Annotated in this window: 43 protein-coding genes (1 of these 43 running past the window's edge); 20 read left to right on the top strand and 23 right to left on the bottom strand. The window is 68.1% G+C overall.

Annotation, left to right across the window (positions count from 1 at the left end):
- Positions 1-355: 355 nt before the first annotated feature.
- Positions 356-1,114, bottom strand: a complete 759-nt coding sequence (locus ACYVAN_RS02825) for a TrmH family RNA methyltransferase (protein ID WP_460955257.1) — start codon at positions 1,112-1,114, stop codon at positions 356-358.
- A 68-nt stretch (positions 1,115-1,182) separates the two neighbouring features.
- On the opposite strand from ACYVAN_RS02825, the gene ACYVAN_RS02820 reads away from it, so the two are divergent.
- Together ACYVAN_RS02820 and ACYVAN_RS02815 are read left to right on the top strand one after the other, a co-directional pair.
- Positions 1,183-2,604 carry a WS/DGAT/MGAT family O-acyltransferase gene (locus ACYVAN_RS02820; RefSeq protein WP_460955255.1) on the top strand — a complete coding sequence of 474 codons (1,422 nt, stop codon included), beginning with the start codon at positions 1,183-1,185 and terminating at the stop codon, positions 2,602-2,604.
- Positions 2,601-3,104, top strand: coding sequence for a DUF6912 family protein (locus ACYVAN_RS02815; protein WP_460955253.1), 504 nt, complete (start codon positions 2,601-2,603; stop codon positions 3,102-3,104). The genes ACYVAN_RS02820 and ACYVAN_RS02815 overlap by 4 nt, the downstream gene beginning before the upstream one ends.
- 170 nt (positions 3,105-3,274) lie before the next feature.
- On the opposite strand, the gene ACYVAN_RS02810 is transcribed toward ACYVAN_RS02815, so the two are convergent.
- The 4 genes from ACYVAN_RS02810 to aroA all read right to left on the bottom strand — a co-directional run bounded on the left by ACYVAN_RS02810 (position 3,275) and on the right by aroA (position 7,499).
- Entirely contained in the window at positions 3,275-4,054 is a 780-nt protein-coding gene (locus tag ACYVAN_RS02810; RefSeq protein WP_460955251.1) for a hypothetical protein, read from the bottom strand.
- Between the two features lie 75 nt (positions 4,055-4,129).
- Positions 4,130-5,020: a hypothetical protein gene (locus ACYVAN_RS02805; RefSeq protein WP_460955249.1), complete on the bottom strand. Its 891-nt coding sequence runs from the start codon at positions 5,018-5,020 to the stop codon at positions 4,130-4,132.
- 203 nt (positions 5,021-5,223) lie between these two features.
- Positions 5,224-6,231 carry a ribosome small subunit-dependent GTPase A gene (gene rsgA / locus ACYVAN_RS02800; protein ID WP_460955247.1) on the bottom strand — a complete coding sequence of 336 codons (1,008 nt, stop codon included), beginning with the start codon at positions 6,229-6,231 and terminating at the stop codon, positions 5,224-5,226.
- Positions 6,231-7,499 (bottom strand): 3-phosphoshikimate 1-carboxyvinyltransferase, encoded by a 1,269-nt coding sequence (aroA, locus tag ACYVAN_RS02795; RefSeq protein ID WP_460955245.1) that lies wholly within the window; start codon positions 7,497-7,499, stop codon positions 6,231-6,233. The genes rsgA and aroA overlap by 1 nt, the downstream gene beginning before the upstream one ends.
- Positions 7,500-7,632: 133 nt before the next feature.
- On the opposite strand from aroA, the gene ACYVAN_RS02790 reads away from it, so the two are divergent.
- From ACYVAN_RS02790 to ACYVAN_RS02780, 3 genes are read left to right on the top strand one after another with little or no spacing between them, the layout of a single operon-like run.
- Positions 7,633-8,415, top strand: coding sequence for an SOS response-associated peptidase (locus ACYVAN_RS02790; RefSeq protein WP_460955243.1), 783 nt, complete (start codon positions 7,633-7,635; stop codon positions 8,413-8,415).
- Between the two features lie 6 nt (positions 8,416-8,421).
- Positions 8,422-9,156, top strand: a complete 735-nt coding sequence (locus tag ACYVAN_RS02785) for an SOS response-associated peptidase (RefSeq protein WP_460955241.1) — start codon at positions 8,422-8,424, stop codon at positions 9,154-9,156.
- Positions 9,153-9,764: an alpha/beta hydrolase family protein gene (locus ACYVAN_RS02780; RefSeq protein WP_460955239.1), complete on the top strand. Its 612-nt coding sequence runs from the start codon at positions 9,153-9,155 to the stop codon at positions 9,762-9,764. Before ACYVAN_RS02785 ends, ACYVAN_RS02780 begins: the two co-directional genes overlap by 4 nt.
- A 97-nt stretch (positions 9,765-9,861) precedes the next feature.
- Here the strand turns inward: ACYVAN_RS02780 and ybaK are convergent, their stop codons facing one another.
- Positions 9,862-10,338, bottom strand: a complete 477-nt coding sequence (gene ybaK, locus ACYVAN_RS02775; RefSeq protein ID WP_460955237.1) for a Cys-tRNA(Pro) deacylase — start codon at positions 10,336-10,338, stop codon at positions 9,862-9,864.
- A 274-nt stretch (positions 10,339-10,612) separates the two neighbouring features.
- Here ybaK and ACYVAN_RS02770 point away from each other — a divergent pair, with 274 nt between their 5' ends.
- Positions 10,613-11,269: a sigma-70 family RNA polymerase sigma factor gene (locus tag ACYVAN_RS02770; RefSeq protein ID WP_460955235.1), complete on the top strand. Its 657-nt coding sequence runs from the start codon at positions 10,613-10,615 to the stop codon at positions 11,267-11,269.
- The gene (gene rsrA / locus ACYVAN_RS02765) at positions 11,266-11,604 is read left to right on the top strand and encodes a mycothiol system anti-sigma-R factor (protein WP_460955233.1); all 339 of its coding nucleotides are present in this window, start codon (positions 11,266-11,268) and stop codon (positions 11,602-11,604) included. Before ACYVAN_RS02770 ends, rsrA begins: the two co-directional genes overlap by 4 nt.
- Positions 11,605-11,716: 112 nt before the next feature.
- On the opposite strand, the gene ACYVAN_RS02760 is transcribed toward rsrA, so the two are convergent.
- Positions 11,717-11,791, bottom strand: a complete 75-nt coding sequence (locus ACYVAN_RS02760) for a 50S ribosomal protein bL37 (protein WP_460955276.1) — start codon at positions 11,789-11,791, stop codon at positions 11,717-11,719.
- A gap of 208 nt (positions 11,792-11,999) precedes the next feature.
- Here ACYVAN_RS02760 and ACYVAN_RS02755 point away from each other — a divergent pair, with 208 nt between their 5' ends.
- Both ACYVAN_RS02755 and ACYVAN_RS02750 read left to right on the top strand, forming a co-directional pair.
- A complete protein-coding gene (locus tag ACYVAN_RS02755; RefSeq protein WP_460955231.1) occupies positions 12,000-12,215 on the top strand; it encodes a biotin/lipoyl-binding carrier protein in 216 nt (71 codons plus the stop codon).
- Positions 12,216-12,317: 102 nt separating this feature from the next.
- Positions 12,318-13,808 carry a sensor histidine kinase gene (locus tag ACYVAN_RS02750; RefSeq protein WP_460955229.1) on the top strand — a complete coding sequence of 497 codons (1,491 nt, stop codon included), beginning with the start codon at positions 12,318-12,320 and terminating at the stop codon, positions 13,806-13,808.
- A 267-nt stretch (positions 13,809-14,075) separates the two neighbouring features.
- On the opposite strand, the gene ACYVAN_RS02745 is transcribed toward ACYVAN_RS02750, so the two are convergent.
- Together ACYVAN_RS02745 and ACYVAN_RS02740 are read right to left on the bottom strand one after the other, a co-directional pair.
- Positions 14,076-14,330 (bottom strand): WhiB family transcriptional regulator, encoded by a 255-nt coding sequence (locus ACYVAN_RS02745; RefSeq protein ID WP_460955227.1) that lies wholly within the window; start codon positions 14,328-14,330, stop codon positions 14,076-14,078.
- A gap of 247 nt (positions 14,331-14,577) precedes the next feature.
- Positions 14,578-15,504: a diacylglycerol/lipid kinase family protein gene (locus tag ACYVAN_RS02740; protein WP_460955225.1), complete on the bottom strand. Its 927-nt coding sequence runs from the start codon at positions 15,502-15,504 to the stop codon at positions 14,578-14,580.
- Between the two features lie 516 nt (positions 15,505-16,020).
- Here ACYVAN_RS02740 and ACYVAN_RS02735 point away from each other — a divergent pair.
- Positions 16,021-16,455: a hypothetical protein gene (locus ACYVAN_RS02735; protein WP_460955223.1), complete on the top strand. Its 435-nt coding sequence runs from the start codon at positions 16,021-16,023 to the stop codon at positions 16,453-16,455.
- 21 nt (positions 16,456-16,476) lie between these two features.
- Here the strand turns inward: ACYVAN_RS02735 and ACYVAN_RS02730 are convergent, their stop codons facing one another.
- Both ACYVAN_RS02730 and ACYVAN_RS02725 read right to left on the bottom strand, forming a co-directional pair.
- Positions 16,477-16,956, bottom strand: coding sequence for a GNAT family N-acetyltransferase (locus ACYVAN_RS02730; protein ID WP_460955221.1), 480 nt, complete (start codon positions 16,954-16,956; stop codon positions 16,477-16,479).
- A 58-nt stretch (positions 16,957-17,014) separates the two neighbouring features.
- Entirely contained in the window at positions 17,015-17,641 is a 627-nt protein-coding gene (locus tag ACYVAN_RS02725; RefSeq protein ID WP_460955219.1) for a DJ-1/PfpI family protein, read from the bottom strand.
- 296 nt (positions 17,642-17,937) lie between these two features.
- Between ACYVAN_RS02725 and ACYVAN_RS02720 the strand changes: the two genes are divergently transcribed.
- Positions 17,938-18,417, top strand: coding sequence for a VOC family protein (locus ACYVAN_RS02720; RefSeq protein WP_460955217.1), 480 nt, complete (start codon positions 17,938-17,940; stop codon positions 18,415-18,417).
- Between the two features lie 124 nt (positions 18,418-18,541).
- Here the strand turns inward: ACYVAN_RS02720 and ACYVAN_RS02715 are convergent, their stop codons facing one another.
- A complete protein-coding gene (locus tag ACYVAN_RS02715; protein WP_460955215.1) occupies positions 18,542-19,492 on the bottom strand; it encodes an aldo/keto reductase in 951 nt (316 codons plus the stop codon).
- A 105-nt stretch (positions 19,493-19,597) separates the two neighbouring features.
- On the opposite strand from ACYVAN_RS02715, the gene ACYVAN_RS02710 reads away from it, so the two are divergent.
- From ACYVAN_RS02710 to ACYVAN_RS02700, 3 genes are all read left to right on the top strand, one after another.
- Positions 19,598-20,482: a lysostaphin resistance A-like protein gene (locus tag ACYVAN_RS02710; RefSeq protein ID WP_460955213.1), complete on the top strand. Its 885-nt coding sequence runs from the start codon at positions 19,598-19,600 to the stop codon at positions 20,480-20,482.
- A 151-nt stretch (positions 20,483-20,633) separates the two neighbouring features.
- Entirely contained in the window at positions 20,634-21,410 is a 777-nt protein-coding gene (locus tag ACYVAN_RS02705) for a pyridoxal 5'-phosphate synthase (RefSeq protein WP_460955211.1), read from the top strand.
- 83 nt (positions 21,411-21,493) lie between these two features.
- The gene (locus tag ACYVAN_RS02700; RefSeq protein ID WP_460955209.1) at positions 21,494-22,078 is read left to right on the top strand and encodes an O-methyltransferase; all 585 of its coding nucleotides are present in this window, start codon (positions 21,494-21,496) and stop codon (positions 22,076-22,078) included.
- 162 nt (positions 22,079-22,240) lie between these two features.
- Here ACYVAN_RS02700 and ACYVAN_RS02695 read toward each other — a convergent pair whose 3' ends face one another.
- The 3 genes from ACYVAN_RS02695 to sodN form a co-directional block, all read right to left on the bottom strand.
- Positions 22,241-22,636 (bottom strand): DUF3224 domain-containing protein, encoded by a 396-nt coding sequence (locus tag ACYVAN_RS02695; protein WP_460955207.1) that lies wholly within the window; start codon positions 22,634-22,636, stop codon positions 22,241-22,243.
- 74 nt (positions 22,637-22,710) lie between these two features.
- Entirely contained in the window at positions 22,711-22,902 is a 192-nt protein-coding gene (locus tag ACYVAN_RS02690; protein ID WP_460955205.1) for a hypothetical protein, read from the bottom strand.
- Positions 22,903-23,100: 198 nt separating this feature from the next.
- Positions 23,101-23,508: a superoxide dismutase, Ni gene (gene sodN / locus ACYVAN_RS02685; protein WP_460955203.1), complete on the bottom strand. Its 408-nt coding sequence runs from the start codon at positions 23,506-23,508 to the stop codon at positions 23,101-23,103.
- A 33-nt stretch (positions 23,509-23,541) separates the two neighbouring features.
- Between sodN and ACYVAN_RS02680 the strand changes: the two genes are divergently transcribed.
- Both ACYVAN_RS02680 and ACYVAN_RS02675 read left to right on the top strand, forming a co-directional pair.
- Positions 23,542-23,901: a S26 family signal peptidase gene (locus ACYVAN_RS02680; RefSeq protein WP_460955201.1), complete on the top strand. Its 360-nt coding sequence runs from the start codon at positions 23,542-23,544 to the stop codon at positions 23,899-23,901.
- A gap of 93 nt (positions 23,902-23,994) precedes the next feature.
- Complete coding sequence (locus tag ACYVAN_RS02675; RefSeq protein WP_460955199.1) at positions 23,995-25,620, top strand: GMC oxidoreductase; 1,626 nt, start codon at positions 23,995-23,997, stop codon at positions 25,618-25,620.
- A 35-nt stretch (positions 25,621-25,655) separates the two neighbouring features.
- Here the strand turns inward: ACYVAN_RS02675 and ACYVAN_RS02670 are convergent, their stop codons facing one another.
- Positions 25,656-26,267, bottom strand: a complete 612-nt coding sequence (locus ACYVAN_RS02670) for a dTDP-4-dehydrorhamnose 3,5-epimerase family protein (RefSeq protein WP_460955197.1) — start codon at positions 26,265-26,267, stop codon at positions 25,656-25,658.
- A 376-nt stretch (positions 26,268-26,643) separates the two neighbouring features.
- Here ACYVAN_RS02670 and ACYVAN_RS02665 point away from each other — a divergent pair, with 376 nt between their 5' ends.
- Entirely contained in the window at positions 26,644-27,852 is a 1,209-nt protein-coding gene (locus tag ACYVAN_RS02665; protein WP_460955195.1) for an NAD(P)-dependent malic enzyme, read from the top strand.
- Positions 27,853-28,152: 300 nt separating this feature from the next.
- A complete protein-coding gene (locus ACYVAN_RS02660) occupies positions 28,153-30,990 on the top strand; it encodes a bifunctional diguanylate cyclase/phosphodiesterase (RefSeq protein WP_460955193.1) in 2,838 nt (945 codons plus the stop codon).
- A gap of 243 nt (positions 30,991-31,233) precedes the next feature.
- Here ACYVAN_RS02660 and ACYVAN_RS02655 read toward each other — a convergent pair whose 3' ends face one another.
- The 7 genes from ACYVAN_RS02655 to ACYVAN_RS02625 form a co-directional block, all read right to left on the bottom strand.
- On the bottom strand, positions 31,234-32,001 hold the full coding sequence (locus tag ACYVAN_RS02655) for a GAF and ANTAR domain-containing protein (RefSeq protein WP_460955191.1): 768 nt from the start codon (positions 31,999-32,001) through the stop codon (positions 31,234-31,236).
- Between the two features lie 27 nt (positions 32,002-32,028).
- Positions 32,029-32,799 carry an ANTAR domain-containing protein gene (locus ACYVAN_RS02650; RefSeq protein ID WP_460955189.1) on the bottom strand — a complete coding sequence of 257 codons (771 nt, stop codon included), beginning with the start codon at positions 32,797-32,799 and terminating at the stop codon, positions 32,029-32,031.
- A gap of 155 nt (positions 32,800-32,954) precedes the next feature.
- Positions 32,955-33,671, bottom strand: a complete 717-nt coding sequence (locus ACYVAN_RS02645; RefSeq protein ID WP_460955187.1) for a GAF and ANTAR domain-containing protein — start codon at positions 33,669-33,671, stop codon at positions 32,955-32,957.
- 514 nt (positions 33,672-34,185) lie between these two features.
- Complete coding sequence (locus ACYVAN_RS02640; RefSeq protein ID WP_460955185.1) at positions 34,186-36,072, bottom strand: helix-turn-helix domain-containing protein; 1,887 nt, start codon at positions 36,070-36,072, stop codon at positions 34,186-34,188.
- Between the two features lie 22 nt (positions 36,073-36,094).
- Positions 36,095-37,444 (bottom strand): MFS transporter, encoded by a 1,350-nt coding sequence (locus tag ACYVAN_RS02635; RefSeq protein WP_460955183.1) that lies wholly within the window; start codon positions 37,442-37,444, stop codon positions 36,095-36,097.
- Between the two features lie 75 nt (positions 37,445-37,519).
- Positions 37,520-38,278, bottom strand: coding sequence for an SDR family NAD(P)-dependent oxidoreductase (locus ACYVAN_RS02630; RefSeq protein WP_460955181.1), 759 nt, complete (start codon positions 38,276-38,278; stop codon positions 37,520-37,522).
- A gap of 80 nt (positions 38,279-38,358) precedes the next feature.
- The gene (locus tag ACYVAN_RS02625; RefSeq protein WP_460955179.1) at positions 38,359-39,984 is read right to left on the bottom strand and encodes a bis-aminopropyl spermidine synthase family protein; all 1,626 of its coding nucleotides are present in this window, start codon (positions 39,982-39,984) and stop codon (positions 38,359-38,361) included.
- 347 nt (positions 39,985-40,331) lie between these two features.
- Between ACYVAN_RS02625 and ACYVAN_RS02620 the strand changes: the two genes are divergently transcribed.
- A complete protein-coding gene (locus tag ACYVAN_RS02620) occupies positions 40,332-41,435 on the top strand; it encodes an ABC transporter ATP-binding protein (protein ID WP_460955177.1) in 1,104 nt (367 codons plus the stop codon).
- Positions 41,432-42,061: the 5' portion of an ABC transporter permease gene (locus ACYVAN_RS02615; RefSeq protein WP_460955175.1), read on the top strand. 36 nt of this gene lie beyond the right edge of the window; 630 of the gene's 666 nt are visible here — the first part of the coding sequence; the start codon lies at positions 41,432-41,434; its stop codon lies beyond the right edge, outside the window. The genes ACYVAN_RS02620 and ACYVAN_RS02615 overlap by 4 nt, the downstream gene beginning before the upstream one ends.

Genomic DNA, 42,061 nt, shown 5'->3' with positions numbered 1-42,061 from the left:
CCGACCTTCACATAAAAAAGAAGGGTGGACGAGGCCATATCTATGGCCTCGTCCACCCTCTTTTTATTGCTCTGTTTGTCGCCGCGTGCTGTGTTCGGGGTGCGCGTCGCGGGGCTGTCTCGGCCCGTGTCTCAGTGCCCGGAGCATCACCTGGCAAGGAGCACTCAGGGGGAAACCCCCACCAAACGTCCGGCGGGCAGCCGAACATTCCAAAACCCAGCCACGCTGGTGTATACCCGCAGGCGCACACCGCGGACCTCAACATGCGCACGGCCCCTGGCCTCGACCGGGCCGGGACTGGACTGGGGTTTGCCTACCCGAGGCAAACCCCGCCCCAGCGAAACGGAAGAACTGCTCAGCGGTTCCGGCGAAGCAGTTCGTAGCAGAGCACCGTAGCGGCGCTCGCCACATTGAGGGATTCGACGCCACCACTCATGGGAATCGCGATGCGCTGCGCGATCCGGGTGTCGACTTCTTCGGAGAGCCCCGTTGTTTCACTGCCCATGACGAACGCCGCGCGTGAGCCGAATTCGGTGTCGAACACGTTGTCCGGAGCACTCCCGTCGAGTGCGAACAGCGGATAGCCTGCCTCGGTGAGCATCTCGGCAGCCTGACCGGCGGTCGCGGCACGCAGAACCGGGGCGTGGAACGCCACGCCGGCGGAAGCCTTGATGACGAGCGGATCGATCCCCGCCACCCCGCGGTGTGGCACGACGATCCCGTCGATGCCGGAAGCGGTTGCCGTACGCAGGATCATGCCGACATTGGCGGGGGTGGTCAGCCCGTCGAGCAGCAGCACGTTCCGCGGAGCTGTTGCCGGATCATCCAGCGCGTCCGCGAGCGGGCGCATCTTGCGGGCGACCACATCGGCGAGAACACCTTGGTCGTGCCTGCCGTTGCCTGCGAGGACCTTGACCCGGTGCGGGCTGGCGCGCTGCACGCGAACGGCGCGGTCGGCCGCGAGCTCGTTGATCTCGTCGACGACGGATCCCCGCAGACCTTCGGCGATGATCACCTTGTCCACGCGGAGATCGAGGTCGGCCAGGGCTTCGAGTACGGGCTTGCGGCCGTAGACGGTCACGAACCGGTCTTTTGGGGATACCTCGCTGGTCACGCCACCAGTGTCACATGCGTGGTCGTGGTGTCCTCGACCACGGCTGAATCTGTGTCAGTATCGCGGTCATGCCGGATCGTCTCTCCGCACTCGACGCCTCCTTCCTGTACCTGGAGGACCGCACCACGCCGATGCACGTCGGAGGGGTGGGAGTGTTCCGCCGCCCTCGCTCCGGTTTCGACTACGACAACGTGCTCTCGTACATCAACCGCAAGTTGTCCCTGGCTCCGAGGTACCGGCAGAAGGTGCTGCAGGTGCCGGGGAAGCTGGCCAGACCGGTGTGGGTGGACGATCAGGACTTCGACATCACGTATCACGTGCGTCGGTCGGCGTTGCCCAGGCCGGGAAACGACGACCAGCTGCACGACCTCGCGGCCCGGCTGATGTCCCGGACGCTCGACCCAGCCCGCCCGCTGTGGGAGCTCTACCTCGTCGAAGGACTTTCGAAGAATCGCGTCGCGGTAATCACGAAGACGCACCAGGCGATGGTCGACGGCATCGGTGCTATCGACATCGGCCAGGTGATTCTGGACGTTTCCCCGAAGGTCGGGACGGATTCAGAGGATCTATGGATGCCGCGTCCGGAGCCGGGGGCGAGCGAACTGGTGATGTCGGCGGTGGCGGAGGCGGTGCAGCGTCCTCCGGAGGTGGTCGAGAACGTGCGTTCGACGGTGACCGATGTGACTTCCACGGTCCGGAAGGTCACTGGAGCTGTCGGCGGGATGATCGCCGCGGTCGGTGCGGCTGCCGTCCCGACCCGCAGTGGACCCTTGAACGCGCCTACCTCGACCCAGCGCCGATTCGCGGTTGCACGTGCCCGGCTGGACGCGTTGCGCACGGTCCGCGACGCCCACGGCGGAACTGTGAACGATGCGATGCTGGCCGTGCTCACGGGCGCGCTGCGGAGCTGGTTGCTCTCCCGTGGCGAGGTGGTGGCGTCGTCCACGATCGTGCGGGCGATGGTGCCGGTGTCGGTGCGGCCCGAGGACGGGCAGGAACCGAACGATGACGAACTTCCGTCGTCGCCAGTGGGGGACGGGGTCTCGGCCTACCTGGTGGATCTTCCGGTGGGTGAGCCCAACCCGGCCGTGCGTCTGCACCACGTGAGTCACGCGATGCGGGCACATGCGGAATCGGGGCGTTCGGTCGCGGCGGATGCGCTGGTCAAAGGCGCGGGTGTGGCCCCACCGACGCTGCACGCGTTGGGGGCGAGGGTGGCGAACGGCTTCTCGGACAGACTGTTCAACGTCCTCGTGACGAACGTGCCGGGCCCGCAGGTCCCGCTCTACGCGGTGGGGGCGAGGATGATGGAGACGTTCCCGGTTGTTCCACTGGCGAAGAACCAGTCGCTGTCGGTCGGGATCACTTCCTACGACGGCGGCGTGTACTTCGGACTGAACGGTGACAGGGATGCGATGTCCGATGTAGACATACTGGCGGCGATGATCGAGGAGTCGGTGGAAGAGATGATCGGGACGGTCCAGGCATGAGGGTTTACGTTCCCGCGACGGTGCGGATGTTGCGCAAGCTCGTCGAGGAGAAGCAATTGCAACCGCTGAGCGGGACGGCGTTCGCGCTCACCCCCGCACTGCGCGAGTCGTATTCGAGCGGGGACACCGAGGAGTTGGAGTACGCCGCGATGCGGGAGGCGGCTCGGGCGTCCCTGCGGTTGATCTCGGGGGAATTGGCCGAGGACGAGGAGGCCGAGGTGCGCCGGGTGGTGATCTCGGCGGAGGCTCCCGATGCCACGCAGCGGCCGGACCTGGACAACGCGGTCGTGCGGTTGTCGGGACCGTTGTCGTGGAAGAAGATCGCCGCGGTGCACGTCGATGCGACCGAGGCGGAGGCCGCGGTGCGTGATGCGGCAGCGGTGATCGACGAGGCGGATCTGGGCAATCCGGACGCCGAGTTCACCCTGGGAGAGGCTGAGGATCACGAACTGGCCTGGTACGTGCCCCAGGAAGTGCCGTTCATGCTCGAGCTGATGTGACCGGCCCGGAGGGGCGGGTGTCGACAGACCCGCCCCTCGCGGCGACGGGTCCGCGGGTTCCGCCGTCACCGGATGCCGAACATCCGGTGACGGCCCCGAACAGCTGCGTGCCGGTGGACGGCGCTGGTCGCGTGGGCCGTCCGTCGTCAGCGGGTTCCCGGGGAGAGCGATCAGCGCTCCTGCACCTGGTCGGCGGGCGGCAGCTCGATGTTCACCGGCTTGCCCCAGTCCTTGTAGGTGACCTTCGTGGTGTTCTCCGGGATCTTGCGGCCCATGACCTCCATCGCCGGTGTCGTGGACTCCACCTTGACCGGGAGTCCGTCGGCGTTGACCCAGGTCGTCGCGGTGGTTTCGGTGACCCCCGCGTCGAGGGCGGCCTGGTACATCTGCCGCTGGCTCTCTTCCGCTTCCGCCATCGCCTTCTCGACGTCGACGACGACGTCGTAGCGGGTGGTTTCCTCGCCGGCGACCTGTTCAGGTGCGCTGTTGGTGATGGTCGTTCCCGGGGGGAGCAACGCCTCGAAGTCGGTCATCTTCCCGAAGCTGCCTGACTGGCTCATCGGGCTTTCACTCTCGCTGGAGTACTTCGTCCAGGGCTTGCCGGAGTCTTCGCCGAGCCCGGGCATCTTGCTGTAGGTGGCGTCCGGGGTCAGGATGGTTTCGACCTGGCCACTGGTGCACGCGGTCAGTTCCTTCTTGATGTCGACCTGGCACTCCATGTTGGACTGCATGGCGCCGACGACCTCGACGTTCATGACCACGCTCTGATTTTTCCCGACCGAGCTGTCGACGTTGCTCGCCAGCGAGACGGCGTCGTTGAACGGGCCCTGCTCCTGGCTTTGGCTGTTGTCGGAATCCGGCGCGGGCTGGGCGTTGTCGGTGCCCTGGCTGCAGGCACCGAGCGTCATGGTGAGCGCGACGGCGGACAGTGCGATTGTGGTGCGGCGCACGAGCTTTCCTTTCGCTGCGAATTTCATTCGGGAAACTAGCAGCGCAGTACTCCGCACGGGGCGAAAACGACAAAACTAGCGCGGGTGTGCCTGCGGGACGGGGAGGTCGCGGAACACCCCGATCGACTCGGGCGCGGGCGGTTGGATGCCGACCGGTGCGCCCCAGTCGCGGTAGGTGGAGGTGAGTGCGATCTTGCCGGCCTGATCGACCTTCCGGGTGGTGGCGAACCGTACGGGCAGTCGGTTCGTGTCGAGCCAGAGCCGGTATTCGAGTTCTCCGACGCCTGCTTCGGCGGCTTGCCGGAACCGGTTGCGCTGCTCGTGGTCGGGAGCGGTTCGCGCGGCCTGGGCGGTGATCACCCGCAGGTCATACCGGGTGGTTGCACGACCTTCGACCATGTCCGGCGAACTCGATTCGATGCGCGTGGCAGGCTCCACGCCCGCGAATGCAGCGCGCGGATCGGCGGAGGCACGAAGCTGCCGCAGCGCCGGTCCGAGCAACTTCGCCGCGAAATCGTGGCCGCCGGGTGCGATGGCCAGCCAAGGCTTTCCGGGCTCGGGCTCAAGCAAGGGCGAGCTCAGGTAGCCGGTGTCGTCGACGACCTTGACCGCTACTCGCTGGCGGGGTTGTTCGCGCGCGGGCCGGGTGTGCCCGCCCAAGGTGAGGTCGGCGCTGCCCGGCTCGTAGTTGATGGCGCCGCGGCCGGCCAGCTCGCCGACCAGACCGAGGTTGCCGCGCACGTCGCTGTGGGCACTGCCGTACTGGTCGATGCGGTTGATCACCTCGGTGAGCAGCGGTGCCGCGTTGGGTCGGTCGTCGACCGGGGCGGGGGCCGTTCCCGGAGCGGGCCGCGGTGGCGGTTCCTCGATTCCGCACGCGCTCAAGCCGGGGACGAGGGCGAAGGTGGTGTACAACAGGAGGATCGTGGCGCGGAGCAGTGGTCGCTCGGGGTGGGCTCGGGACATCGTCGAGCTCCTTGTGGCCGGATTCGGCAGGCAGCGGTCACGCTAGCAACGATGTAGGCCCACCACAGCGGCCAGAAAGGTGCGTTCCGGCGCCGCAGGGCGCGATCATTTCCGATTTCGAGCACGTCGACGCGGTACGAGGTGTCGGGGGCGAAGTTGTCGACTCCCACCGGACGCGGGAACGGAATTCCCCCGCCCGGGTCTCAGCCTTCGTCGTATCCCGCGCGGGATCGCAGCAGTCGACGAAGTGAAGCGAGCTTGTCCGGGTCCCCACCGGCATGGGCGAACGTGTCCAGATGGCAGTCCGGGTCCTGCTCACCACCCAGATGCCCGCAGTTCGGCGGGCATTCCTCGGCGGCCTCGTCGAAGCCCTCGAACGCGGCGAACAGGCTCTCGGGAGTCACGTGGGCGAGGCCGAAGGAGCGGATGCCCGGCGTGTCCACCACCCAGCCCCGCTCCGGCAGCGGAAGCGCCACCACGGAGGTCGAGGTGTGCCGTCCCTTGCCGACTCCGCTGACCTCGGCGGTCGTCCGCTCGGCCGCGGGTACCAGCTGGTTGACCAGCGTCGACTTCCCGACACCGGAATGGCCGACCAGCGCCGAAACCCGGCCGGTGAGCCGCTCCCGCAGCGCATCGGGTTTCTCGTCCGACCTGGTCACCACGACGGGAAGCTCGAGCGAGGCGTACGCCCGGATCCACTCGTCCGGATCGGCCAGGTCCGCCTTCGTCAGGCACAACACCGGTGCGAGTCCGCCCGCGTAGGCGGCCACCAGGCAACGGTCGATGAACCCGGTCCTGGGCAGCGGATCGGCCAGGGCGCTCACGATGACCAGCTGTGCGGCGTTGGCCACCACGACCCGCTCGTACGGGTCGGTATCGTCGGCGGTCCGACGCAGCACGCTCTCGCGCTCGGACACCCGCACGATGCGAGCCAGCGTGTCGGTGCGCCCGGAGGTGTCACCGACCAGTCCGACCAGATCCCCGACGACGATCGGAGTGCGGCCGAGCTCGCGAGCGCGCATCGCGGTCACCACCCGGTCGGGATCGCCTCCCAGCGCGCAGGTCCAGCGCCCCCGGTCGACCGCGATGACCATCGCCTCTTCCGCATCGGCGTGCTCCGGGCGGAGCTTGCTGCGCGGTCGGCTGCTGCGGCGTCCGGGACGCACCCGCACATCGGACTCGTCCAGGTCCCGCCAGCCGCGCTTGCCCATCAGGCCTTCGCCTCCAACATCTCCGCCCACATCCCGGGGAAGTCGGGGATCGTCTTGGAGGTGGTGGTGATGTCCTCCACCTGCAGTCCGGCGACCCGCAGGCCCAGGATCGCGCCCGCCGTGGCCATCCGGTGGTCGGCGTACGAGTGCCACGTTCCCGGTCCGAGCGGGCGAGGCTCGATCAGCAACCCGTCCTCGGTCTGCTCCACCTCGCCGCCCAACGCGGTGATCTCCCGTTGCAGCGCGGCCAGCCGGTCGGTCTCGTGGCCGCGCAGGTGAGCGATACCCCGCAGCCGCGAACGTCCCCCGGCCAGCACGGCGAGCGCCGCCACCGTCGGCGCGAGCTCGCCCACGTCGTGCAGGTCCACGTCGAGCGGGCGCAGCTCTTGCGGGCCGCGCACCGTGAGGCCCGAACCGTCGAGCTCGACGGCAGCCCCCATGCGCCGCAGGATGTCGCGGATCGCGTCGCCCGCTTGCGTGGTGTGGCGGGGCCACCCCGGCACCGTGACCACCCCGCCGGTGACGGCGGCCGCGGCCAGGAACGGCGTCGCGTTGGACAGGTCCGGTTCGATCTCCAGGTCGAGTGCACGGATCGGGCCGGGCGCGACGTGCCACGAGTCGGCGGTGTCGTCGACGACCTCAGCTCCGGCCTCGCGCAGCATCGCCACCGTCATGTCGATGTGCGGCAACGAAGGCACTGGCGGGCCGTCGTGCACCACGGTGACCCCTTGTTCGAACCGTGGTGCCGAAAGCAGCAGGCCCGAGACGAATTGGGACGAGGCCGAGGCGTCGATCGTCACTCGTCCACCGGTGAGCTTGCCGGTCCCGTGCAGTTCGAACGGCAGGGAGTTGCCGGTGACGTCGGCGCCCAGACGGCGCAACGCGTCCAGCACCGTGTCCAGGGGGCGTTCGCGTGCCCTCGGGTCGCCGTCGAAGGAGACCCGGCCGTCGGTCAGCGCCGCCACCGGGGGGAGGAAGCGCATGACCGTGCCCGCCAGCCCGCAGTCGACCTCGGCGTCTCCGCTCATGTCGGCGGGCCGCACCGTCCAGGACCCGTCCGGCCCGTCGTGCACCTCGGCTCCGAGCGCCCGCAATCCCGAAGCCATCAGCTCGGTGTCCCGGCTGCGCAGCGGGGACCGCAACGTGGACGGTCCATCCGCCAGGGCGGCGAGCACCAAGGCGCGGTTGGTGATCGACTTGGAGCCGGGAACCGGGATGGTCGCGCACACCGCGTCGCGGGCGATGGGGGCGGGCCAGAGCTGGGTCATGCCCCAATGATCCCGCACCGCTGTGGGGGCGCACGGTTATGGGGTCGCCACCGGCCGGCTGGGCTGGCACGATACTGGCACCGGCGGTGCGCCCGCCCGTCGATGTCGCGGAGAGTGATGGTGACCAGGCGGTATGTGCGGCAGGTACGCCTCCACCAGGAACCCGGCCACCTTGGCGGCGGAGTTCGCGGCGATCGACGCCACCGGGTCCGGTACTTCCGAGGCCGACTACAACATCGCGCCCACCAAGGACGTGTTCAGCGTCGTTCAGCGGCACCCGCGCGCGCCCGGAGGCCAACGCGACCACACGCGCGTCGAACGCAGCGTTCGGGTGATGCGGTGGGGATTGGTTCCGCACTGGTCGAAGGACCCCTCGGCAGGCAGCCGCATGATCAACGCCAGGGCCGAGACGGTGACCGACAAGCCCGCGTTCCGCACCGCGATCCGGTACCACCGCTGCCTGCTCCCGGCGGACGGCTGGTTCGAGTGGCAGACCGGCACCGGACCGAAACAGCCCTACTTCATGACCCGCCCGGACTCCGAGGTCCTCGCGTTGGCCGGCATCTGGGCCACGTGGCACGATCCGTCGGCCCGCGAGAACACCCCGCCGCTGGTCACCTGCTCGGTGCTCACCACCGAGGCGGTCGGTGAGCTGACGACCGTGCATCCGAGGATGCCGCTCGTACTGCCCGGCCGGACCTGGGATCAGTGGCTGGACCCGGATCTCGTGGAGGTCACCGACCTGCTCGCCCCTTCGGCCGAGGTGGTCGAGGAGCTCGAGCTGCGGCCGGTCTCCAGCGCGGTGAACAACGTCGCCAACAACCGTGCCGAGCTGGTGGAGCGCATGGCGGAGGACCGGACCGGCACACCGCCGCTACCGGTAGGTTTGGACCGTGCAAACGGTGAACCGGGGTGAATGCTGATGTGTGGCCGTTACGCCATCCGGACGGATCCCGCCGGGCTGGCCGAGGAGTTCGCAGCGGTGGACCGCACCGCGGATGCTGCCGGGGCCGACTTCAACGTGACACCGACCCGGACCGTTCCGATCGTCGTGGAGCGGCTCACCGCGTCCGGGAGTGAACGCAGCATCCGGCCGGTGCGCTGGGGGCTCGTGCCGCACTGGGCGACCGATCCGGCCAGTGGCCCGCCGATGATCAACGCGCGCGCCGAGACCCTGACGACCAAGCCCGCCTACGCCGAGGCGGCAGCCCGCCGGCGCTGCCTGATGCCCGCGACCGGCTGGTACGAGTGGCAGCCGGATGATCGCAGGCGGCAGCCGTACCTATGTGCGCGCGGCGACGGCGCGAGCCTCGCCATGGCGGCCGTGTTCTCCACCTGGTGGCCACCGGATGCGGGCAAGGCAGGGCCCTTGGTCAGCTGCGCGGTCGTCACCACGGAAGCGCTCGGAGATCTCGCAGGCATCCACCACCGGATGCCGCTGGTGCTGCCGGAGCAGAGCTGGGCGGACTGGCTGGATCCTCGTCGGACCGCGATCGACGACCTGGTGTCGGCACCGGATCCGGAGCTGCTTGCCCGGATCGAGCCGCGGCCGGTGTCCACCGAGGTCAACCACATGCGCAACAACCATCCCGCATTGCTGGAACGGGTCGAGGCCGCCCCACCACCGGCCGAACAGGCGGTGCTGTTCGAATCATGACGAACGTTCTGATCGACACCCCGCACGGCCCGGCGCGGGCCGAACTGCACTGCGCGGAAGAAGGCCTGGCAGGTCTCCTGCTCGGGCACGGCGCGGGCGGCGGCACCACGGCCCCGGATCTGGTGGCCGTGACCAGGGCGGCCACCGCCGCCGGTGTGCACGTTGCCCTCATCGAACAGCCCTACCGGGTCGCGGGCCGGAAGGCACCTGCACCGGCGGGTCAGCTCGACACCGCATGGCTCTCGGTCGCCGAGGACCTGGGAGAGCGCTGGTTCGCGGAACTCCCACTGATCTTCGGCGGCCGGTCGTCCGGGGCCCGCGTGGCTTGCCGGACGGCCGAGGCGGGCGACGCCGCGGCGGTGCTGTGCCTGGCGTTCCCGGTGCACCCACCGGGCAAGCCGGACAAGAGCAGACAGCACGAACTCGATGCCGTCACCGTCCCTCATTTGATCGTGCAAGGGGAGCGGGACGCGTTCGGCCAGCCGCAACCGGCCGAACACCACGAGATCGTGCAGGTTGCCGGTGACCACTCGCTGAAGACCGATGTCGACGCCGTGCACCGCGCCGTCGGGGAATGGTTCGGGCGGGTACTGCGCATCATCGATTGACGGGTACCGGTCGACGGATCACCGACCGGCGGATGCCGACCGGCGGATTCCGACCGGCGGATTCCGACTGGCGCGGCCTCGAACCGGCTGGTGCGTGTCACGCGGTGATCGCCGCGATGTGAGCGGAGAGCAGCCGCACGAGGTCGTCGGGAGTCAGCTCGATCTCCAGGCCGCGCCTGCCCGCGCTGCAGAAGACCGTCTCGTGGAGCGTCGCCGAGGTGTCCAGCACCACGGGCAGCCGCCGCTTCTGCCCGAGCGGCGAGATACCTCCCGCGACGTAGCCGGTAGCGCGTTCGGCCTCGGTCATCTCGGCCATGCTCGCCTTCTTGCCGCCGCAGGCCGCCGCGAGCGCTTTGAGGTCGAGCTGGCCGGTCACGGGGACCACACCGACCACCAGGCGGCCGTCCACTTCGGCGACCAGGGTCTTGAGGATGCGTTCCGCCGGTTGCCCCAGGGCCTCGGCCGCCTCCAGGCCGAAGGACTCCGAACGGGGATCGTGCGCGTAGCTGTGCACGCGGTGCGTGACGCGTCGCTTCGAGAGCAACGCCGTCGCGGGGGTGCCCTTGCCTGCCATGTTGTGTGACTTTAACCGCTCCCGCCCAGCGCGCCGAGTGACCCGGCCCGCACCGCCGACGGGCGGGAATATCCATTCCAGGCACGACGTTGGTGCGAATGTGTCGATAGAGCAGACGAACACTTGCGTACTCGAACGGTCCGAGAGTTCGACGCAGCCCTCGTCCGCAGGAAAACGGACGCGGAGCCGCGTATCCTCGAAATCAGTCCATGCGCAGGACGGCATGGGTTCGTCGCCAGCTGTCACCTCTTCCTGGCGGCGGGAAAGGAGCCCGGTGGTTGGCACCCCCGAGCGGCCCGACGCCACAGTCGAGTCTCCAGCGGACGACGCGCCGCCAGAGGAGACCGAGGAGCAGCGTGCGGCGCGCTTCGAGCGCGACGCCATGCCGCTGCTGGACCAGCTCTACGGCGCTGCGCTGCGAATGACCCGCAATGCGCCGGATGCCGAAGACCTCGTGCAGGAGACGTACCTCAAGGCGTATTCGGCGTTCAAGTCGTTTACCCAGGGCACAAACCTGAAGGCGTGGCTGTATCGCATTCTGACGAACACCTACATCAACGGCTACCGGAAGCGGCAGCGACAGCCTCAGCAGCAGCCCACGGACCAAATCGCCGACTGGCAGCTCGCGCAAGCGGAGAACCACACCTCCGGCGGGCTGCGATCGGCCGAGGTGGAGGCACTCGACCGGCTGCCGGACAGCGACGTGAAGAACGCGCTGCAGCAGCTGGGCGAAGAGTTCCGCATGGTCGTCTACCTTGCCGATGTGGAAGGCTTCGCGTACAAGGAAATCGCAGAGATCATGGGAACGCCGATCGGCACCGTGATGTCTCGGTTGCACCGTGGCCGCAGGCAGCTGCGCGAGATGCTCACTGACGTCGCCCGTGATCGAGGCTTCCTCAAGGCGGAGAAACGGGAGGTGAGCACTTCATGAGCTGTGACGGCGGCCCCGAGGAAACCCCTTGTCACGACGTGCTCGCCGAGGTGTGGCTGTTTCTGGACAACGAGTGCGACCAAGAGCGGCGCACCATGTTGCAACAGCATCTCGACGACTGCGGAAGCTGCCTTGAGCACTACGGCATAGAGGAGCACCTGAAAGCCCTGCTCCACCGCAAGTGCGGCGGCGAGCACGCGCCGCACGAACTGCGAGAGCGGCTTCGTACGTCGATCCGGGACACCGTGCTGCGCCAAGCGGACGTGACCGTCGAGCACGGGCCGGAGGGGCCTTCCGTGGAGGTCCGCGCCAAGCGGACCCAGCAAGCGGACTGACCACCGCGCGCACCGCCGCAGCACCATAGGCAACAGCACGGCCGCACGTGCAAGAAGGGCCCCGAACCGGGTTGGTTCGGGGCCCTTCTGCGTTCTCGGCCGAGTGCCGAATTCAGCAGTTCGGACGCTTGCCGTGGTTGGCGTTGTTCTTCTTCCGGTCCTTCTTCTTGCGGGCCCGCTTTGCCATCTCGGCCCCTCCCTCACTGTTCGAGTCGGCACTGTTGGCCAGCCCGTGCGCCGTGGGCATCACGCCGAAATCGCGCCGATCGAGTCGGAGCCCGGCCGGGCGGGGCTGTATCACACAGTTTGACATGCGCCGAACCTGCTGCTGATGGGTGGCCCGGGTCGTGGTTTGCTTGTGCGGGGCTCACCGGCCCCTGCCGAGGAGGGATGACATGACCGAGGAAATCCGCGCCGAGATGGTGGCCAACGTGATGACCGTGTCGGTCACCGAAGGGGACGCGGTCCGCGACGGCGACTCGTTGTTCGTGCTGGAGTCGATGAAGATGGAGATTCCGGTGCTCACCGAGGTCGACGGCACCATCAGCAAGCTCGCGGTCCGCGCGGGCGATGTCGTGCAGGAAGGCGACCTGCTCGCGGTCGTCGAGTGATTCACGGTTGCGGCCCGCCCCACGGGCCGCTCAACCGTTCCCCCGCAAGCTGGTTCGCGCGCCCGGTGTCGCCGGCCGCGTCCTCGATCGGAAAGGTACGCCGTGTCCACGCTCAGTGATCTTCTCGCCGAGCACACCGGTTTGTCCGGCGCTGCGGCCGACCACCTCCAGCTCGTGGTCGCCGAGTGGCAGCTGCTCTCGGACCTGTCTTTCGCGGACTTCCTGCTGTGGGTCCCGGTGGGGCCGCCCGATGCTCCGGAGGAGCGGTTCATGTGCGTCGGGCAGGTCAGGCCGACCACCGCGCCGACCGCCCATCCCGAGGACGTGGTGGGCACCGAGATGACCCCGTCCGACCATCCGCAGCTGCGCAGGGCCGCGCTGGACCAGCGCATCTGCCGGGAGGAAGATCCCCGGTGGCACCTGGGCGTACCTGTCCGGCGGGAGACGATCCCGGTCAAGCTGGACCAGGAAATCGTCGCGGTGCTGAGCCGGGACACGAACCTGGCGGTCCCGCGGGTGCCCAGCCCACTGGAGATCTCCTACCTCGGCAGTGCCGCCGACCTGTGCCAGATGGTCGCCGATGGAACCTTTCCCACTCCCGAACCGGCGCCGGACGTGCACACCAGTCCTCGCGTGGGGGACGGCCTCGTGCGGGTGGACAGTTCCGGCACCGTCGTGTTCGCCAGCCCGAACGGTCTGTCCGCCTATCACCGGATGGGCCACGCGGCGGATCTCGTGGGCGTGGAGCTCGCTCCGCTGACCCGCTCGCTGATGTCCGACCCGTTCGATGCCGACGAGGTTTCAGCACGGATCCGGCGGGCGTTGACGGGTGAGCCGAGCATGCGCATGGAGGCCGAGGCGCGCGGCGCGACGGTGCTGTTCCGCGCGTTGCCGCTGCAGCCTCGCGGACAGCCGGCCGGGGCGCTCGTCCTGGTGCGGGACGTGACCGAGGTCAAACGTCGCGACCGGGCGTTGATGTCGAAGGATGCGACGATCCGGGAGATCCACCACCGGGTGAAGAACAACCTGCAGACGGTGGCCGCTCTACTGCGACTGCAGTCGCGCAGGACCGGCAACTCCGAGGCGCGGGGCGCGCTGGACGAGTCGGTGCGCCGAGTGACGTCGATCGCCCTGGTGCACGAGACCTTGTCGATGTCGGTGGACGAGCGGGTCGATCTGGACGACGTGGTCGACCGGGTCATCCCGATGATGAGCGATGTCGCCGCGGCCGAGACCGGGGTGAAGGTGCGGCGGGACGGCCGGTTCGGTGTCGTCTCCGCCGAGTTGGCCACGCCACTGGTCATGGTGCTCACCGAGTTGGTGCAGAACGCTTTCGAGCACGCGTTCCCGGAGGGCCAGGGCGGTGAAGTGGTGGTGCAGGCAGAGCGTTCGGCGCGTTGGCTCGACGTCGTCATCTCGGATGACGGTCGTGGCCTCCCGAAGGGCTTTTCCCTCGAGCGCGCCGAACGCCTCGGCCTGCAGATTGTGCGAACCCTCGTGGAATCCGAGCTACGGGGCTCGTTGAGCTTGCGGGGGCGTACTCAGCGCGGGACCGAGGCGGTCTTGCGGGTGCCGTTGAAGTACCGGCGCTGAGGAGATCTCCGCAATGCTGCGTCGATGGTGAGTGTGCACTCCATTCCATACGGGGGTGGAGGGTGTGCACGTGGCCGACCTGACGGTGAGCGCTTCACGCGTCGCGGGGTTCGACTCGCGCTACCGACATCGACGCGGTCGACCGGTTCTCGTCGGGTTTGGAGTTATCTGCGATTGCCGTGGTGCTCATCTACCGGGGGCTGAAACGAGGGGGCCGACCGAGCGCGCCACGTCGACCCTCTACGCTTTCAGCAATGGCGAGCGAAATCAGACCTCGGTGCGGGCCCGGGTACGAGAGCTGCGCCGCTTGAGCGCGCGCCGCTCGTCCTCGCTCATGCCGCCCCAGACACCGGCGTCCTGGCCGCTTTCGAGTGCCCACGCCAGGCACTGCGATGCAACCGGGCAGCGGTGGCATACGGCTTTCGCCTCGGCGATCTGCAGCAGTGCAGGACCGCTGTTCCCGACGGGGAAGAACAGCTCCGGGTCCTCGTCACGGCAAACCGCATCGTGGCGCCAGTCCATTGTTCCGTGCTCCTCGCTAGGCACGCCCACGCGTGCCGATAGTTTCGTTCGGGGTTTGTGAATGCTTTCACGGAGTCCGTGTGCTTGTGAATACTTTCACGAACTGCCGCGATGTCAAGGGTTCGATCAAGTCTCGTGAGTCAACTCACCTGAAAGATCGAAAGCTCTTGACCTGGGGGTTTTACTTGCGCGCCGGGCACAGACGGGGGTCGCTGACCGGCTATGGAACTGATCCGTTGCCAGAAGGTTATACGGCGACTCGTAGGGCCTCGGGCACCGAAGTGAATTCGATCATCGAGCGCTCGCCCAAGTTATCGCCGTCAACCTGCAGGCGCAACGGCTCCCGACAGGCTACGTGTAGATGACCCACATCCGCACGCCGAAATGACTTTCTTCCGTGTGGTTTCGCTCTACCGCGCAGCAGGCTGCCTACATGTGGTAACACAACGTGAGGATGCATGGTGCGCAGAGAAAAGACGCCCAGCCCCGTGTCGAACGTGGTGTCGGGATTCATCCGAATCGGCCGGGAACCGAGGTAGGTCCACGGGTCGGTGTTCGAGATGAAAGCCGTGTGCACGCCCTCCACGGGCTCCTCGTCGTCGGCTTGCACCGTGATGAGGGCCTGGCGTCTCAATATTCGAAAGTAGCAGGCCAGGGCCGTGCGAGCATACAAATTGGGGGTGACGTCACGTCCGTCGGCGCGCAATCGCTCGACCTCGGCCACCACGTCGGCGTCCCAGCCGACACCCGCGTTGAAGGTGAACCAGCGATCATCGGCCTTGCCCAGCCCCACCCGGCGTCCGCTGCCGGACTCCACCGCGCGCAACAGTCGATGGGTCGCTTCCACCGGGTCCCTGGGCAACCCGAGCGCCCGCGCGAACACGTTGGCCGACCCGCCCGGCACCACGCCCAGCGTGGGTGCGGTCCGGGTGTCGGCGGATGCGGCCGACAGCATGCCGTTGACCACTTCGTTGACCGTGCCGTCGCCGCCATGGGCGATCACGAGGTCCATGCCCTCTTCGGTGGCCGCACGAGCGGCGTCGGCGGCGTGCCCACGGTAACGCGTTTCGACCACGTCCAGCTTCAGCTCGCTGGCCAGCGCATGGGTCAGCACATCCCGCCCGGCAGGAGTGGTGGACGTCGCCTGCGGATTGACGACAAGCACGGCGCGCACACCCGAAGCCTAAGCCAGATGCTCCTGACCCGATCGGGCAGAGGGGCCCTTCGATTGTGGTTCAGCTCGCGAGTGTGGCTCTCCTCTCGACGCCGTGCGGGTCGCGCGGAGTCGGCGCGATGGCGTGAACGCGCCCGGATGTGCGGGACGCGGCGTGCGATGCCTGCCGGAACACGCGAAGTGGTTCCTCCCGAAGGGGCATCCGCCTCGTCGACCGCTGCACGGTCCTCCACTCGGCCCGCATCGCGCGGGCCTGTTCTCCCGAATCCCGCGTCCGGCGTTCGGCCGGTGCAGGTGTGCAACCCCGGAACACACCCGTACCGCAGTCGGCGCGCCGTGCGGGGGCGAAAGCGGCCGGCGGTACGCCGCGCGTTGCCGCGTTCGGATCAGTCGCCTTCGCCACGTGTGGATCATGACGCGCGGAACCGGCGGCCGTCATGCGGCGTTCGGGCGGTATTACCATCAAATGTGCATACGCAGAGTTACCGAAGCAGTCTTCCGAAGGGCGATGCTGCCGTGTCCACCGAAGTCACTCCGCGCACCGTGCGCATCGCCGGCGCGCTGACCACCGCGCAGGCCGCCGTCGGGCTCGTGTTCGTCGTGGCCCTGCTGATCCGCGGCGCGTCGGTGGAGCTGGGGGGTGTCGGCACGCTGGACCGGGGCTCCACCTACGGGGAAGCCGCGTACTACGCCTTTCTGTCCGCCTGCGTGCTCGCTGCGGGCGTCGGCCTGCTCCGGGGAAAGCACTGGGCGCGAACCCCGTCGATGCTGATGCAGCTGCTGCTGCTCGGCGCCGCCTGGTACGCACTCGGACCCTCCGGACGACCGCTGATCGGCTTGCTGATCGCCGCCCCGGCGGTGGCCGTGTTGTGGTTCCTGTTCAACCGGGAAGGTCGTGAGTGGTCGTTCCACGCCGGAGCCGCACCGGACGCCGACTCCGATTCGCGGTGAACGTTCAGGAGCGGTGAACGTTCAGGAACCGAATTCGCGCAGTGCGTCACCGCTGAGCCGGAACACGGTCCACTCGTCCATCGGTACCGCGCCCACCGACTTGTAGAAGTCGATCGACGGTTCGTTCCAGTCCAGCACCCACCACTCGAAGCGCGAGTAACCGCGCGAGACGCACTCCTCGGCGAGCGTCCGCAACAGGGCCTTGCCGAGACCGGATCCGCGGTGCTCGGGGCGGACGAACAGGTCTTCCAGGTAGATCCCGTGGGTGCCCTTCCAGGTGGAGAAGTTCAGGAACCACAGCGCGAACCCGGCGATCTCGCCGCCGGTCTCCGCGACGTGTCCGAACAGCGCAGGCGAGGGGCCGAACAACGTGCGCCGCAGCTGGTCGGCCGTCAGGACGCATTCCTCCGGCGCCTTCTCGTAGTCGGCCAGTGCGTGCACTAGCTCCACGACCGCGGGGACATCGGCTTCCGCTACTCGGCGAATTCGCTGGTCGGACATGTTTCCTCCACCTCGGGCCTGCTGGTCGGCATCCTGCCACGGCCGATTTCGGCTCGTGTCAGGTGCCGACGACCCAGTTCCGCACGCCGGTGACGATCTCGGCCGGTGCCCGTTCGGGCGTGCCCGTGTCGAAGGGCGGCTGCGGCGCGTACTCGATGGCGAGCTGGATGGTCCTGGCCACCTTGTCGCCCCAAAGGATCGATGTGAGCGTGAGTGCCATGTCGAGCCCGGCGGTCACCCCCGCACCGGTGATCACGTCGCCGTCGACGACCACGCGCTCGTCCAGGACGTCGGCGCCGAGCCCCATGAGAGTGCCCCGCACGGCCCAGTGCGTGGTGGCGCCGCGACCGGTGAGGATGCCCGCTTTGGCCAGCAGGGTGGAACCGGAGCAGACGGAGGCGGTCCACGCGGCCGCGGGATGGGCCTTGGCCAGCCAGTCGACCAGTTCGTCGTCCGCCAGGGCATCGCGCCAGAATGAGCTTCCGGGCACCACGATGACGTCCGGGTTCGTCAGCTCCTCGAACGCGGCGGTGGCGTGCAGCGGCAACCCGGCGTCGCATCGAACGGCACCGCGCCGCGCCGCGACGAAGTGCGCCGTCACCGACGGGGCGTTGGCGAGCACCTCGTAGGGCCCGATCACGTCCAGTGCGGTCATCCGGTCGTAGAGCACGAAGGCGATGTCCACGTGATGTTCTCCTCGGCTGGTGCTGTTGATCGTTCGCGGTACTCCACGACGAGCAATCCGTTCCGCTCGATGCTGTTCAGCAAGCATGCTTTTCGGCCCGACGCCGCATCAACGCCGCGTTACCCACAGCACGAACGACCGCGCGCAGTCCGGCCCAGCAGACCTCGGCGTGAGGAGCGGGGCCGAGCGAGGGGCCGGTCGCCGAGCGGAACGCGCCACCACTGTTCACGATGAGTTCTCCGGCCGAGTCCGGTCGATACCTGTGGAACGACGCGTGAGCCGCGAGGAGGCGGATGATGAGCACCGACGGACTGACCACGTGCCTGTGGTTCGACGGGCAGGCAGAGGAGGCGGCGAACCACTACGTCGGCATCTTCGACGATGCCGAGTTCGGAAGGATCACCCGGTACGGCGAAGCGGGCCCCGGAGAACCCGGTTCGATCGTGACCGTCGAGTTCGAACTTCGGGGCCAGAAGTTCATCGGGTTGAACGGCGGGCCGGAGTTCAAGTTCAACGAGGCCGTTTCGTTCCAGGTCCACTGCGGCGACCAGGACGAGGTGGACTACTACTGGAACGCGCTGGGCGAGGGCGGCCGGGAAGTGCAGTGCGGCTGGCTCAAGGACAAGTTCGGGGTGTCCTGGCAGATCGTGCCGGACCGGTTGCTCGAGCTGATCAACGATCCGGATCCGGAGAAGGCCAAGCGGACCACCGAATCGATGCTCACGATGGTCAAGCTGGACATCGCCGGTCTGGAGCGGGCCCACGCGGGCGGCTAAGCGAGTGCGCCGTCGCGACTCGGGCGGCTCGCGGGCGGGTCCCTGCCTGTCTGCGGGCCGACCCCGTTTGCGAGCCGACCCCGTTTGCGAATGATCTGAACCGAGGGGTTCGGTCCGCGCTCGGTCACATGCCGTAGGCGATCGACGATCGACGGCTGCCGTAGATCACGTCGCGAACCCCGGCTGAGCCGAGAAAATCTCCGGGAAAACCTAGTTCCACCTCGCTCGCTCGTTCGAGAGTCATGAGCTGGTCATCACTGAGTTCGACGTCCAGGGCGCCGAGGTTCTGTCGCATTTGAGCCTCTCGACTCGCACCGAGCAGCGGGATCACCGGCGTCTGCCGAGTACGCAGCCACGCCAGAGCCACCTGGCCGGGGGCGGCTCCGAGTGCCGTGGCAACCTCCTCCACCGCTGCGCTGACCGCATTCTCACCACGCGCCAGTTGGCCACCGCCCAAGGGCGACCACGCGGTTACGGTCAGCCCCAATCCGTGGGCCATCGGTACCAGCTCGCGTTCGCCCGTGCGTTGAGCGAGCGAGTACTCGATCTGGATTCCTTGGAAAGGCGTCCACCCGCGGAGCGAGGCAAGGGTGTTCGCCTGGGCGACCTCCCAGGCCGGCCAGTCCGAAACGCCGACGTAGAGAACCTTCCCCGCCCGGACTTGGTCGTCCAGCGCCCGCATCGTCTCCTCGACCGGGGTGAGCACGTCGCGCGCGTGGACCCAGTAGATGTCAAGGTAATCGGTCCCCAGCCGACGCAACGACGACTCGAGTGCTCCGACCATGTTCTTGCGGTGGCTTCCAGCCGAATTGACGTCACCGTCGCGCCGTTCCAGGGTGTACTTCGACCCGATGACGAAGCTCTCCCGATCGGTGTTGACCAGGGTTCGCGTGAGCTGCTCGGCAGCACCGTACGCATCTGCGGTGTCGAGAAAGTTGCCGCCGGACTCTGCGAATGCTTCGAAGATGGCGGTACTCTCGGGCGTCGCTTTGCCCTGATCATGTGGAAGTCGCATCGTTCCGAGGGCGAACTCGGACACGCGCAGACCAGTGTTTCCGAAGGTCGAATAGCGCATCTGCCCAGACTAGAAGCTCACGTTGGCTCGAGATCAAGGCTACGGCGTACGTGCTGGCCGTGTGTCCGGAGCGTTGCTTGGCGACCGACGCCAACGGAGGTCACCATGAGCACGACACCGCAGCACGCGGGCTCGGGTGGCGGCCGCGTCGGCAGGTTCGTTCGATTTCCACTCGTCTGGATGCTGCTCGGCACCTTCGGCATCGGCGCGGTGTCAGCTCTGACCGCGGGTGGAGTGCCGGGCACCGGGAGCGCCGCCATTCTTCCGGTGGCGCGTGCGGTCGCGGCGGTAGCCGTCTACTGGGCGCTCATGCGTCTCGTCGCGCGACGGAGCACGCCGGAGATCGCCGGACGACGGGCCTGGCGGGAGGTGCTGCTCGGCAGCGGGATCGGTCTGGGGCTCGTGCTCGTCTCCGCGTTGCTGATCGCGGCCGTCGGCGGCTATGCGTTCACCTGGACGGGCGGTGGTCTCCTGCCGGTCGTGGTGCCCGTGGTCGCCGTATCGGTAGGCGCCGCGGTCACCGAGGAACTTGTCTTCCGCGGTCTCGCGCTGCAAGCCGTGGAGCGGCTGGGCGGCAGTTGGGTGGCCCTGGTGATCACGGCACTGCTGTTCGGCGGTCTGCACCTGGCCAACCCGGAAGCCACGGTGTGGAGTTCGGTGGCGATCGCCATCGAAGCGGGCGTCCTCCTCGGTGCCGCGTTCCTCTGGCGGCGCAGCATCTGGTTCGTCGTCGGACTCCACTTTGCCTGGAACACCACCGAAGGGCTGCTCGGCATCCCGGTCTCCGGCCACGTGACCCCTGGGCTGCTGACCACCGACATGACCGGCCCGGAACTGCTGACCGGCGGAGCCTTCGGCCTGGAAGCGTCGATCGTGCCCGTCGCGGTGAGCGTGCTGCTCGCGATCCCGATGCTCGTCCTCGCCCACCGGCGCGGTCACCTCGTGCCGATGCGCGGCGCGCCCGCCTCCGGGGAAGAGCGGCGTTCGTGACCGTCGAACCCCGTTGCGAGGTTCGGTTCGGAATCGGCGGAGCTGGTGCTCCAGCACATCGCCGCGGTCGCGGCCCTCGGAGGGGAGTTCACCCTGGACGACTGCGCGGAGATCACCCGGCGGTTCGCGAACTCGGACTGCGACTCGCCGGATGCTGATCCGATCGGTGGTCCTCCGGATCGGCCTGACCAAATCGGTGGCTGCGCCGGTCGCGGATCCGGTTGAATCGCGGCCGGAACGATGGACGAAGCGCGGGAAGTCGGTGTGTGCGGTGCTGGATGCCCAGCGGGACGAGCGGACGATGGCCGAGACCTTGAGCGGTGATGCGAGCCTGCACCTGTCGGAGTTCGATGCCCCGCCCGGCGACCCGATCGCTCTGCTGCGATCGTGGCTCGACACCGCGCGGGAACGCGGTGTCCGCGAACCGGCCGCGGTCACGCTGGCCACCGCCGACCGAAACGGCCGTCCCTCCAGCCGGACCGTGCTGGTCAAGCACGTCGATCACGGGCTGGTCTTCGCGGGCCACCACGACAGCCGCAAGGGTCGCGAGATGGCCGAGACAGGTTGGGCATCGGCCACGTTCTACTGGCGAGAACTGTTGCAGCAGACCAACCTCACCGGAACGGTCGAGCGAGTGTCCGAAGTGGAGTCGGATTCGTTGTTCGTGGACCGGCCGGTCGGAGCTCGGGCCGCGAGCGCGGCCTCCCGGCAGGGCCGGCCGCTCGACGACGAAGCGGCGTTGCGCAGCACTGCGGCGGAGTTGGCGGCGGACGCCGCGCGGCTCAACCGTCCGGTGGGCTGGGGCGGATACCGGCTCATACCCGAATGCGTCGAGTTCTGGCACGGGAGCCCGGATCGCCTGCACCGCAGGCTGCACTACGGTCGCGATGACGGCGGCGAATGGGTTCCGACGCGCCTGCAGCCGTAGCGCCGTGCTCGCGGACGGCGCCCTCGTAGCCCGGGGGCGATCGGGCCTACCGGTGAGGTGCCATGAAGCGAGGAGGAAGCAACATGGAACCAGGCTTGATCGCACTGCTGCGCGAATTGGAAAGTTTCCGCGAAATCAACGACGCGGCCACGGACGACCGTAACCGGAAAATGCTGAACATTTCGCCGGACACGGGAGCGTTCCTCGCGTTGCTCGTCAAAGCGAGCAAGTGCGAGAACGTGCTGGAGGTCGGGACGTCGAACGGTTACTCGACGTTGTGGCTTGCCGATTCCGTGGGGGAGGAAGGCTCGGTCACGACGATCGAACAGGAACCGCACAAGGTCGCGATGGCCGAGGAGAACTTTCAGCGCGCCGGATTCCAAGCCCGCATTCAGCAGATCGAGGACGAGGCGAGCCGGTTCCTCGCGTCGCGTAGTGCGGGCGAGTACGACTTCGTCTTCTTGGACAGTGACCGTGGACAGTACGTCGACTGGTGGAGCTCGCTGCAGCGGATCCTCGCGGACGGCTGCCTTCTCGTGGTCGACAACGCCTGCTCCCATGCCCACCAGATGGAATACTTCACCGAATTGGTCGCCAGCTCTGATGGCTACGTGAGCTCCCTGGTCCCGATCGGCAACGGCGAACTGGTGATCCTGAAAGACACGTGACCGGGCACGAGCGCCCGAACCTCGCAGCACGTCGCGGCCGAGCCGTCCAAAAAAGAGATAAGGCGGCACGGCGTCACGCATAGGACCCCCTGTGTACGTCCGCGAGGGATCCCTGAGCGAAATGAGGGCTGCCAGTACAAGGCCGAGTCCGGCTGTGCGTCTCTACAGCGTATAGACGAGGGTGAGGACCTCCTGCTGAACTTCCTTGGCATGGCCCGAGATGCCCGCGAGCCCTCCGGTTCCGGAAGCCGGGACAATGTTCCCGTAGCTGCTCTGGTCGGTTCCCTCGGCCAGGCCGCCGTGCTGGATGACGAAGGTGCCCTGTCGACCGTCGAGCGTGCCTTCGACTCGTTCGGAGGCGACGTAACCGGCCCCCGCGGCCCCCTGGGCCGTGAGTACTTCAACGACGCCCGAGCCCTCAATCGCGCCGTGGTAACGCTTTCGGATCGTGATCCGCGTCAGCTTGGGTCCCTCGGCCGGTTCCTCGTAGACGGTCTCGTCCCACTCGATGATCTCGAAAGGAGCCTCGAGCGTCCAACCTGCCTGTTGATCAGTCATGCCGATGAAGCTAGCCGTGACCTCTGACATCGAGCGGGGTAGATGCCGCAGAAGGGATCTCTCAGCGGACGGGTCTACCGGATCGGCTTCCGGGTGCCTGCGGGCTCGCTGAACGCCATCTCGGCGGAGCCGAACCGGTGGCCGGGGTGTCGATCCTGGAACGCATGGCCCGCGACGGCGTGTACCGGTCGCAGTGACGGCTTCACCGGCTCGCCGGTGGCCAACGACGTCACGTGGTCGATGGCACGGTCCACCAGATCATGCATAACCGCAGAGTATCGACGACCGCGACGACGTGACCTCCCGAAGCTGAAGCACGTGGCAGCTGCGGGTGTGCGTTCCTGGCCCAATCTCAGGCCGTTGTCAGGCCGCCAGGCCGTCTACAGACCGTCCGAGAACACTCAGGGCAAAAAAAGACGCTGACCAGCGAATCGCTGGTCAGCGTCTTTGCCAAGTCCGCGGCCTCAGCCCTTCTTGGTCTCCCAGAAGATCTTGTCGATCTCGGCGATGTAGTCCAGCAGCTCCTGGCCCTTGGCCGGGTCCATGGACCCCTTGGTGCCGGCCGCACCGGCAGCCTTGGTGGCCTTGTTGACCAGTTCGTGCAGCTGCGGGTACTTCTCGAAGTGCGGCGGCTTGAAGTAGTCCGTCCACAGCACCCACAGGTGGTGCTTGACGAGCTCCGAGCGCTGCTCGGCGATGTTGATCGCGCGAGTGCGGAACTCGGTGTCCTCGTTGGACTGGTACTTCTCCTGGATGGCCTTGACGGACTCAGCCTCGATCCGGGCCTGCGCCGGGTCGTAGACGCCGCACGGAAGGTCGCAGTGCGCGGTCGCTTCCAGGCGTGGGCTGAGGATTCGCGACAGTAGCCCCATCATTCCTCCCTGACAGTGAATGCTCCGACATGCGTGACCCTACTCTTGAAGATCTCGGACGTCCTGCCGGAGGTGGTCGTGATCCCGAAGATTCGTTGGCCGTTCAGGCGCGTGCTGGTGCGGGGGGCGTCGATGGTGCCCACCTTGCGGGATCGGGACGTGGTGGTGTTCGGCACGCGGGGACGGCCGGAGCCGGGTTCGGTGGTACTGGTTCGGTGGCCTTTCCGACCTGCGCAATTGTCGATCAAGCGGGTGGTGCGCCCGGACGGCGCCGGTTGGCACGTGGAGGGCGACAACGCCCTCGGTTCCACCGATTCGCGTGAACTCGGTCCGGCGGAAGTCGTCGGGGTGGTCCGCTGGCGCTTGTGGCCGCGGCCCGGCTGGATACGTTGACTAATACCCGTTCACCCAAGTTTACAACGTTTATGTGAAAAGTGCTCGTGTTCGTCTGGTGGTGGAACACGCGGTCGATCATGATCTCCACTCATGACTCCCTCGCTCTCCCGCCGGCGTTTCCTCGGCGGGCTCGCGGCCCTGCAAACCGCCACCGCGCTCGGCCTGACGTCGGTTTCCACCGGCACGGCCGCCGCTGCTCGCCCCAAACAGCGCAGCTACACCCCGGCGGTGGTCATCGGTTCCGGTTACGGCGCCGCCGTGGCCGCCCTGCGGCTGGGTGAAGCCGGTGTGCGGACGACCGTCCTGGAGATGGGCCAGCTCTGGGACCAGGCGGGCGCCGACGGCAAGATCTTCTGCGACATGATCTCGCCCGACCACCGCTCGATGTGGTTCAAGAACCGGACCGAAGCTCCGCTGGCCTCGTTCCTGTGGCTCGACCTCGCCAACCGGGACATCGAGCCCTATGCCGGCGTGCTCGACCGCGTCCACCACGGCGACATGTCCGTCTACCTGGGCAGGGGAGTCGGCGGTGGTTCGCTGGTCAACGGCGGTATGGCCGTGACCCCGAAGCGCGACTACTTCGAGGAGATCCTGCCGGACGTCGACTCGAACGAGATGTACGGCCGCTACTTTCCGCTGGCCAACCGGATGCTCGGCGTCAACAGCATCGACGAGGACTGGTTCGAGAACTGCGACACCTACCAGTTCGCCCGGCTCTCCCGGCAGCACGCCGAACGCGCCGGGCTGTCGACCACATTCGTGCCGAGCGTCTACGACTTCGACTACATGCGCCGCGAAGAAGCGGGCGCGGTGTCGCGCTCGGCATTGGCCTCCGAGGTCATCTACGGCAACAACTACGGCAAGCGCAGCCTCGACAAGAGCTACCTGCCGATGGCGATCGGCACCGGAAACGTGACGCTCGAAAGCCTCCACCAGGTTCGCTCGATCCAGCAGGAATCCGATGGCACCTACCTGCTGACCGTCGAACAGATCGACGTGCTGGGCGAGGTGCGGGCGACCAAGGAGATCGTCTGCGATCACCTGTTCATGGGGGCGGGCAGCGTCGGCACCAGCGAGCTACTGGTCCGCGCGCGGGAAACCGGCGCCCTGCCCGGCCTCAACTCCGAGATCGGCCGCGGCTGGGGTACCAACGGCAACGTGATGCTCGGCCGCGCGAACCACATGTGGGACGTGACGGGCACCCTCCAGTCCGGCATGCCCGCGCTGGGCATCGACGCCTGGGACGACCCGGTCAACCCGGTGTTCGCCGAAATCGCCCCCGTCCCCGTCGAGATCGAGACCTGGGCCAGCCTGTACCTGGCGATCACCAAGAATCCCGAACGCGGCCACTTCACCTACGACTCCGGAAGCGACAGCGTGCGGCTCAACTGGGCAGAGGAGCAGGGCCGGCCGTCGATCGACGCCGCCAAGGCACTGTTCGACCGGATCAACGAGGCCAACGGCACGGTGTACCGGTACGACCTGTTCGGGGACACCAGGGCGTTCGAGAACCGGTTCACCTACCACCCGCTGGGCGGCTGCGTGCTGGGCAAGGCAACCGACCTGCACGGGCGGGTCGAGGGGCACCGGAACCTCTACATCACGGACGGGTCCCTCGTGCCCGGCTCCACCGGGGTGAACCCGTTCGTCACGATCACCGCGCTGGCCGAGCGCAATGTCGAACGAGTACTCGCCGAGGACATCCGGAAGGCGTGACCGGCGGAATCCGCCGGTCACGTCCGGGTGGGAGCTCACGTCCCGATACGGAGCCGCTCGTAGTGCGCGAGGCACCGTTCGTAGTCCGGGAGCAGCCCCGAATCAGCGGCCTCCCGCAGGCTCGGGGCGTGCCGGTCCTTGTCGCTGAGGACCGGTGCGCCACCGAGGTGTTCCTCCCAGGGCAGTCCCAACTCGGGGTCGAGCGGGTTGATGCCGTGCTCCGCGCCCGGGTTGTACGGCGTGGAGCACAGGTAGGTCATGACGGTGGCGTCTGCCAGCGACACGAAGGCGTGCCCCAATCCCTCGGCGAGGTAGACGGCCCGGTACTCCGAAGAATCCAGCCGGACGGCTTCCCATCGGCCGAACGTGGGCGAGCCGACCCGGACGTCGACCACGACGTCCAGCAACGCCCCTTGCGGGCAGTAGACGTACTTCGCCTGGCCGGGTGGCACATCGGCGAAGTGCACCCCGCGCACGACGTCTCGGGCGGAAACGCTGTGGTTGGTCTGGGCCACCCGCAGCGGGTGCCCCGCGACTTCGGCAAACTTCTCTTCCTGGAAAGGCGCGACGAACAATCCTCGGTGGTCCGGGAACGTTTTCGGGCTGAACTCGAAGGCGCCGGCGATTTCGAAACGACGAACCTGCACGCCTGCGAGCCTAGGTTTCGGCTGTACAGCTCGGTCGCTCGGGTACCTCCGGGGCGGACACTCCCGAGCGCGAACCGGGCTTTCCGTCGAATTTCACGGACAAGAAAGTTCCCGGACGCTTGCCGTTCGGCGAAAAACCCAGGTGGACTGTGAGGTCCGCGACAGACACGCTCCGACCGAACCTGGCACACTGATCTCACCGAAGCGTCCGCCGATTCGTCATCCGCACCAAGGAAGGCCGAAATCGGTAGTTTGAGACGCGAGCCCCCGCAGTACCACGTTGTGGGGTGGGCAGCGTCTGGGCGGTGCAGTACCGCCCGTCAAGCCCAGACCGGATCTTCCGGTTGGTAGGCCTCATGGCCACAGGAGGGACGCCGTGACCACCGTGAACGACCGCATTACCGCGTCTGCCGGCGCACCTGGCAGCGAGTTGACCAACGAGGAGATCTTTGCCGCGCACGAGGGCGGCAAGCTCACCGTGGACCTGTCGGCGCCGTTGTCGACCGCCCGCGACCTCTCGATCGCCTACACCCCCGGTGTGGCGAAGGTCAGTCGCGCCATCGCGACCGATCAGACGTTGGCCGACCGCTACACCTGGACCCAGCAGCTGGTGGCCGTTGTCAGCGACGGCACGGCGGTGCTCGGCCTCGGGGACATCGGCCCGCGCGCATCGCTGCCCGTGATGGAAGGCAAGTCGGCGCTGTTCAAGAGCTTCGCCGGGCTGAACTCGATCCCGCTGGTCCTCGACACCACCGACATCGACGAGATCGTCGAGACGATGGTCCGGCTGCGTCCGTCCTTCGGCGCCGTCAACCTCGAGGACGTTGCCGCCCCGCGCTGCTTCGAGCTGGAACGCAGGCTCGTCGAAGCGTTGGACTGCCCGGTCATGCACGACGACCAGCACGGCACGGCGGTGGTGACGCTGGCCGCCCTGCGCAACGCGGCCAAGGTCGTCGGGCGTTCGATGGACTCGATGCGAGTGGTCATCTCGGGTGCGGGTGCGGCCGGCGTTGCCTGCGCGAAGATCCTGCACGCAGCAGGTGTCGGCGAGATCGTCGTGACCGATTCGCGAGGAATCATCCACGACGGCCGGGAGAACCTCACTCCGATCAAGGAGGAGTTGCTCGGCTACACGAATCCGCGCGATGTGACCGGCGGCATCGGGGAGGCCCTCGACGGCGCCGATGTGCTGATCGGGGTCTCGGCCGGGCAGATTCCGGAGGAGCTGGTGGCGCGGATGGCCGACGACGCCATCGTGTTCGCGCTGTCGAACCCCGATCCCGAGATTCATCCGGAGGTGGCGGCCAAGCACGCGGCCGTCGTCGCGACCGGCCGCAGCGACTTCCCGAACCAGATCAACAACGTCCTCGCGTTCCCGGGGATCTTCCGGGGTGCGCTGGAAGCCGGCTCGAGGATGATCAGTGACCGGATGAAGGTGGCGGCCGCCGAAGCCATCGCCGCCGTCGCGGCCGACGAGCTCTCCGCCGACTACATCGTCCCCAGCCCGCTCGATCCCCGGGTCGCCCCCGAGGTCGTCGAAGCGGTGGCCAGAGCGGCCAGGGAAGACGGTGTCGCCACTGCTTGAGGTTGTAGCCCGAAAGATCGGGGCCCAGGTGAATTCGCTGGTGACAGCGATGTGCCTGGGCCCCGTTCGTGTTCTTTGAAGCAGAACGCGATCAGTTCGCGTTCTTGGCGTCACGATCGAGTGCGTCGTACGTCATACGAGAGGAGAAGAACTCACGACCATCGTGCAGGGTTGCCACGCCGCTTACCGGTAAGGTCGTCATCGCGGAACTCGCTGTGTCGCGCATCACTTCTCGCGACGTGGTCCGGCGATTTCGGTGGTGTGCCTGCTTGATACGGCCACTACGCAGGAGGGGTGCTGTTGACCGAGCGGAGTGAGCGGGACCGGCAAGCAGCCGGGCTGCTCGAGGCGCCTGGCGTGCGGGAGAGAGCCCGGTCCGTCTCGATCCCGGACGCCCCGGCCATGCTGAGCACGCACGACGGGACCGTCGTGCGTGCCACCGAGCAGGCCGGGCGGTTGGCGGGTCTGGACACTCCCGAGGCGCTGGTGGGCCGGAAGCTCGGAGATCTCGTCGTCCAGCGGGGTGCCGTCTCCTACCTGCACGGCACGCCGTCGGGCGTGGCGGTCCGCGCGCTCAGCTGGACGCACGAGGGGGACGATCGCCTGCGGGTGACCGTCCTGATCAGCGTCGAGGACCTGGTCGAGAGCCCGTCCGAGGTCAACGTCGTCCACTTGGCCGCGGAGCGCAACGGGCTGGTGGAGGCCCAGCGCATCGCACGTGTCGGCAGCTGGACCTTTTACTTGGAAACCGGTGAGTTCCATCGAAGTCAGGTGCTGGAGGAACTTTTCGCCCAATCGGATGACCCCGCTGGCCAGGAACCCCCTGACGACCACACCCGCGAGGACCTGTTCGCAGGCCTGCACCCCGAGGACCGGGACCAGCTCCGCCGGTTTCACGACGACGTGGTGGACGCTCCCGACGGGCATCTGGTCGAGATGGAAGTACGCAACGTCGCCGGCGACCGGGTGTTCCTGTGCACGGGGAGGGCCACCCGCGACCGTGCCGGTCGAGTGGAACTCATCCGGGGCACTGTGCAGGACGTCACCGAACACCACCGGCTCGAACGACAACTGCGCGACGAGCAGCGCAAGCTCCTCGACGCGCAACGCGTCGCACGGCTGGGCATCTGGGAATGGGATCTGGACACCAACGCGATCCGGCTGTCCGACCGGCTGCTGGAGATCATGGACCTGCCGGAGAACACCCCCCACACCTACGAGGCGTTCATCGAACGCGTCCACCCCGACGACCGGGAGCGGGTGAAGCAGGCCTGGCGCCCCCTGCTCCACGAAGGGCAGTCCGTCGAGATCGAACACCGCTATCTTCGTGCCGACGGAGAGGTGCGCATCCTGCGCGTGTACGGCGCGCTCATCGACGATGCCGAAGGCCGGACGCAACTGGTCGGAGCGGCCCAGGACGTCACGGAACAGCGCGCCGCCGTCACCAGGATGGAACGTTCCAGCCAGCGGTTCACCGACCTGGTGGCCGTGACGCCGGTGGGCATCGGCCTGTTCGACCAGACCGAGCGCCTCGTCGACGCCAACGACGCGCTGTGCGACCTGCTCGGCTACCGCCTCGAAGAGCTCCGGGGCATGACCGCCCAAGGCATGACGCACCCCGAGGAGCGCGCGGCCGGCCTGCACACCGGAACCGGCGAGCTGCCCGCGCACGGCAGCCGTCGGAAGGTGCCGCAACGGATACTGATCCGTTCCGACGGTGAGCCCGTGTACTGCGAGCTGCACATCTCGCTGTCGGTGCAGGACGACGGCACCCGATTCTGGCTGGTGGTGTTCCAGGACGTCACCGAACGCCGTCGCGCGGCCGAGGCGTTGCGCTACCAAGCCACCCACGACGATCTCACCGGACTTCCGAACCGGGCGGCGGCCAAGGGGTTGCTCGGGCGCAGGCTCGCCGGGAACGATGCCGCGAAGGTGGCCGTCCTGTTCTGCGACATCGACAACTTCAAGCGGGTAAACGATTCCTTGGGTCACGACGCGGGCGACGAGTTGTTGGTGGCCCTCGCCAGGCGCCTCGAAGGCGGCCTTCCGGAAGGTAGCACCGCAGCCCGCCTCTCCGGGGACGAGTTCGTGATCATCTGCTCGGACATCGATTCCGTCGGCGGCGTCGATTCGTTGGCCACCCGGGTCTCGGGCCTGTTACGCACGGCAGTGCCGGTGCACGGCCAACTCATCCGAGTATCGGCCTCGATCGGTGCCGCCGTCCCCAGCGGCACCTGTTCCGGCGGCGACGACCTGTTGAGATTCGCCGACGCGGCCATGTTCGAGGCCAAACGCCGGGGGGCCGGGAAGGTGTCATTGGCGAGCCCGGCCCTGATGGCATCCGCCGATCGGCAACTCCACCTGGAAGGACAACTGCGCGACGCGCTGAACAACGACGGTCTGGAACTGCACTACCAGCCGGTAGTCGACAGTGACGGCACCATCATCAGCGCCGAAGCTCTCGTGCGGTGGCCCCACCCCGAACGCGGGTTGTTGGCCCCGGACGCGTTCCTGCCGGTAGCCGAACAGGGTGACCTGCTGCGCGAACTGGACCGATGGGTGCTGCGAACCGCGCTGCGCGAAGCAGCGGAGTGGCCGACCTCCAACGGCAGGGAGATCGCCGTCGCGGTCAACCTCGCAGGGCTCGTGCCGGGTGGTTCCGATTTCGTCGACGTCGTCGCCGACACCGTCGCGGAGTCCGGCCTCGCCTGGAACCGGGTCGTGCTCGAACTCGTGGAGACGGCACTGGTCGACCTGCCCTCCCGAACCCGTCACGCGATGGGGGAACTGGTCGGGCGAGGCGTCCGGTTCGCCGTGGACGACTTCGGCACCGGCTACTCCTCGCTGGCCCGATTGAAGGATCTGCCCGCGCAGATCATCAAGGTCGACCGCAGCTTCGTCTCGGGCGTCGGTGGTGATGCCTCCGACTTCGCGGTCGCCAGGGCGGTGGTCGACATGGCCCGCGCGATGGGGCGGGAATGCGTGGCCGAGGGCGTAGAGACGGCCACCCAGTTCCACGTGCTCACCGGAGTCGGAGTCGGTGCCTTCCAAGGCTGGTTGTTCTCCCGCGCGATCCCCGCCGCCGATTTCCGGCAGCTCGTGCAGCGGGGACCGATGCGCATCCCACGCAGCAGCTGAGCCGCATCATGCACACCTCGCGGTGAGCAGCGGTTCGGACGGCAACGGTTCCCGAAACCACCGAGGCCGAGGGGCGGACACCGCGTTCCGTCCCTGCTCCCGCATGGCCCTGCGCAGTCGTAGCGTGAGCTGCAGCTCCAACGCTGCACCGCGGCCGGCACCGCCGTGGCCAGCAGGTTGCCGCCGGCTGCGCCCCGTGCGCAGAATCCGCGCCTGCGGGCATCCCCGTGCTCTCCGATTCCGTCAGGGGGCTTGCAGGCCGACGTAGGACTCGTAGGCCAGCAGGCTGGCGGGGTCGACGGCGCCTTCCACGGTGCTGCGGGCAAGCTCGGAAAGGTGGAGCCCGTTGGCGCGGGCGTAGCCGCGCAATAGTTCGAAACTTTGTTGCATGGTCAGCTGGCCGTGTTCGGCCAGGACGCCTTTGGCCTGTTCGATCACGACCCGGTGGTGCAGGGTGGCCTGTAGCTGCTCGGAGAGTAGTTCGCTGCGGCGCACCGAGCGTTGGTGCAGAAGGCCGACCGTGGCCACATCAGCCAGGCCTTGGCCCAGCTGGAGGCTGGCCTCGTTCACGCCGACCGGTTCGGTGTTGAGCAGCGTCAACGCACCCACAATGTCGTGGCGTAGCCGCAGCGGGACCGCAGCAGCGGCACGGAATCCGGCGGACATGGCGGCCTCGGTGAAGGCCGGCCAGCGGCTATCCTCGCCCACAAAATCGGAGCTGGACACCGGGGCGGCGTCCCGGATGCAGTCCTGGCAGGGCCCCTCGTGAGTCTGGATCGCGAAGAGCTCCAACAGCCGGGCGTCCTCGGAGGATGCGGCGGTGGGGTGCCATCCGCCACGTTGGTCGGACAGGATCACTCCGGCTGCGGTGACGTCGAGTAGTTCGGCGGCCCGCTCAGCCAGCAGGGTCAGAAAGTCCAGGAGGTCGAAGTCGTCGACCAGCGTGTCCGACAGAGCCACGAAGGTCTGTGCCAGCCGCTGCTCGTGGGCGTTGTTCGTCATCGTCGTCATGTCCTTCTCCACTACCTGGCCTGGGTCTCAGGCAGGTTTGTCCTCGGGCTCGTCGTCGGGGGCCAGGCGCAACTGCCGGGTCACGACCTGATGGGCCACGTCACTGAGTTCCTGCTGGTGGGTGTAGGCGTGAGCCCGCAGCCGCAGCAGGGCCGCCTGGGTGGTGACGCCGAGTTGGATCTGGACCATCCCGGAGGCTTGGTGGATCTCAGCGTGCGGGTCGGCGAGCCAGCTGGAGTCCTCGGTGGCGTGCCCGTCGAGCTCGGCCATGATCGTCGCGGTGGCCAGATCGGCCAGGATCAACGCGTCGGACACGCCCGCATCCGACATAGGGGTGGCCGTTTCGCGGTAGAGATCCAGCGAACCCAGCCCCACGACACCGATCTGCAGCGGGAACGAGAACACCGCCGCCGCCCCCAGATTCAGGGCGCCCAGGGTGAAACCGGGCCAACGGGTGATCTCGCCAGCCAGGTCTGCGATCAATACCGGGCCGCCGGATGTGAAGGCATCCAAGCACGGCCCTTCACCGACGGTGAGCTGGAGATCCTCCAGCCCAGCACTGACCTCGTTGGTGGCGTGCACCAGCCCCCGTCGGGTGCTCTGCCCGTCCCCGTCCCCGTCCCCGTCACCATCACCGACGGGGTGGTGACTGAGCACGGTGGCGCCAGCCCCGGCCACGGCCAATTCGGTCACGCACAGCGCGCCGAGTACGCTCATCCGCGCGGCCGAGCGCGGGGCGCTTTGCTCTTCGGCGAGCAGCTTGGCCCGCAATTGTGCGTGCCTGTCCTGTGGGGTCATGGCCTCCTCCGGGGCGGTATCTGCGCGAGGTGTGTGGCCATGCTGAGGTTGGAGCGGCCCCGCCAGCTGTTGGTTTTGAACCGACAAGGCCTGAGCCTTCCCCACGCCCGGGCGCGAAGATGACCTGCCAGTGGGGTGCCCCCACAGCTGCACCGTTAATCGCGCTGCAGCCGCTCGCCGGTACGGCTGGTCAGCCACCCGGCCACATCGATGAGTTTCATGTTCGTCTCCTGCGAGCTACGCACCAGCATCGCGAACGCGCCTTTGGCGTCGAGGCCGAAGCGTTCCATGAGGATGCCCTTGGCCTGGCCGATCGCATCCCGGCTGCTCAAGGCCTGGTGCAGCTGCGCGACGTGCTGAGACTCACCCAGAGCCATCGCGGCATGTGCGGCGAACAGGCTGCCCATAATTTGCGAGTCCGGGGTGAAGCCCTTCGACTCGGTCGCATACAAGTTCAGCGCCCCCAGTGTGCTCTCCCGGGCGAAGAGCTGGAAGGAGAGCATACTGCCGATCCCGTACGCGGCGGCGGCTGGCGCGAACCGCGGCCACCGATAGGCCTCTGCGGTGAGATCGTCGACGATGACGGTGTGCTCGTCCCACAACGCCGTGACACACGGACCCTCGCGGTAGGTGGACTGCAACTGGTCCACCTCGGCCACCGTCGTGGTGCTGGGGGTGTAGGAGACGATGCTTCCATCGCTGCGCAGCAACGACACCCCCGCGTGCTTGGCTCCGGGCACGGTCTGTACCGCCCCGGCCACGATCAACGCGAGCGTCTCCTCCTCGGTTCCCGTGCGGGAGCCACTCATCTCCTGCGCCGCGCTCGATAGCGCCGCCACCAATGCATCCCCGACCACGTCGTCCTCCGACATCGCCGGATCACCTCCAGCGCTTCGTTTCCCGAGTAGTCGCACCACTGCTGAACGACCCCATCTGTGTGTCCCCTGACGGGGCGCACATCCATTCTGGCATCCGTCATTTCACTGGCAACGGTCCGTTACCCTTCGGATTTCGTGGTGGTGGGCACTCCGAGTGGTTGCGTTAGCGTGGAACCGGCGGCTTGAGCTGCACGCCCTCCCCCGTATCTGGGTTGAGTAGCGAGCCCTTCCCCCGCCCGTGTTCCCTGCGCCCGCCTGTCTCCCGCGCGCTACCCGCCGCCGATTTCCGGCAGCTCATGCAGCGGGGACGGATGCGGGTCCCGCACAACAGCTGAGCCGCACCACGCGCAGCTGGCGGCGAGCGGCGCGTTCGAACGGAAACGGCTTACGAAACGACCGAGCCGAGGTACCGACCGCGCGGCGGTCGAGGCAGAGGGGCCGGACACCGAGTTCCGTCCCCCGTTCCGGTCCCTGTTCCAAGACCCTATCCAAGACCCAATTCCGGCCCTTATTCCGGCATGGCCCGGCGCAGCCGGAGCGCCAGCTGCAACTCCAACGCGCGGTCCGGGGCCTGCCAGCCTTCGCCGAGCAGCGTGCCGATCCGCTCCAGCCGTTGGGTCACCGTGTTGACGTGCACGTGGAGTGCCTGCGCGGTCCGCGTGAGGTTCGTCCCGCATTCGAAGTACGCGTCGAGGGTGTGCACCAAGTCGGTTCCGCGCCGCTCGTCGTACGTGATCACCGGGCCGAGCGTCCGCCCCACGTAGCCGCCGACATCGGCCCGATCACCCAGCAACACCCCGAGGAACCCGAGATCGGCCAGCGCCGCCCCGCCCCCGGCCTGGCCCAACGCCAGCATCGCGCGCACGCAGCGGGTCGCTTCCGCATAGCCCGTCACCAGAGCCCTGATCCCACCGTGCGGCCCCGCGGCACCCACCGTCACCGGACCACCGACAGCACCACCGAGTTCCCGGGCAAGCGACTCGGCGGCCCCGGCAGCATCCGCCACCGGAAGCAGCAGCACCGCATCGGTGCCGTGCGCCCCGGCCAGACCCCCCGCGCGAGTGGCGTGTCTGGACGCGGCGGCGGCCAGCCGATCCCGCGAAGTGGTTTCGGTGTGCGCCACCAGCACCACGTGCTCGGCATCCAGATTCACCCCGATCCGCCTGGCCCGCGCCAACAGCCCCGGCCGGTCGCGGTCGGGGGCCGTCAGCAGGTCCGCCACCAACTCGCCCCGCACCTTCTCCTCGGCCTCCGTGGCCGAACGCTGCAGCAGCAGGAGCAGCGCGGTGACCACGCCGGCACGTTCGAACAACCGGCGGTCGGCATCGGCGAGCTCCCGGCGGCCGGTCAGGGTGATGCTGCCCAGCAACTCCGAACCCGCCACCACCGCGCAGAGCCAGGCGTCCTTCCAGCGGGTGGCCCGGCCGCTCGACCGGGATCGCTCGACCACATCCGCCGGTGGCGACATCGGCCCGGCCCCCACCCGCACCAGCTCCGCGCCATCAGCGTCGTGCAGCACGATCCCGCCACCGAGAACGGTCGAGACGGCCGCCGCCACCTCCGGCACGTTGCCGCCGCGCAACACGAGGTCGGTGAGCCGGTCGTGAGCCTCCTCCGCCCGGTGCAGCGCCGCGCTGTGCTCGCGGATCGTCGCGTTCGCCGAGTTCAACTCCACCAGTGCGCTGCGGGTCTCCTCCAACAACCTGGCGGTGTCGATGGCGATCGCGGCGTGGTCGGCCAACGACGCCAGCAACGCGACCTCGTCCGGCGAGAAGTCCCGCGTGGAGCGGTCCGCCGCGTAGAGCACGCCGATCACCGAACTGCCGACCTTCAACGGAACCCCGAGGATGGCGACCAGCCGCTCGTCGCGAACCGCCGAATCGATCGCCTCGGTGTGGTCGAAACGCTCGTCGTCGAAGTACGACGGCGTCGCGTACGGGCGCACCGTCTGCGCGACCAGCCCACCGAGCCCCTCACCCATGCCCAGCCGCACCTGCTGGAACAGCGCCGAGACCGAACCGTCGGTGACCCGCATGTAGGTGTCGCCCGCGTCGTCGTCGTTGAGGCTCAGATACGCGACGTGGGTGCCCAGCAACATGCGGGCCCGATGCACGATCGCCCGCAGCACGGCATCCACGTCGCGAACCCTGGCCAGATCCCCCGCGGTTTCGAACAGCGCCGCGAGTTCCGCCTCTCGCCTGCGCCGTTCGTCGAGGGTGCCGCGCAACCGCAGCGCGAACGCGCACGCCTGCTCGACCCTGGCCAATTCGCTGCCCGTCACTCCGGACGTGCGCGCCCTGACCTGAACCCGGGCCAACTCCTCGCTGCTGGCATCACCGGCGAGGAGTTCGAGCAGGCCGAGCAAGTACTCGGACGTGGCTGGCACGGCTGTCATGTTCGCATCGAACCACCCGGCGTCACCGCGCGTTCGACGCGTCCACGGCGGAACGCGTGGCGGCGTCCCCGGATTCGTCGAACGAACTTCCCGCCGTCTCCTTCGAAACCAGTACCGCCACGCACGTGACGATCGAAGTGGCCGCCACGTAGAACGCGACCGGCAACGCGCTGTCGAACCGTTGCAGCAGCGCCGTCGCGATCAGCGGAGCGATGCCGCCCGCCAGGATCGACGCGAGTTGGTATCCGACCGACGCGCCCGAATACCGCACTCGGGTGCCGAACAGCTCGGAGAAGAAGGCGGCCTGCGGTCCGTACATCGCCCCGTGCAGCAGCAACCCGACCGTGGTGGCCGCGGTGATGGTGAAGAACGAGCCGGTGTCGAGCATGCCGAAGAACACGAACGCCCACGCCCCGGTCCCCAGCGCGCCGAATACGTAGACCGGCCTGCGCCCGACCACATCCGACAGCCACCCCCACAGCGGGATCGCGACGAAGTGCAGGGCCGAAGCGATCAGCACCGCGTTCAACCCCACCGACTTGGGCAGGTCGACGAAGTTGGTCAGGTACACCAGGATGAACGCGGTCAGCACGTAGTACGAGACGTTCTCCGAGAACCGGGCGCCCATCGCGATCAGCACCTGTCGCCACTGCTCCCGCACGACCTCGACGATCGGTGCGCGCTCGGGCTTGGTGTCCTGCTGCTTGGCTTTCTCGGCGGCTTCGAGGAAGACGGGCGATTCGCTGACCGCGAGCCGGATCCACAATCCGATGCCCACGAGCAGACCGGACAGCAGGAACGGGATCCGCCAGCCCCACGCGAGGAACGCCTCGTCGGACTGCACCGCGGCCAGCACCGCCAGCACCGCCGTGGCCAGCAGATTGCCGCCGGGTGCGCCCGCCTGCGGCCAGGACGCCCAGAAACCTCGCCTGCGGGCGTCACCATGCTCGGAGACGATCAACACCGCACCGCCCCACTCGCCGCCGAGCGCGAAGCCCTGCACCAGCCGGAGCAACGTCAACAGCAGTGGGGCGGCGAACCCGAACGCCGCGTAGGTCGGCAGCAGCCCGATGGCGAACGTCGACCCGCCCATCATCAGCAAGCTCACCACCAGCAGCTTCTTGCGTCCGATGCGGTCGCCGAAGTGCCCGAACACCAGCCCGCCGAGCGGCCTGGCGACGAATCCGATCGCATAGGTGGAGAACGCAAGCAGGGTCCCGGTCAGCGGGTCCGCCGCGGGGAAGAACAGCACGTTGAACACCAGCGCGGCGGCCGTGCCGTAGAGGAAGAAGTCGTACCACTCGATCGTCGTGCCGATGAGGCTCGCCCCGACCACTCTGGTGATCGAGGTGCGCGAATCGCTGCTGGACATGAGAAGACACCGTTTCCGTTGTCGGAGCCGGGTTCGCGGCCCGGAGGGGGCGGGAAGGTGATGCGCGCGGACCGGTCAGCTCGCGGTCCACGCACCGTCGACCGGGAGCGAAGCCCCGGTCACGTAGGCGGTGTCGGCACCGCACAACCAGCGCACCAACGCGGCGACCTCCGCCGGGTCGATGAGCCGTTTGATCGCGCTGTGCCGCAGGAACACCTCGTGCTCGACCTCGGCCGGGTCGAGACCGTGGGCTTCCGCCTGCGCGGCGATCTGCCCTTCGAGCAGTTCGGTGCGCACGTAGCCGGGATTCACGCAGTTGCTCGTGACCCCCCGTGCAGCACCCTCCAAGGCCGCGACCTTGCTCAAGCCCTCCAAACCGTGCTTGGCGGCGACGTAGGCGGACTTGTTGGGACTGGCGCGCAGGCCGTGCACGCTGGAGATGTTGACGATCCGGCCCCAACCCCGCTCGTACATGTGCGGCAGGCACCGGCGAATCAGCAGGAACGGCGCGGTGACCATGACCTGCTGGATCAGGTCGAACCGTTCCGGGGGGAACTCGTCGAGCGGCGCCACGTGCTGCAGCCCCGCGTTGTTGACGAGCACGTCGACCTCAACGGGCAGTTCCCGCAGGGCCACCGGATCGGCCAAGTCGACGGCATGCGCCACCCCGCCCGTCTCCTCGGCGATCGAGGTGGCCGCCTTCCCGTCGACATCGACCGCATGCACGGTCGCGCCGGCTCGGGCCAAGGCGCGGACGCACGCCGCGCCGATGCCGCCGCCCGCCCCGGTGACCATTGCGGACACCCCGCCCAGAAAAGTGGACTCCGTCGTCATGACCGGTCACGTTAGACACGCCACACCGGTCGGGCCATGTGGTCAACTCCCACACCAACCGCCGGACCGGTGTGGTGCGGTCACACCACCCGCAGCAGCTCCGCGACCCGGTGCCGGGGGAGGTCGATCAACCGCAGGTCCAGATCAGCGGGCCGCGGCGCCAGCTCACGGACGTGGTCGTTCGCTTCCCGCTTGGTGAAGGTCGAACCGTCCTGAGCGGCCTGGGCGATCAGCGCCTCCCGCCAGGTGTTGCCGAGCTTGCCGTGCACACGCTGCAACAGTCGTGCGGCCACGCCCGTACCGGTCGCGTGCGCCACCACCACGGCGTGCTTGGAATCGGGCGTGCTCCGGTGGAACCGCAGCGAGTACTTCGCGGCGACCAGCTCGGACAACGCCAGCTGCGACCGTTCGTCGACGATGTCCGGATGCTTGTTGGCAACGACGAAACCGACGTGTTCGTCGTTGCAGGCCAGCAACATCCGCAGCAACCACGGGCCGGGATCGGCGCGCAGGTCGAACGCCGTCGGGGCTTTCGGGCCCGGCAACGGGCGGGACCAGCCCGGTTCGCGCAGCGTCGTGAGCTCCGCCCCGAGCCGCTCGCCGACGACACCCAGGAACTCCTCGGAAGGACCGGACTCGTGGGACTCGACCGACTGCGGGCCGTGCGTGTAGATACCGGCCAGATCCTTCAACGCGAGCTTGCGGGTGCTCGAGGTCGGGCGGCACACGTAGAGATCGCTGGCGCTGCCGATGGCCTGGGCGCCGAAATAGCGGTGGAACGCGGGCAGGATCGCCTCGAACACCATGCCCAGCCGCAGCAACTCCTGCTGGACCTTGTGCCCGAGAGCAGGGCTGCGATCGCTGAAACCGTAGGCGATCAACACTCGGCCGTGCGAGCCAGCGAGGCATTCGGCGGCGCGAGCCGCGAACAGGCCGACGCCCTCCGGGGTGTAGGGCGGGTCGGTCACGACCACGTCGGCCCAGCCGGAAACCACCGAGGGCAGGCCGAACCGCAGATCGGCGTGCAGCGTGCGAATCCGGAAGTCGTTCCCGGCGGCCAGCGCGTCGATGTGGGCGAGGATCCGCTCGTCGACGTCCACCACGGTCACCGAGACCGACGGTTCGACCAGTGCCACCGCGAGCGAGGTCAGGTCGTGGTCGCCGAGGCACAGCAGCTTCGCCCCCCGCAGGTCGTAGTTCTCGCACATCCACTCGGCACGCCGGAGCACGGATTCGGCGGTGGCGGTGACGTGGTCGAGGGCGGCCGACGGTGCCGGACCGGCGTCGATGAACTCCCGCAACCGCCGCAGCGTTGCAGGGCGGTCCGTCGTGCCGGAGCGGAGTTCGTCCAGGGCGAACCGATCGCGGTAGGCGGCCCGGACGGCGGGCAGCAGGCGATAGGTGCCGTGTGCGGATTCGACGTCGGCACCGCACGCGGCGAGCAGTTCCTCGACCGAGCGGCGCGGTACGGCCGGGTGCCGGACGAGGTCCTCGAGCGTTTGCGACCCCTCGGCGAGCATGGCCAGCACGTGGCGCAACGGGCGGGCGAGTATGGCGAGGGAAGCGAGCAGTTCCTCGACCGCATCGCCACCCGCGGTCTCCGACGACACCGCGGGTTCGGACGACGCTTCGGGTGTCCGCGGAACTGCTGCGTGTGCCGCGGACTCGGCGTCGGGCGAGGAGCGGGAAGGCTGGGCTGTGTTCATCGACTGAACGTAGCGCGGAGACCCGCGGATTTGTCCGTGGGGAGGAGCGCGTCAACTTGGCTGTTGCGCAACCATGACCACCACCAAGATCGATTTCACAACCGGTGCGGCGTCGGGGCGGCCGCCGGCGCGCCACCGGCTTCCGAGCTGGCGAGGTACCGCGATCCGGCTACGCGCGGCGGCGGTGGACGCGGTGCCGCACGGCGGCGGAGATGTGGCGGGACGGCGGTGGACGCGAAAAGGTCACACGTCGGTCTCGGCGTGCCGCACGAGCCGATCGGCGCAGCTAGGGTCGGTCCGGCTCGAAGCGGCCGGCGATGGGCCGCCAGAAAGTAAGAGGGGGCTCGGTGATCGAGTTCCGGGCGGTGAGCAAGCATTACGGCGACGGAACGACGGCTGTCGAGGACCTCAGCCTGTCCGTCGAGTCGGGCACGATCACGGTGCTGGTCGGCCCGTCCGGCTGCGGCAAGACGACCCTGATGCGGATGGTCAATCGCATGATCGAACCATCGGCGGGATCGGTCCTGCTGGCTGGTGAGGACGTGCGTGAAGCCAATCCGGCGCGGCTGCGACGCGGGATCGGCTACGTGATCCAGCAAGCCGGACTCTTCCCGCACCGCACCGTGCTCGACAACGTCGCCACTGTGCCGGTGCTCGCCGGGCAGCGCAGGCGCCGGGCGCGACTCGACGCCGCCGGACTGCTGGACCTCGTCGGGCTCCCGGCCGAACTGGCAACGCGATACCCGGTGCAGCTCTCCGGCGGTCAGCAACAACGGGTCGGGGTGGCCCGGGCGCTCGCGGCGGACCCGCCGGTGCTGCTGATGGACGAACCGTTCAGCGCCGTCGACCCGGTCGTGCGGGAGAGCTTGCAGGACGAGCTGCTCCGGCTGCAGGCCGAACTCGGCAAGACCGTCCTGTTCGTCACCCACGACATAGACGAGGCCGTGAAGCTCGGGGCGAAGGTTGCGGTGCTGCGCCAGGGCGGCCGTCTCGCGCAGTACTCGCGGCCGGACGAACTGCTCACCGCCCCGGCCGACGATTTCGTGGCCTCGTTCGTCGGACGCGACCGAGGGTACCGTCGACTGTCTTTTGTGGAACCCGACGGGGTTCGTCCGGAGCCGGTGCAGACCGTGCTGCTGGGGAGGCGCCCGGGCGGCGACGATTCCCAGTGGTCGCTGGCGCTGGACGAGGACGCGCGCCCGCGTGGCTGGCTGCCACCACGAACCACGATCGACGGACCGGTCACCGAAGACGTGCTGCTGGCGGGCGGCTCCCTCTACGCCACGGGCACTTCGCTGCGGGGCGCGCTCGACGCGGCGCTGTCGGCACCATCGGGGCTCGGCGTCGTCGTCGACGGCACCGGCCGCTACATCGGAGTGGTCACCGCCGAACACGTGCTCGGTCTGATCGAAGCGCACCGGCAGAACCACGGCGGAAGAGCCGATCCGTGAACGCGCTGATCGAGTTCTTCGCGAGTTCCAGCAACCGGGAACTCGTCGTCGAGCAACTCGGCGAACACCTCTACCTCGCGCTGGTGCCGCTGGTGCTGGGTGTCGCCCTCGCACTGCCGCTGGGATGGCTGGCCCGGCAGGCCACCTGGTTGCGCGGGCTGCTGGGCGGCGCCGCGAACATCCTCTACACCATCCCCTCACTGGCACTGTTCGTGATATTGCCCGGAATCCTGGGCACCCCGCTGCTCTCACCGATCAACGTCGTCATCGCTCTCACCGCCTACACCGCCGCGTTGTTGCTGCGGCCGGTGGCGGAGGCCTTGGACTCGGTGCCCGCCCACATCATCGCCGCCGCGACCGCGATGGGATACCGGCGACCGCGACGCTTCCTCGCAGTGGAACTCCCGCTCGCCGCGCCCGCGCTGGCCGCGGCGGTGCGTGTCGCATCGGTCAGCAACATCAGCCTGGTCAGCGTGGGCGCACTGATCGGAATCGGTGGGCTGGGACGCCTGTTCACCGACGGATTCCAGCGCGACTACGTGCCGCAGATCGTGCTCGGCATCGTGCTGACCCTCCTGTTGGCGCTGCTCGTCGACCTCCTCCTCGTCGCGCTGTGGCGGTCGGTG

The organism is Parasphingorhabdus pacifica, from assembly GCF_054779195.1.
Note: the sequence above shows the minus strand (reverse complement) of the source record. Positions and strands in the feature narration are given on the sequence as shown.

Excerpts from the sequence above, each read along its gene's own strand:
- ACYVAN_RS02715 (WP_460955215.1), bottom strand. The coding sequence starts at position 19,492 with ATGCGCTATTCGACCTTCGGAAACACTGGTCTGCGCGTGTCCGAGTTC.
- ACYVAN_RS02640 (WP_460955185.1), bottom strand. The coding sequence starts at position 36,072 with ATGACAGCCGTGCCAGCCACGTCCGAGTACTTGCTCGGCCTGCTCGAA.
- ACYVAN_RS02710 (WP_460955213.1), top strand. The coding sequence starts at position 19,598 with ATGAGCACGACACCGCAGCACGCGGGCTCGGGTGGCGGCCGCGTCGGC.
- ACYVAN_RS02690 (WP_460955205.1), bottom strand. The coding sequence starts at position 22,902 with ATGCATGATCTGGTGGACCGTGCCATCGACCACGTGACGTCGTTGGCC.
- ACYVAN_RS02655 (WP_460955191.1), bottom strand. The coding sequence starts at position 32,001 with ATGACGACGATGACGAACAACGCCCACGAGCAGCGGCTGGCACAGACC.
- ACYVAN_RS02675 (WP_460955199.1), top strand. The coding sequence starts at position 23,995 with ATGACTCCCTCGCTCTCCCGCCGGCGTTTCCTCGGCGGGCTCGCGGCC.
- ACYVAN_RS02635 (WP_460955183.1), bottom strand. The coding sequence starts at position 37,444 with ATGTCCAGCAGCGATTCGCGCACCTCGATCACCAGAGTGGTCGGGGCG.
- ACYVAN_RS02755 (WP_460955231.1), top strand. The coding sequence starts at position 12,000 with ATGACCGAGGAAATCCGCGCCGAGATGGTGGCCAACGTGATGACCGTG.
- ACYVAN_RS02805 (WP_460955249.1), bottom strand. The coding sequence starts at position 5,020 with ATGTCCCGAGCCCACCCCGAGCGACCACTGCTCCGCGCCACGATCCTC.
- ACYVAN_RS02745 (WP_460955227.1), bottom strand. The coding sequence starts at position 14,330 with ATGGACTGGCGCCACGATGCGGTTTGCCGTGACGAGGACCCGGAGCTG.
- ACYVAN_RS02785 (WP_460955241.1), top strand. The coding sequence starts at position 8,422 with ATGTGTGGCCGTTACGCCATCCGGACGGATCCCGCCGGGCTGGCCGAG.
- ACYVAN_RS02820 (WP_460955255.1), top strand. The coding sequence starts at position 1,183 with ATGCCGGATCGTCTCTCCGCACTCGACGCCTCCTTCCTGTACCTGGAG.
- aroA (WP_460955245.1), bottom strand. The coding sequence starts at position 7,499 with ATGACCCAGCTCTGGCCCGCCCCCATCGCCCGCGACGCGGTGTGCGCG.
- ACYVAN_RS02720 (WP_460955217.1), top strand. The coding sequence starts at position 17,938 with ATGAGCACCGACGGACTGACCACGTGCCTGTGGTTCGACGGGCAGGCA.
- ACYVAN_RS02815 (WP_460955253.1), top strand. The coding sequence starts at position 2,601 with ATGAGGGTTTACGTTCCCGCGACGGTGCGGATGTTGCGCAAGCTCGTC.
- ACYVAN_RS02645 (WP_460955187.1), bottom strand. The coding sequence starts at position 33,671 with ATGTCGGAGGACGACGTGGTCGGGGATGCATTGGTGGCGGCGCTATCG.
- sodN (WP_460955203.1), bottom strand. The coding sequence starts at position 23,508 with ATGGGGCTACTGTCGCGAATCCTCAGCCCACGCCTGGAAGCGACCGCG.
- ACYVAN_RS02790 (WP_460955243.1), top strand. The coding sequence starts at position 7,633 with ATGTGCGGCAGGTACGCCTCCACCAGGAACCCGGCCACCTTGGCGGCG.
- rsgA (WP_460955247.1), bottom strand. The coding sequence starts at position 6,231 with ATGGGCAAGCGCGGCTGGCGGGACCTGGACGAGTCCGATGTGCGGGTG.
- ybaK (WP_460955237.1), bottom strand. The coding sequence starts at position 10,338 with ATGGCAGGCAAGGGCACCCCCGCGACGGCGTTGCTCTCGAAGCGACGC.
- ACYVAN_RS02705 (WP_460955211.1), top strand. The coding sequence starts at position 20,634 with ATGCTGATCCGATCGGTGGTCCTCCGGATCGGCCTGACCAAATCGGTG.
- ACYVAN_RS02695 (WP_460955207.1), bottom strand. The coding sequence starts at position 22,636 with ATGACTGATCAACAGGCAGGTTGGACGCTCGAGGCTCCTTTCGAGATC.
- ACYVAN_RS02780 (WP_460955239.1), top strand. The coding sequence starts at position 9,153 with ATGACGAACGTTCTGATCGACACCCCGCACGGCCCGGCGCGGGCCGAA.
- ACYVAN_RS02730 (WP_460955221.1), bottom strand. The coding sequence starts at position 16,956 with ATGTCCGACCAGCGAATTCGCCGAGTAGCGGAAGCCGATGTCCCCGCG.
- ACYVAN_RS02630 (WP_460955181.1), bottom strand. The coding sequence starts at position 38,278 with ATGACGACGGAGTCCACTTTTCTGGGCGGGGTGTCCGCAATGGTCACC.
- ACYVAN_RS02625 (WP_460955179.1), bottom strand. The coding sequence starts at position 39,984 with ATGAACACAGCCCAGCCTTCCCGCTCCTCGCCCGACGCCGAGTCCGCG.
- ACYVAN_RS02700 (WP_460955209.1), top strand. The coding sequence starts at position 21,494 with ATGGAACCAGGCTTGATCGCACTGCTGCGCGAATTGGAAAGTTTCCGC.
- ACYVAN_RS02650 (WP_460955189.1), bottom strand. The coding sequence starts at position 32,799 with ATGACCCCACAGGACAGGCACGCACAATTGCGGGCCAAGCTGCTCGCC.
- rsrA (WP_460955233.1), top strand. The coding sequence starts at position 11,266 with ATGAGCTGTGACGGCGGCCCCGAGGAAACCCCTTGTCACGACGTGCTC.